This is a genomic window from Accumulibacter sp. (genome assembly GCF_036625275.1).
GTDB lineage: Bacteria > Pseudomonadota > Gammaproteobacteria > Burkholderiales > Rhodocyclaceae > Accumulibacter.
Genome location: NZ_JAZKUD010000013.1, coordinates 1 through 57524, shown reverse-complemented (window position 1 = coordinate 57524; position 57524 = coordinate 1). Strand labels below are relative to the sequence as shown.

Annotated in this window: 51 protein-coding genes (1 of these 51 running past the window's edge); 31 read left to right on the top strand and 20 right to left on the bottom strand. The window is 61.4% G+C overall.

The genetic code is table 11. The features are described from left to right. A protein-coding gene (locus tag V5B39_RS07495) for a hemolysin family protein (protein WP_332342292.1) crosses the window boundary here: on the bottom strand, positions 1-11 show its 5' portion. The gene continues 1246 nt to the left of window position 1, outside the view; only the first 11 of its 1257 coding nucleotides appear in the window; it begins with the start codon at positions 9-11; its stop codon lies beyond the left edge, outside the window. 15 nt (positions 12-26) lie between these two features. Further along, on the bottom strand, positions 27-1556 hold the full coding sequence (locus V5B39_RS07490) for a hemolysin family protein (RefSeq protein ID WP_332342291.1): 1530 nt from the start codon (positions 1554-1556) through the stop codon (positions 27-29). 424 nt (positions 1557-1980) lie between these two features. Between V5B39_RS07490 and V5B39_RS07485 the strand changes: the two genes are divergently transcribed. Together V5B39_RS07485 and V5B39_RS07480 are read left to right on the top strand one after the other, a co-directional pair. Further along, a complete protein-coding gene (locus V5B39_RS07485) occupies positions 1981-2484 on the top strand; it encodes a universal stress protein (protein ID WP_332342290.1) in 504 nt (167 codons plus the stop codon). Positions 2485-2655: 171 nt separating this feature from the next. After that, positions 2656-4452, top strand: a complete 1797-nt coding sequence (locus tag V5B39_RS07480; protein ID WP_332342289.1) for a Na/Pi cotransporter family protein — start codon at positions 2656-2658, stop codon at positions 4450-4452. Between the two features lie 5 nt (positions 4453-4457). Here V5B39_RS07480 and V5B39_RS07475 read toward each other — a convergent pair whose 3' ends face one another. Next, positions 4458-5837, bottom strand: a complete 1380-nt coding sequence (locus tag V5B39_RS07475; protein ID WP_332342288.1) for a hemolysin family protein — start codon at positions 5835-5837, stop codon at positions 4458-4460. Between the two features lie 298 nt (positions 5838-6135). On the opposite strand from V5B39_RS07475, the gene V5B39_RS07470 reads away from it, so the two are divergent. The 3 genes from V5B39_RS07470 to V5B39_RS07460 all read left to right on the top strand — a co-directional run bounded on the left by V5B39_RS07470 (position 6136) and on the right by V5B39_RS07460 (position 9656). After that, complete coding sequence (locus V5B39_RS07470; RefSeq protein ID WP_332342287.1) at positions 6136-7551, top strand: hemolysin family protein; 1416 nt, start codon at positions 6136-6138, stop codon at positions 7549-7551. Between the two features lie 2 nt (positions 7552-7553). After that, positions 7554-8801, top strand: coding sequence for a hemolysin family protein (locus V5B39_RS07465; RefSeq protein ID WP_332342286.1), 1248 nt, complete (start codon positions 7554-7556; stop codon positions 8799-8801). A 276-nt stretch (positions 8802-9077) separates the two neighbouring features. Next, the gene (locus V5B39_RS07460) at positions 9078-9656 is read left to right on the top strand and encodes a Uma2 family endonuclease (protein WP_332342285.1); all 579 of its coding nucleotides are present in this window, start codon (positions 9078-9080) and stop codon (positions 9654-9656) included. A 132-nt stretch (positions 9657-9788) separates the two neighbouring features. Here V5B39_RS07460 and V5B39_RS07455 read toward each other — a convergent pair whose 3' ends face one another. Beyond that, positions 9789-11249 (bottom strand): TrkH family potassium uptake protein, encoded by a 1461-nt coding sequence (locus V5B39_RS07455; RefSeq protein WP_332342284.1) that lies wholly within the window; start codon positions 11247-11249, stop codon positions 9789-9791. A gap of 333 nt (positions 11250-11582) precedes the next feature. Between V5B39_RS07455 and V5B39_RS07450 the strand changes: the two genes are divergently transcribed. The 7 genes from V5B39_RS07450 (at position 11583) to V5B39_RS07420 (ending at position 17010) form a co-directional block, all read left to right on the top strand. Then, on the top strand, positions 11583-13091 hold the full coding sequence (locus V5B39_RS07450) for a DUF1538 domain-containing protein (protein WP_332342283.1): 1509 nt from the start codon (positions 11583-11585) through the stop codon (positions 13089-13091). Then, positions 13088-13435, top strand: coding sequence for a P-II family nitrogen regulator (locus tag V5B39_RS07445; protein WP_332342282.1), 348 nt, complete (start codon positions 13088-13090; stop codon positions 13433-13435). Before V5B39_RS07450 ends, V5B39_RS07445 begins: the two co-directional genes overlap by 4 nt. Positions 13436-13498: 63 nt before the next feature. Further along, on the top strand, positions 13499-13894 hold the full coding sequence (locus V5B39_RS07440) for a CBS domain-containing protein (protein WP_332342281.1): 396 nt from the start codon (positions 13499-13501) through the stop codon (positions 13892-13894). A gap of 102 nt (positions 13895-13996) precedes the next feature. Then, positions 13997-14434 carry a hypothetical protein gene (locus V5B39_RS07435; RefSeq protein ID WP_332342280.1) on the top strand — a complete coding sequence of 146 codons (438 nt, stop codon included), beginning with the start codon at positions 13997-13999 and terminating at the stop codon, positions 14432-14434. 69 nt (positions 14435-14503) lie between these two features. Then, positions 14504-14782 (top strand): hypothetical protein, encoded by a 279-nt coding sequence (locus V5B39_RS07430; RefSeq protein ID WP_434735665.1) that lies wholly within the window; start codon positions 14504-14506, stop codon positions 14780-14782. A gap of 408 nt (positions 14783-15190) precedes the next feature. Beyond that, the gene (locus tag V5B39_RS07425) at positions 15191-15676 is read left to right on the top strand and encodes a CBS domain-containing protein (protein ID WP_332342279.1); all 486 of its coding nucleotides are present in this window, start codon (positions 15191-15193) and stop codon (positions 15674-15676) included. Then, positions 15676-17010, top strand: a complete 1335-nt coding sequence (locus tag V5B39_RS07420) for an ArsB/NhaD family transporter (protein WP_332342278.1) — start codon at positions 15676-15678, stop codon at positions 17008-17010. The genes V5B39_RS07425 and V5B39_RS07420 overlap by 1 nt, the downstream gene beginning before the upstream one ends. Positions 17011-17171: 161 nt before the next feature. Here the strand turns inward: V5B39_RS07420 and V5B39_RS07415 are convergent, their stop codons facing one another. The 5 genes from V5B39_RS07415 to V5B39_RS07395 all read right to left on the bottom strand — a co-directional run bounded on the left by V5B39_RS07415 (position 17172) and on the right by V5B39_RS07395 (position 21978). After that, entirely contained in the window at positions 17172-18191 is a 1020-nt protein-coding gene (locus V5B39_RS07415; protein ID WP_332342277.1) for an AI-2E family transporter, read from the bottom strand. A 13-nt stretch (positions 18192-18204) separates the two neighbouring features. Beyond that, positions 18205-18990 carry a glutamate racemase gene (gene murI / locus V5B39_RS07410; RefSeq protein ID WP_332342276.1) on the bottom strand — a complete coding sequence of 262 codons (786 nt, stop codon included), beginning with the start codon at positions 18988-18990 and terminating at the stop codon, positions 18205-18207. 429 nt (positions 18991-19419) lie between these two features. Continuing rightward, a complete protein-coding gene (locus V5B39_RS07405) occupies positions 19420-19776 on the bottom strand; it encodes a RidA family protein (RefSeq protein ID WP_332342275.1) in 357 nt (118 codons plus the stop codon). Positions 19777-19843: 67 nt separating this feature from the next. Then, complete coding sequence (locus V5B39_RS07400) at positions 19844-21364, bottom strand: fumarate hydratase (RefSeq protein WP_332342274.1); 1521 nt, start codon at positions 21362-21364, stop codon at positions 19844-19846. A gap of 56 nt (positions 21365-21420) precedes the next feature. Next, a complete protein-coding gene (locus tag V5B39_RS07395) occupies positions 21421-21978 on the bottom strand; it encodes a TIGR00645 family protein (RefSeq protein ID WP_034946694.1) in 558 nt (185 codons plus the stop codon). 275 nt (positions 21979-22253) lie between these two features. On the opposite strand from V5B39_RS07395, the gene acs reads away from it, so the two are divergent. The 6 genes from acs (at position 22254) to V5B39_RS07365 (ending at position 29912) form a co-directional block, all read left to right on the top strand. After that, complete coding sequence (gene acs / locus V5B39_RS07390; RefSeq protein WP_332342273.1) at positions 22254-24218, top strand: acetate--CoA ligase; 1965 nt, start codon at positions 22254-22256, stop codon at positions 24216-24218. A gap of 120 nt (positions 24219-24338) precedes the next feature. Beyond that, on the top strand, positions 24339-26252 hold the full coding sequence (locus V5B39_RS07385) for a putative nucleotidyltransferase substrate binding domain-containing protein (RefSeq protein ID WP_332342272.1): 1914 nt from the start codon (positions 24339-24341) through the stop codon (positions 26250-26252). 2 nt (positions 26253-26254) lie between these two features. Beyond that, positions 26255-26971 (top strand): 3'-5' exonuclease, encoded by a 717-nt coding sequence (locus V5B39_RS07380; protein ID WP_332342271.1) that lies wholly within the window; start codon positions 26255-26257, stop codon positions 26969-26971. Between the two features lie 14 nt (positions 26972-26985). Continuing rightward, complete coding sequence (locus tag V5B39_RS07375) at positions 26986-29025, top strand: sodium:solute symporter family protein (protein ID WP_332342270.1); 2040 nt, start codon at positions 26986-26988, stop codon at positions 29023-29025. 73 nt (positions 29026-29098) lie between these two features. After that, the gene (locus V5B39_RS07370; RefSeq protein ID WP_332342269.1) at positions 29099-29368 is read left to right on the top strand and encodes a DUF4212 domain-containing protein; all 270 of its coding nucleotides are present in this window, start codon (positions 29099-29101) and stop codon (positions 29366-29368) included. Positions 29369-29609: 241 nt separating this feature from the next. Next, a complete protein-coding gene (locus V5B39_RS07365; RefSeq protein WP_332342268.1) occupies positions 29610-29912 on the top strand; it encodes a hypothetical protein in 303 nt (100 codons plus the stop codon). Positions 29913-29930: 18 nt separating this feature from the next. Here the strand turns inward: V5B39_RS07365 and hisD are convergent, their stop codons facing one another. Together hisD and hisG are read right to left on the bottom strand one after the other, a co-directional pair. Further along, a complete protein-coding gene (gene hisD, locus V5B39_RS07360) occupies positions 29931-31244 on the bottom strand; it encodes a histidinol dehydrogenase (protein WP_332342267.1) in 1314 nt (437 codons plus the stop codon). Beyond that, entirely contained in the window at positions 31241-31885 is a 645-nt protein-coding gene (gene hisG, locus V5B39_RS07355) for an ATP phosphoribosyltransferase (protein WP_332342266.1), read from the bottom strand. The genes hisD and hisG overlap by 4 nt, the downstream gene beginning before the upstream one ends. 336 nt (positions 31886-32221) lie before the next feature. Between hisG and V5B39_RS07350 the strand changes: the two genes are divergently transcribed. Next, the gene (locus tag V5B39_RS07350; protein WP_332342265.1) at positions 32222-33673 is read left to right on the top strand and encodes a hemolysin family protein; all 1452 of its coding nucleotides are present in this window, start codon (positions 32222-32224) and stop codon (positions 33671-33673) included. Between the two features lie 168 nt (positions 33674-33841). Here the strand turns inward: V5B39_RS07350 and V5B39_RS07345 are convergent, their stop codons facing one another. From V5B39_RS07345 to V5B39_RS07325, 5 genes are all read right to left on the bottom strand, one after another. Further along, complete coding sequence (locus V5B39_RS07345) at positions 33842-36079, bottom strand: arginine/lysine/ornithine decarboxylase (protein ID WP_332342264.1); 2238 nt, start codon at positions 36077-36079, stop codon at positions 33842-33844. A 112-nt stretch (positions 36080-36191) separates the two neighbouring features. Beyond that, entirely contained in the window at positions 36192-37889 is a 1698-nt protein-coding gene (locus V5B39_RS07340) for a dCTP deaminase domain-containing protein (RefSeq protein ID WP_434735664.1), read from the bottom strand. 110 nt (positions 37890-37999) lie between these two features. After that, complete coding sequence (apbC, locus tag V5B39_RS07335; protein ID WP_332342262.1) at positions 38000-39091, bottom strand: iron-sulfur cluster carrier protein ApbC; 1092 nt, start codon at positions 39089-39091, stop codon at positions 38000-38002. Between the two features lie 46 nt (positions 39092-39137). Continuing rightward, on the bottom strand, positions 39138-39947 hold the full coding sequence (locus V5B39_RS07330; protein ID WP_332342299.1) for an inositol monophosphatase family protein: 810 nt from the start codon (positions 39945-39947) through the stop codon (positions 39138-39140). A gap of 63 nt (positions 39948-40010) precedes the next feature. Continuing rightward, positions 40011-40562, bottom strand: coding sequence for a thioredoxin family protein (locus V5B39_RS07325; protein WP_332342261.1), 552 nt, complete (start codon positions 40560-40562; stop codon positions 40011-40013). Between the two features lie 57 nt (positions 40563-40619). On the opposite strand from V5B39_RS07325, the gene V5B39_RS07320 reads away from it, so the two are divergent. From V5B39_RS07320 to V5B39_RS07305, 4 genes are all read left to right on the top strand, one after another. Next, positions 40620-41381 carry a 16S rRNA (uracil(1498)-N(3))-methyltransferase gene (locus V5B39_RS07320; RefSeq protein ID WP_332342260.1) on the top strand — a complete coding sequence of 254 codons (762 nt, stop codon included), beginning with the start codon at positions 40620-40622 and terminating at the stop codon, positions 41379-41381. Then, positions 41374-43080, top strand: coding sequence for a polyphosphate:AMP phosphotransferase (gene pap, locus V5B39_RS07315; RefSeq protein ID WP_332342259.1), 1707 nt, complete (start codon positions 41374-41376; stop codon positions 43078-43080). The genes V5B39_RS07320 and pap overlap by 8 nt, the downstream gene beginning before the upstream one ends. 1 nt (position 43081) lies before the next feature. Next, a complete protein-coding gene (gene argA, locus V5B39_RS07310) occupies positions 43082-44401 on the top strand; it encodes an amino-acid N-acetyltransferase (protein WP_332342258.1) in 1320 nt (439 codons plus the stop codon). 106 nt (positions 44402-44507) lie between these two features. Then, complete coding sequence (locus tag V5B39_RS07305; RefSeq protein ID WP_332342257.1) at positions 44508-44780, top strand: oxidative damage protection protein; 273 nt, start codon at positions 44508-44510, stop codon at positions 44778-44780. Here the strand turns inward: V5B39_RS07305 and rpiA are convergent. Next, positions 44759-45502 (bottom strand): ribose-5-phosphate isomerase RpiA, encoded by a 744-nt coding sequence (gene rpiA, locus V5B39_RS07300; RefSeq protein WP_332342256.1) that lies wholly within the window; start codon positions 45500-45502, stop codon positions 44759-44761. The two genes, V5B39_RS07305 and rpiA, sit on opposite strands and share 22 nt — an antisense overlap. Positions 45503-45624: 122 nt before the next feature. Next, the gene (locus V5B39_RS07295) at positions 45625-46521 is read right to left on the bottom strand and encodes an IS982 family transposase (RefSeq protein ID WP_332342255.1); all 897 of its coding nucleotides are present in this window, start codon (positions 46519-46521) and stop codon (positions 45625-45627) included. A 366-nt stretch (positions 46522-46887) separates the two neighbouring features. Here V5B39_RS07295 and V5B39_RS07290 point away from each other — a divergent pair, with 366 nt between their 5' ends. The 8 genes from V5B39_RS07290 to V5B39_RS07255 all read left to right on the top strand — a co-directional run bounded on the left by V5B39_RS07290 (position 46888) and on the right by V5B39_RS07255 (position 54971). Next, entirely contained in the window at positions 46888-48429 is a 1542-nt protein-coding gene (locus V5B39_RS07290) for a mechanosensitive ion channel family protein (protein ID WP_332342254.1), read from the top strand. 165 nt (positions 48430-48594) lie between these two features. Then, positions 48595-50136 carry a DNA-3-methyladenine glycosylase 2 family protein gene (locus V5B39_RS07285; protein WP_332342253.1) on the top strand — a complete coding sequence of 514 codons (1542 nt, stop codon included), beginning with the start codon at positions 48595-48597 and terminating at the stop codon, positions 50134-50136. After that, complete coding sequence (locus tag V5B39_RS07280) at positions 50133-50618, top strand: methylated-DNA--[protein]-cysteine S-methyltransferase (protein ID WP_332342252.1); 486 nt, start codon at positions 50133-50135, stop codon at positions 50616-50618. The genes V5B39_RS07285 and V5B39_RS07280 overlap by 4 nt, the downstream gene beginning before the upstream one ends. Before the next feature lie 148 nt (positions 50619-50766). Beyond that, entirely contained in the window at positions 50767-51369 is a 603-nt protein-coding gene (locus tag V5B39_RS07275) for a thermostable hemolysin (RefSeq protein WP_332342251.1), read from the top strand. Beyond that, the gene (locus tag V5B39_RS07270) at positions 51366-52862 is read left to right on the top strand and encodes an AMP-binding protein (protein WP_332342250.1); all 1497 of its coding nucleotides are present in this window, start codon (positions 51366-51368) and stop codon (positions 52860-52862) included. The genes V5B39_RS07275 and V5B39_RS07270 overlap by 4 nt, the downstream gene beginning before the upstream one ends. Continuing rightward, on the top strand, positions 52849-53514 hold the full coding sequence (locus V5B39_RS07265; protein ID WP_332342249.1) for a TenA family transcriptional regulator: 666 nt from the start codon (positions 52849-52851) through the stop codon (positions 53512-53514). The genes V5B39_RS07270 and V5B39_RS07265 overlap by 14 nt, the downstream gene beginning before the upstream one ends. After that, positions 53505-54290, top strand: a complete 786-nt coding sequence (locus V5B39_RS07260) for an SDR family oxidoreductase (protein ID WP_332342248.1) — start codon at positions 53505-53507, stop codon at positions 54288-54290. The genes V5B39_RS07265 and V5B39_RS07260 overlap by 10 nt, the downstream gene beginning before the upstream one ends. Before the next feature lie 24 nt (positions 54291-54314). Beyond that, entirely contained in the window at positions 54315-54971 is a 657-nt protein-coding gene (locus V5B39_RS07255) for a tetratricopeptide repeat protein (RefSeq protein ID WP_332342247.1), read from the top strand. A 147-nt stretch (positions 54972-55118) separates the two neighbouring features. On the opposite strand, the gene V5B39_RS07250 is transcribed toward V5B39_RS07255, so the two are convergent. Further along, positions 55119-55433: a DUF3579 domain-containing protein gene (locus V5B39_RS07250; RefSeq protein ID WP_332342246.1), complete on the bottom strand. Its 315-nt coding sequence runs from the start codon at positions 55431-55433 to the stop codon at positions 55119-55121. A gap of 223 nt (positions 55434-55656) precedes the next feature. Then, positions 55657-57300, bottom strand: a complete 1644-nt coding sequence (locus V5B39_RS07245) for a hypothetical protein (protein ID WP_332342245.1) — start codon at positions 57298-57300, stop codon at positions 55657-55659. Between the last annotated feature and the right edge of the window lie 224 nt (positions 57301-57524).

The window sequence follows — 57524 nt, the reverse complement described above, 5'->3', positions numbered from 1 at the left end:
AGCAGTTCCATCGTTCTTCTCCTGGTCTAGTCTGCCGCGCTCGCGGCCAGGTTGGTCGGGGTCGTCTTCTGGCCAGCCGGGAGTTCAGGCTCAGGCTCGGCCGGTTCGTTGAGCGGATCGTTTTCGTATTCGTCAATGGACTCCTGTTCCTGGTCTGCCGGCGATCCCTCCGGCAAGGCATCCGCTACGGGTTCGGCCACGCTTTCCATCTCGATCGGCTCGGCCGGCGTTTCATCCGGTTCATCGGGCGTCGGACCACGCGAGACGCGTACCTTGGTGATGCGCATTCCGCTGACTTCCTTGACCGTGATCTCGTAGTCGGCGTAGAAGATCTTTTCGCCAACGCGTGGCAGGCGGCCGAAGAGCACCAGCGTCACGCCACCGATGGTGTTCATCAGCGGATCGTCGATATCGAAATTGGTCAGTGTGCGCAGGTCTGCCAGGCGCATGTGGCCGGGGACGGTAAAGCTGTCGTTGTCCTCGTGCTGGAAATGCTCCTGGCCGCGCATCTTGCCCGAGATTTCACCGAAGATGAAACTCAGCACGTCCTTCATGGTGACGATGCCGAGGACCTCGCCGTACTCGCCGATGACCACGGCGGCGCGGGTGTTGAAACGCTGGAAGTACTCCAGCATCTCGTCGACCTTCTTGGTCGGCGGAACGAAGTGCGCCGGCTTGAGGATTTCCCTGAGCTGGATCGCCGAACGGTCGGCATGGGCGTGTACCCGGCGCAGCAGATCTTCGGCGTGCAGGAATCCGATGACGTTGTCCCAGTGGCCGCGATAGACCGGAACGCGCGGGTGGCGATAGCCGCGGAAGCGTTCGATCAGCTCGTCGACCGGCAGATCGCCATCGAGGAAGCGGATGCGCGGCCCAGGGGTCATGATTCGCGCGACGTCGGTTTCGGCCGCTTCGAGCACCTTGTCGATCAGCACCCGTTCCGAAGCCTGGATGATGCCGGTCTCCTCGCTGTCGGCCATCAGGGTGCGCAGCTCATCGGCCTTGAGAATGTTCTCGCGCCCGACATGTTCGCCGACGACGAAGGTCGTGACGCGATCGGCGATCATGCGCACGACGTTGCGCAGCGGGGTGACGATGAAGATCCATTTGGGCAGAAAACGTGCCGACAGCATCGTCGCGAACTTGATCGGGAAATTGACTGCGATCGTCTTCGGCGTCACCTCGCCGAACAGCAGCAGCAGCGGCACCATCACCACGACGTTGATCCAGCCGGCGTCTTCCTCGCCGAAGGCAGTGACCAGAATCATGGTCATGTTGGCCGCTGCCGCGATGTTGACCAGCTCGTTGCCGCAGAGCAGCGAGACGATCAGCCGCCGCGGCTCGTCGAGCATGGCGTGAATGCTTTCGGAATGAGGGTTGCGTGAATTCCGCAGTTTCTGCAGGTCGATCCGGCTGAGCGAGAAAAGGGCCGTCTCCGAGCCGGAGAAAAAGGCCGACATGCTGAACAGGCCGCACTGGATGAGAATGCGCACCGCCAGTTCCCAGTTGACCGACGACAGAACCTCCATGATGCCGGATACGCTCAACAATTCCATCCCATGCCCCCGCACTGTGGAAACGATGTAGACAAGCCAGGTCCGAACAGCGCCGTTCGGTGCCCAGATACTGATGCCAGGGCGCCCGCAAAGCAGCAGTAACCCGCAAGGGCGAAAGGATAGGCGCAATACCGCGACGAAACAAGCAAGCTCGACATCCTCTGTGTGACGCGGGTCATCGGCACGCGACGGTGGCGGCTGGTGGTGGCCGTGCTCGGTACCATCAACGGTCTCACGGCGGGGGGCGTCGAAGCTTTGTCTGATCGTTCCAGAGAAAGAAGAATGTGCCATGCGCTGGGAATTTGTTGTATCTTTATTCAGAACGGAAAAGCGCACCGACCGGAACTGGCGTGTAATATCGGGTATGAACGATCCGTCATGGTCGCGACGCCATTCCGGGCCTAATCGGGAGGAGGTTCTGCTCATGACTGAACAGAAACAGGGCGACACAAGAGAGCACAGATCCGTTCGCGGTCCCATTCTGGTGCCGGTCGATTTCTCGGCGCATTCGCAGGCCGCGTTGCTGCTGGCCAGCGATCTGGCGGATGGCCTCGGGGGCACGCTGCTGGTCCTGCACGTAGTTCATGATCCGTTGAACATGCCCGGCTACTATGCGCGCATGGCGCGCAAGAAGACGCTTGCCCGCATGGAGGACATTGCCGGCGAGATGCTCGACGAATTCATGACCGGGCTCAAGAAGCAGCACCCCGAGCGGCGAGCCCTGCAGAAGCCGGAACTGCTCCTGGTCAAGGGCATTCCGGTGACGCGCATCCTGCAGGTGGCTGAGAAGCAGAAGGCAGGCATGCTGGTCATGGGCAGCAAGGGGGTGACCGGCTTGCGGCATCTGCTGCTGGGTTCGGTCGCCGAGCAGGTTGCCGGTCTCGCCAAAATGCCGGTCACCATCGTCAAGGACCATTCGAAGAACTGAGAGCTTGTGAAGAAATCGTCGCGAGCGGGTCGAGCTGCAAGGCGCGAGCGAGCGAACGACGAGACATATCAATCGGATAGGCGAGGAGTGAGCGAGTGAGCAACGCCGCAGATCGGCCGCACAGTAGATTTATTCACAAGCTCTGAGTCGCAACGACGGGAGGTAGGTTTTATGCTGAAAATGCACCTGTGTGATTTCAAGCGTATCGGTTTGCCGCCACGGCTCTGCGGTTTCGGGATCGTGATCGCCATGCTCGCCTGGCCGGCACTCGCGGCCAACGGTGACGACGCGGGCGACATGGCGTGGGGAATGATGACCGTCGAGTTGCTCGGCGGTCTGGCCATCTTTCTTTTCGGCATGATGCAGATGGAAGAGGGCCTCAAGGCCGTCGCCGGCGAGCGCATGAAGGGCATTCTCGCCAAGCTGACGGTCAACCGTTTCATGGGCGTCGGCACCGGCGCACTGGTGACGGCGGTCATCCAGTCGTCGTCGGTGACCACCGTGCTCGTCGTCGGTTTCATCTCCGCCGGGCTGATGTCGCTATCGCAGTCGGTCGGCGTGATCATGGGCGCCAACATCGGCACCACGATCACCGCGCAGATCGTCGCCTTCAAGATCACCAAGGCGGCGCTGGGGATGATCGCCGTTGGCTTCGCGATGCTGTTCATCGCCAAGAACGACAACACCAAGCACTATGGCGGCATGCTGATGGGTCTCGGCATGGTGTTTTTCGGCATGCACGTGATGAGCGAAGCGATGGGACCGCTGCGCAGCTACCAGCCCTTTCTCGATCTGATGCGGACGATGGACAATCCGCTCGTCGGAGTGCTGATCGCTACCGCCTTCACCGCGCTGATCCAGTCCTCGTCGGCGTCGACCGGCATCGTCATCGTCATGGCCAGCCAGGGTTTCATCAGCCTGCAGGCGGGTATCGCGCTGGCTTTCGGCGCCAACATCGGCACCTGCGCGACGGCGCTGCTGGCGGTCATCGGCAAGCCGCGCGAGGCGGTGCGCGCGGCCATCGTGCACCTCCTGTTCAATGTCTGCGGCGTGCTGATCTGGCTGCCCTTCATCGGCTTCATCGCCGCTCTGATGACCGGCATCTCGCCGGCGTACCCGGATCTCACCGGCACGGCGCGTCTCGCCGCCGAGACGCCACGCCAGATCGCCAATGCCCATACCTTCTTCAACATCGCCAACACGCTGATCTTCATCTGGTTCACCACCCAGATCGCGCGTCTGGTCGAATGGCTGGTCCCCGACAAGCCGCTCGAGGAGGAGGCCATCATCGTTCGCACCAGATTCCTGCAGGAGGAACTGTTGAGTACGCCGTCCCTGGCGCTCGATCAGGCGCGCATGGAGGTGATGCACATGGGCGAGACGGTCGATAGCATGCTCAAGGGAATCATGCCGGCGATCATCCAGGGCGATCGGCAGGCGCTCGAAGCCATCCGTCAGATGGACGACAAGGTCGACATTCTCCATGCCGGGATCATTGATTACCTGGGCAAGATCAGCAGGCAACCGTTGTCCGGGGAGCAGGGGCGTGAGCTGCTGCAGTTGATGGAAGCGGTCAGCAACCTGGAGAACATCGGGGACATCGTCGAGACCAATCTGGTGGTGCTGGGCTACGATCGCGTGCGCGACAAGATCGAGGTCAGCGAAGCGACGCAGCAGGTCCTCCAGGGTTTCCAGGAGGCGATCACCCGTGCGGTCGAGGCTGCCGTGCAGGCGGTCGGACACCGAAACGAGCGCGCCGGGCAGGTGGTGATCGGGATGAAGGAGGAGATCAACCGCATCGCCGACTCGGCGGCCGCGCACGAAGCACGGCGACTGATCGCCGAGGAACCCAACCGGATTCCGGCCTACGTCCTGGAAGTGGATCTCATCGAGAAGCAGAAGCGTATCTATTACTTTGCCAAGCGCATGGCCAAGACGGTGATGCCGGCGGTTCTGCAGCGTGAGTAGGGGGGTCACGCCGGGCTATTCGGGAGCGACTTGTCGGTAATGGCTGCCGAGTCCGGAAGCGAGGGGAATGGAGTCTCGGATTTCGCATTGACTACATGTGGGCGACTGATCCGCACTTCGTGGATCCTGCGTCGTGAGGCCCGCTCGACCCGGACCTCCAGCCCGTCGATGACGAAGGTCTCGCCAGGCGCCGGAATCCGTTCGAGGTGGCTGATGATCCACAGATTGGCCGAGTCATAGGGCTTGCCCGCCAGGTCCTTGCCAAAGTGCGCTTCCAGGATGCGCAGCTCGGTCGTTCCGTCCACCACCAGTTCGCTGCCATCGGGCTTCATCATCCGCGTCTGTTCGTCCCTTGGAGCTTCCTTGTCGTCATAGATGTCGCCGACCAACTCCTCGAGGATATCCTCGAGAGTGAAGATGCCGAGCAGACCGCCAAACTCGTTGACCACCACGATCAGGCGTTCCTTGTTGGCGCGCAGCACGTCAAGGAGTCTGTCCACCGGCTGGTTCGGGGGGACGAACAACGGATCGCTGCCGGCCTCGTTGAGCGTCTTGGCAAGGTTGCCCTGCGCGACCTCACTGAGGATGTTCTGGAGCGTGATCACCCGGTTGATTTCCTCGGGATGGCCGGAATAGAGCGGGATCCGGTAGTGCGATTCGGCGATGATCTCGTTCAGGGAATCACCGATGCTGCGATCACCGTCGAGCGAAAAGATCTGATGCCGGTGCACCATGATGTCGCTGGCCCGCAGGGTGCTGAAATCGAAGATGCGCCGGATCATCTGGTGTTCGCCGACCTCGATCGATCCCTCGTGGGTGCCGTGCTCGGCCAGCGCGATCAGCTCGGTCTCGGTCACGCTGGGGTCCTTCGGCGGGCTTGAGAGGCTGTGCATCCATTGAATGAAGCCTTCCAGCGCCCAGACCAGCGGCAGCAGCAGCTTGCCGAGGAGCTCGAGGGGGGCAGCCGCAAGCAGTGCCACCGCGATCGCATAACGCGAGCCGTAGGTCTTCGGGGTGATTTCGCCGAACATCAGCAGCAGCAGGGTGATGAAGCCGACCGCCAGGCCAGGACCAAGATGGCCGAAATGCTCAGTCGCCACCACCGTGGCCAGTGTCGCCGCAGCAGTGTTTACCAGGTTGTTGCCGATCAGGAGGATGACCAGTGTGCGGTTGAGGTTGCCTTTCATTCGATGCAGTGCCTTGGCGCCGAAGCGCCGTTCGGCCAGCAGCGCTTCGACCCGTGCTTTCGAGAGCGTCGTGATGGCGGTCTCGGAGCCGGAAAAGAAGGCCGACAAGGCAAGCAGGATGAAAAGGGTGACGGTTTCCAGCATGGTATGGCAGATCTTGCCGCAGAGAGTCTCGGGGTTGCGAATTCCGGCAAACATCATGAACCGCCGTACGGGATTAAATACACCACTGTGTGAGTGAGTGCAACCGCTGCCACGACCGGAACCGGCGACTGACGGGACCCTGGCAGCACCCCACGTCTCGTCGCCCCGTGTTCGTGCCTGCGTTGGCCCGGTCGTTGCGTCAAAGCGCATGGCATTTGACTGTTGCATCAAGTTAACACAAAATGAAGCGCTCTGCGGACCAGGTCAACAAGTATGTCAGTCTGCAAGTTGTCCACCTTTGAGGCAGCGTGCCGAGAAGCGTGCGCCATTACTTTGCTTTGGGAGCTGGAAAATGGACCCCGCATTGTGGATCGAACTGATTGTCTTCGTCATTCTCCTGGGATTCTCGGGTTTTTTTTCGAGTACCGAGACTTCTCTGTTTTCGCTGAGCTCTTTCCAGCTCGATCAGATGCGCGCCGCCAGGAATCCACGCATCGAGCTGATCGAACGGCTGCGCAGCGAGCCACGGCGACTGATCGTCACCATCCTGATCGGCAACGAGTTCGTCAATGTCTCGGCGTCGGTGATCTCGGCGGCGATGATCATCCACCTGTTCGGCGCCGAGAACGAACTGGTCAACCTGCTGGTGATGGTCCCGATCCTGTTGCTGTTCGGCGAGATCACGCCGAAGGTGCTGGCGATCCGCAACAACGTCGCCTTTGCCAGTTTCGAATGCCGTCCAATCGCCCTCGTCGCTCGCCTGATCACACCGCTGCGCGAGGTGATCCGCTACGTTGCCGACTTCTTCATCACCCTGATCGTCGGCAAGCAGCGCTCGCAGGGCAACCTGGTCACCGAAGACATGATCCGCACGCTGGTGCACGATGCCGTCGGCGAGGGCGCCCTCGACAGCCAGGAAGCGCAGTACATCGAGAAGATCTTCGATTTCGGCAACAAGACTCTGCGTGACCTCATGCGCCCACGCTCGGACATCCAGTTCCTGTCGGCGGATTTGCCGGTGGCGGAATTGCTGGCGCAGATCAAGGCGAGCCGGCAGTCACGTTATCCGGTATTCAAGGGGCACCGTGACACCATCATCGGCATCCTGCACGCGCGCGACCTGCTCGGCGTCGATCTTGCCCGGCTCGAACGCGATCCGCAGGGGGTTCGCAAGCTGCTGCGCCAGGCAAACTTCTTTCCCGAATCGAAGCCGGCCGTGGAACTGTTCCATACCTTCCGCCAGCGCAAACTCTCTTTCGCGCTAATCGTCGATGAGTACGGGGGGGTGACCGGACTGGTGACGATGGAGGATCTGCTCGAGTGCGTTTTCGGTGAAATCGCCAGCCCTTCCGACAGAGATGCCGTGAGCCGGCACCCGGTGCGCGAACTGGCCGATGGCCGCCGTCTGATCGATACCAGCATGTCGGTCGACGATTTCAATCGGGAATTTGGCGTCGCGATCGCCAGCGAGGAGGCCGAAACCCTGGCCGGTGTGCTGCTCGATGCCTTTGGCGAACTGCCGGCTGCGGGCGCGGTGATCGATCTCTGCGGACTGAAGTTTACCGTGGACATGATCGAGCATAACCGGATCACGCGCGCCCTGGCCGAACGGTTGCCGGAAGTGGTCGCACGACCCGAAACGGATGCCAGCGACGAATTCGTACACGGCACATCGGCCACGACGCAAGTCATGCTGCCGGTTGACCCTGACCGTCCGGCCAGTGCCGGGACACCCGCCCCGACGGTCAGCAAGCGGGAGGGCGCATAGATATGGGGGAGATCTGGATCACGTTCCTGCTGATGATCGTCTGCCTGATCGCCGAAGGCTTTTTCTCGGGATCCGAACTCGGCGTCGTCAGCGCCGACCGAATGAAGCTTCGCCACGACGCGGCCAAAGGCTCGCGCGGCGCGCGTCTGGCGCTCGAAATGCTGGAAAAGCGGCCGGAATGGTTGCTGTCCACGACGCTGGTCGGCACCAATATTGCGGTGGTGACCAATTCGACGATCGCCACCGCGCTGATGATCGATCTGTTCGGGGAACAAGGCAGTTGGCTGGCCGTCATCCTGGTTGCGCCGCTGATCTGGGTGTTTGGCGAGATCGTCCCGAAAAGCGTCTTCCAGCAGCGCGCCGATACGATCACGCCTTACGTGATCTATGTCCTGCGCTTCTTCTCGATCCTCTTCTGGCCAATCCTCATCATCTTCGTCACCCTGTCGAAGTTCCTCTCGCGCCTCGCGGGGGCGAGCGAGGAGCATAACCCTTTCACCCTGCGCGAACAGATCCAGAGCATGGTACAGATGCCGCCGCAGGAAGGGGGCGACATCCAGGCGATCGAAAAGACGATGATCCGGCGCATGTTCAATTTTTCCGAAACGACGGTCTACAAGGTGATGGTGCCGCTGATCGACGTGAACGCCATCGAGAAGCGCTCGACGGTCGGAGAAGCGGTGCGCCTGGCGGTACAGTGCTCGCATGTCCGCCTGCCGGTCTATGATGGGCGGATCGACCGGGTGATCGGCGTGCTGAACAGCATGGATCTGTTGGGGGTGGACGAATCGGCGTCGATCGAGCCCTTCATCAGCCCGACGCGCTACGTGCCGGCCAGCAAGAGCGCCGAGGCGATGCTCGTCGAGCTGCGCAAGGATGGTGATGCGATGGCCGTGGTGATGGACGAGTTTGGCGGTGCCGAGGGGATCGTCACCATCGAGGACATCATCGAGGAGGTGGTCGAGGACATCCAGGACGAATACGACCGGCAGGAAAAACCCGCCGAATGGCTGAAGAAACTGGGTCATCATGACTATCTGGTGAGCGCCCGCGCCGACCCGGCGATGCTCAATGAGAAACTGGGCCTGAAGCTGCCCGGCGACGGCAGCTACGACACCCTCTCGGGCTTCCTTCTCGAGTATGCGCGAGAGATCCCCGCGCCCGGCATGACGATCGAAGTCGAGGGCATCAAGTTCACCATCCAGCGTGCGACGCCGCAGGTCATTCAGGAAGTGCAGATCCGCTGGTAGGTGGCTGCGGTTCTGCCATCTCGCTGCGCATAAGGTCGGAGGCTGGCGCCAGAAAAGCGGCGCGCCAGGCGCGGCGTCGGCCCGCTCCATCATCATGTGGTGTCGCCAGGGAAACAAAGCGTTCATGTGAAAGTCGCGTATGCGACTCACGAACCCCCCTCCCCCCTCGCGGGGGAGGGGTTGGGGGAGAGGGAAACGGTCATGACTTTCATGATCGGGGGTGCTTGGAAAAGTCATGACCGTTAGCCTGATCGTGATCGAACCCTTGGAGGGGCCATGCCCAAGGTGCGGGAAATTCTAGAGCGTACTGCCTTGCCTTACCACCGCTGGTCGACCAAAGAGTTTCACCAGATGGCCAGATTCGGCCTGCTGGACGAGAGCGACCGCGTTGAGTTGATCGACGGGGAACTGCTGGATATGGCGCCGGTAGGTAGCAGACATGCGTTCAGGGTGGACCGTATTGCACGTGCTCTGCAACTCGCGGCAGGCAATGCCTTTCTCGTGCGCACGCAAAACCCGCTGATGCTCGGTGATCACAATGAACTACAGCCTGACATTTCTCTGGTCAAGGACCGGGACTACAGCGAGGCGCATCCCATGGCCGCCGATGTGCTGCTGATTGTCGAGGTCTCGGATACGACGCTTGAGTATGATCGAGAGGTCAAGGTCCCGCTGTATGCGCGCCATGGTATTCCGGAGGTTTGGCTGCTGGACGTCAGGAGCGGGGAGCTCACGGTCTATCGCGATCCTGTGGGAGGGATCTACCGGACGATGGACAAGCCCTTCCCTGACGCGCGGGTCTCTCCATCCCTGGCGCCGGAGGTGATGGTCTCGCTGGCGGCGGTGTTCGCGTGAGCCGGCACGACCGAGATTCCCGTGGGGGTAAGCGGCTGTAGGCAGGAGCCGCCTGTGGGCGCGCGGACAGTCGTTGCCTGACCGACGCCCCGCGCTCCTGTCTTGCCAGCACCCTTCGCCGCCATTGTCCCGTCAGCTCCGCCAGAAGGCAGGCATCAGGAGAACCATCAGCGTGAAGATTTCGAGGCGGCCGAGCAACATCGCCCAGGTGCAGACCCAGGTCTGGAAATCGTTGAGCACAGCGTAGGTGCTTGCCGGCCCGACGAGGTTGAGGCCGGGGCCGGTGTTGTTGATGCAGGCGACGACGGCCGAGAAGGCGGTGATCACGTCGAGCCGGGTGGCAATCAGGAGCAGGGTCAGCGAGACGATCGACACGACATAGATGAACAGGAAGCCGAGGATCGCGTGCAGCACCTGGTCGGGGATGACGGCCTCGCCAAAGCGCACACTCTGCACGCTGCGCGGGTGGATGGCCCGCATCAGTTCGCGGAATACCTGCCTGTAGAGGATCACCGCGCGCATCATCTTGATGCCGCCGCCGGCCGACCCGGAACAGGCGACGAAGCTGCCGAGGAACAGAATCCAGAGTTGCCCGAACATCGGCCACTGGGCGTAGTCGGTCGTGGCAAAGCCCAGCGATGTCGCCAGCGACACCGAATGGAAAGCCACGTAGCGTAGCGTCGTCAGGAAATCTTCGTAGATCTTGTCCGGCCACAGGTAGAGTGAGAGCGCGAGGCTGCTCAGCGCGAGAAAGCCGAGGAAATAATGGGCCTCGGTGTCGAAGCGATAGACACGCAGCGAGCGCTTCGACAAGGCGAGGAAGTGGGTGCTGTAATTGATCCCTGCGAGCAGCGCAAAGAACGTCACCACCATCTCGATTTCCAGGCTGCCGAAATGGCCGAGGCTGGCGTCCCGGGTCGAGAAGCCGCCCAGGCCCATCACCGAGAAAGCGTGCATCGTTGCCTCCCAGGGTGACATTCCGGCGTGATGGAGACTGGCGCCACAGGCGATGGTGAGAATCACATAGACCATCCAGAGCCCCTTGGCCGTTTCGGTAATCCGAGGCGTGATCTTGGAATCCTTCATTGGACCCGGTGTTTCGGCCTTGAGCATGCTGCGCCCGCCGAAGCCGAGCAGCGGCAGGATGGCCACCGCCAGCACCACCACGCCCAGGCCGCCGATCCAGTGCATGAAGGTCCGCCAGAAGTTGATCGACAGCGGCAAGTGATCGAGTCCCGAGAGGACCGTCGCACCGGTGGCGGTCAGACCCGAGACCGCTTCGAAATAGGCATCGGTCCATGACAGATCCTGGATGTGCAGATACAGCGGCAGCGCACCGAAAGCCGGCAGCAGCGACCAGATCAGGGAAACCAGCAGAAAACTGTCGCGCACGCTCATCTCGCGCTTCTGCCGACGAACCGAGAGTGAAAGCAGGGTGCCGCTGGCAACGGTGATCAGTACGGCCTCGTCGTAAGCGCTGTGGGCACCGTCGCCACTCAGCCATGACAGGCTGAGCGGCAGCAGCATCAGGAGGCCGAAGCCGGTAATCAGGATGCCGAGAATGTACAGGGCCGGTGCGAAGCGGATGAGCATGGGCGGTGACTCGAAAGGAGCTAGGTGATTTTCCGAGGGCCGTCCGGACGGTCGTGTGTCTGCCTGGTCAAGGCCGTTGAGGAGGCCAACCCGCAACTGCCCGAAGCGCATGATGAACAACTCAAACTGAACAATTCAGACGCTGGCTTCGCGAGTATCGTCTGCGTGGCTGATGGCTGTCAATTGCCGCTTGTCGAAGAGCGGGATCTCGGGCATGATGCGCACCCATGCCGAAGATACCCCCCCGCTTCCCACTCGCCAGACCAATCAGTGTTCATTGCCGGGTGGCCGCGAGGAAGGCTCGCCACCCCTTTGCGGGGGAGCAGCGCTAGGATGGGGCTTGGTTCGCTGTTTCGCGTCATCCGTGAACTCCTGCACGAGGCAGCACGTGACCTGGCACCCACCCTGATCGTGGTCGTCCTGTTCCAGGTGTTTTTCATCCAGCGCATGCCCGACAGCCCGGCGGCGCTGATCGGCGGCTTTGCCGTCGTTCTCCTCGGCCTGGCGCTCTTCGTCAAGGGGCTCGACGCGGCGATCTTTCCGGCCGGCGAGACCATGGCTTTCGACTTTGCCCGGCGCGGCTCGTTTCTCTGGCTGGTCTTCTTTGCCTTTTTCGTCAGTTTCGCCTCGGTGGCCGCCGAACCGGCGCTGATGGCCGTCGCCTACAAGGCGGAGGTGGTCTCGGGAGGCAGCATGGGTGCGCTGACGCTGCGCATGGTGGCGGCGCTCGGTGTCGGCCTCGCGGTGGTGGTCGGCGTCTGGCGTATCGTCCTCGGCCACTCGATCGGCAATTACTTGATTCCGGGTTATCTGTTGGTCATCGTCCTGACCATTTTCTCGCCGCCGCAACTGGTCGGTCTGGCCTTCGATTCCGGCGGCGTCGTCGCCTCGACGGTTACCGCACCGCTGCTGACCGCGCTCGGGGTGGGTCTGGCAACCAGCATCCGCGGACGCAATCCGCTGCTCGACGGTTTTGGTCTGATTGCCTTCGGCGCGCTGGCGCCGATGATCATCATTCAGCTCTACGGCATCCTGTTCTTTGTTCCTGCAGCGGCCGGAACGCCGGTAGTGATGATGCCGAGTGACGATCAGCATCAGTACGCGGCGCTTGAGATGCTGATCGCGTTCGGGATCATGGTCAGGAACCTGCTGCCGATCATCGCCGTCGTGCTGTTCTCGAGTTTCGTCATCCTGCGTCGCCCGCTGGCCGATCCCAAAGGTCTGGCGGTCGGCATGGTGCTGGTCGCGGTTGGCCTGTTCATGTTCGACGAGGGGCTGCAGGTCGGTCTCTTTCCGTTGGGCGACGAGATGACCAGTGGGCTGATGCGCGACGGCGTGCCGATGTGGGCGGTCTATCTCTACGGCTTCCTGATCGGTTTCGCGACGACCATGGCCGAACCGGCGCTGATCGCGCTGTCGATCAAGGCCGACGAAGTCAGCCTCGGGCAGCTCAAGGGGTTCTGGCTGCGCTTTCTGGTCTCGGTGGGGGTGGGCATCGGCATCGTCATCGGCTGCGCACGCATCATCGACGGCACGAACATCGCCTACTGGCTGATTCCCGGCTACCTGCTGGTGCTTGCGATGACCAGATTCGCCCCCGACTTCATCGTGCCGATCGCCTATGACTGCGGTGGCGTGACCACCTCGACGGTGACCGTGCCGCTGGTGACCGCGCTCGGTGTCGGGCTGGCCGAGCGGACACCGGGTCGCGACCCGATGATCGACGGTTTCGGCCTGATTGCTTTCGCTTCGCTGCTGCCGATGATCATCGTCATGTCCTATGGCATGCTGGCCAACTGGTGGCTGCGATCGAGGAAACCTGTCAAGGAGATCGGTCCATGAAGTTCTCTGCTGTGCTGCTGATCGTTCCGGATGAAGACGAGAACCGGGCGGTCGAAATTCTCAAGGAGGCCGGTGCGACCGGCATCACCATCCTCAAGGGCAAGGGCCTGCGGCACAACGAGCGCAAGACCTTTCTCGGGCTGGGTCTGGAGCGCAAGGAGTCGGTGCTGCTGTGTGTCGTCGAGAAGCAGCTCGCGATGCGCATTCTGAGGGCAGTCAAGATGCAGATGAAGATGGACCTGCCGGGGGGAGGACTGGCCTTTTCGTTGCCGTTGGGCAGCGTGGTTGGCATCGGTCTGGCGCAAATGCAGGCTTTTCGGCGCGAAGTCGAGGAGGATCTGTGAGCGTCCGTGGACATGGGCTTGCCCGCTTGCTGAACACGATCATTGACTGAAGGAGAGCTTGTCATGCTGGTTGCCGGAATCATGAAGAAGAAGGTCGTCACCATCAGTCCGCTGGCCACCGTTCGGGAGGCTCTGCTGATGATGAAGGAACGCGGCGTCAAGTCGCTGGTGGTCGAAAAACGCCATTCGGGCGACGCCTACGGCCTGATCGCCTACCGCGACGTCGCCCGATCGGTAATCGCCGAGGACGGCGACATCGACCTGCTCAATGTCTATGACATTGCCCAGAAACCGGCGCTGCAGGTTTCACAGCACCTCGAAATCCGCTATCTGGCGCGCCTGATGATTCAGTACGCGGTCAAGAGCGTGCTGGTCATCGACAACAACGAGTTGCAGGGCTTCGTTTCGGATACCGACGTGGTGAGTCATCTGATCGACCGCGCTACCGGCGGGCGTTAACGCCATGACCTTTCCAGACTCCTCCCACGGCCGGCGCTGCAGCGTGGGCCGGTTGCGGGCGGCGCCGTGCTCCGCGAAACCCCGCTTTTACGGTATTTTGTGATGGAAAAGATCATTCGTCGTTACTCGGCGTACTTTCCACGCTGGTGCCAGGCCTTTGGCGACCACGAACCGGACCCGGTCGGAGAAGCCAGAGCAGTCGAGTGGCTGGTGGGCGCCGACTGCGTCGGGGTGATCGTCCTGCCGGAGATCCGCTATCGCCTGATGCACGAACTGCTTGGCGAGAACCATCCGGAAATCGAGTTTCATCGGCGCTCGGTACGGCTCAACCGTCACGATTACGACGAAGTCGAGGTTATCGGCCATCCCGGCTATGCCGCCTTGCACCAATTGCTGCTCGACAGTGAAGAGGCGCACATGTTTCTCGCCTATCACCTGATCTACCCACCGGGAACCCGGATCATCACCGTCTCGCGCAAGCCGCCACTCGGGCTGCTCTACAAGGAAATGGCCCCGCTGCCGATTACCGTTTGCGAGTGAATCGCCGCCAGCGCATCGATCGGACGATGGCCGTTTTCAATACGATGGACTTGTTTGACGCATGACCTGATGAAAGGCATCGTCAAACCCGGAATGATCGTCGGCATCATCGTGACTGCCGGCTACATCGACTACTACAAGTACGGCAATCCGGCTGCCAACAACGCTGCCGGCTGGTGGCTCGGCATTTCGCCCGAAGGCTTCGGCACTGTCGGCGCGGCGCTGAATTTTGTCGTCGCCTACGTCGTCGGGAAGTTCACCCCGGCACCGTCGGCGGATATCCAGGACCTGGTGGGCAGCCTCCGTTACCCAGGCAAGCTGGTCACCGCACCGGCCAGCAGCCATTGACCGGCACCAACTGATCGAGGCAGGTGTGAGGATGGCGATGACCGGCGACAGGGCCGGCCGCCGCCATCATTTTTTGCTCCCATGTTGGACAAGACACCCTTCATGATCCAAATAGGGTTGAAATAGCAGATCGGATATCTGTTGCAGATGATGTCAAAGTCATTTTTGATGGCTTTTCAAGGACAAAGCAGGAGGTTTTCAAAAGCCTCTCAAGAAAGTAAAAGAATCCCGATACAGGATCCGCAGGTGCTCACTACATCAAGAAAAACAGAGGCTTGTCGGCAGCAAAATCTCGATTGACAGCGACTCGCACGACCCGGCATACTCTGGCCGACCGTCGAATTCTTCGCTTCTCCAGAACACTCCGAAGAGCGTTCGCGGCTTTCGTTGTGCTTTCAGAGGAGCCTCATGGAACACGATCACGAATCCTTGTGCCGGTCGATCATGTCGAATCCGCCGGCCGTGCTCAAGCCCACCGACTCGGTCTCCATGGCCCTGCAGGCGATGGTCCGGGAGCACCTGCCGGCGTTGCCGGTGGTCGATGCGGATGGCCGCTACATCGGCATGCTGCCACGCAGCCGACTGGTTGCACTGGCCATGCCGCGGGTTCTGTCGCGCGACACCGATCAGCAACCCCTGGCCCGTCTCCTGCAGGTTGGCTTCATCCGGGACTCGCTGGCCGACCTGCAGGAACGAATGGCTGCCGCCGCCAACGACCCGGTCAGCAAGCACCTTGACCGGGAGGTGCCGGTGCTTTCCCCGGATACCCCGCTGATGAATGCCATGCTTTTTCTCTACCGGCAGCGCAACATCCTGCCTGTCGTCGAGAACGGGAAACTGCTCGGCATCGTTTCGGTCTGGGATGTTCTCGCCCGCGTCGGGAGGGTCAAGTAATGCATGCTGCTGCTTCCGGGGTCCTGTTGGGCCTCAATCCCCTGTGGCTGGCGACCGTGGTGATGATCGTCACCTACGGCGTGATCATCAGCGAGCGGCTGAACCGATCGATCATCGCGCTGCTCGGGGCCATGCTGATGGTCATGTTCGGCCTGCTGACGCAGGAGCAGGCGGTCGCTGGCGTCGATTTCAACACCATCGGCCTGCTCGTCGGGATGATGGTCATCGTCTCGATTACCCGCAAGTCAGGGGTTTTCGAGTATCTGGCGATCTGGTCGGCGAAACGGGTGAAAGCCAATCCGGCCGGCATTCTCGCCATGCTGGCCGTGGTCACCGCCGTCGTTTCCGCGCTGCTCGACAACGTCACCACCGTGCTCCTGGTCGTTCCGGTGACGCTGGTCATCACCGAAGCGCTGAAAGTCAATCCCTACCCTTTCCTGTTCTCGCAGATCCTGGCGTCGAACATCGGGGGTACGGCGACGCTGGTCGGCGATCCACCGAACATCCTGATCGGTGGCCAGGTCGGTTTGTCGTTCAACGACTTCGTGATCCACCTTGCGCCGGTGATCGTCGTGATCCTCGCCGTGCACGTGCTGTTGATCCACCTTCTCTGGGGACGCGGCATGACGGCTACGGTCGAATTGCGCGCACGGGTCATGGCTTTCGACGAAAACGAGGCGATCACCGATGCGCGACTGCTGAAGCGGGCCTCGCTGGTGCTGGCGCTGGTGATCGTGGCCTTCGTCATGGCGCGGTCACTGGGGCTGGAATCGGGCACCATCGGCATGGCGGGCGCGGCGCTGCTGCTGATGCTCGACAACCTCGGCAAGCCGGCCGAGCAGCAGTCGGAGAGTGTCGTCAAGGTATACAACGAGATCGAGTGGATCACGATCTTTTTCTTCGTCGGGTTGTTCATCGTGATTGCCGGTGTCGAGCATGCCGGTCTGCTGCGCCTGCTCGCCGACCAGTTGCTCGCCGCCACCGGCGGCGATTTCAAGGTCACGGGCTACAGCATCCTCTGGTCATCGGCGGTCCTGTCGGCGATTGTCGACAACATCCCGTTCGTGGCCACGATGATTCCCCTGATCAAGTCGATGGCGTCGGCATTCGGCGGCGAAGAAGCGTTGATGCCGCTCTGGTGGTGCCTTTCGCTGGGGGCCTGTCTGGGCGGTAACGGCACGTTGATCGGCGCCAGCGCCAACCTGACCGTGGCCGGCATCGCCGAGCGCAACGGCATTCCGTTCCGCTTCATGACCTACACCAGGGTCGCCTTCCCGCTGATGCTGATCCATGTCGCGATCTGCAACGTTTATGTCTGGTGGCGGTATTTCTGAGAGGATTGGGCAGTGGCCGATTCTTGAAATGCGTTGACTCCTGTGCAACGATGGGCTCCTCTCCCCAACCCCTCCCCCGCGAGGGGGAGGGGCATATCGGTCACTCTCAACACTTTCTTCATAACCTGTGCCATGCTTGGCCAGATCGCCCCGCCTGCGTCTCAGATCAGTTCCCGACTCGACAGTTCGTCCTTGAGCCAGGCATAACAGATCGGCGCGGCCACCAGACCGGCGAGACCGAAGGTACTCTCCATGATCAGCATCGCGGTCAGCAGTTCCCAGGCCTTGGCCCGGATCTGGGCACCGACGATACGCGCGTTGAGAAAATACTCGAGCTTGTGAATGACGATCAGAAATGCCAGTGACGAGATCGCCACGGCGGGCGAGTGTGCCAGGCTGACGACGAAGATCACGGTATTGGAGATCAGGTTGCCGACGACCGGCAGCAGGCCGGCCATGAAGGTGACGACGATCATGGTCTTGGTGAGCGGCAGGTGCACGCCAAAGAGCGGCAGCACGACGACGAGGTAGAGCGTGGTGAAGGCGGTGTTGAGCGCCGAGATTCGGACCTGGGCGAAGACGATCCGGCGGAAGGCCTCGCCGAGGCGAAAAACCCGCTCGACCAGCGCGCGTGCCAGCGGCCCCATGCTTTCGCCGGTGTCCGTCTCGCATAAGGACACCATGCCGCCGATGACCATGCCGATCAGCAGGTGTGCGAGCAGGCGGCCGGTTTCCTTGCCGATCATCTGCAATTCGGCCGAATGTTCGCGTAGCCAGTGGCCGGCTCGTTCGCGGATGGCCTCGCCGCCTCGCGGCAGCAAGTCGGCGAGCCAGTGCGGCAGCGTCGAGCGCGAAGTCTCGATGATCTCGGCCATTTTCGCGAGCAGGGCAGCGAAACTGCCGCCCTCGCTGTTCATGAAGACGATCAGCCCGAGCACTGCCGCCGTGACCGCGCCGAGGACCCACAACACGACCAGACCGACGGCCATGGCCTTGGCGCGCGTGCCCGAGAGATGGCGGGCAAAGAACGGTGCCAGCACATGCACCAGCTCATACACCAGCAAGCCGGCAATCAGCGCCGGCAGGAGGTGCACCTCGATGACCAGCAGCATGGCCAGCAAGGCCATGATCCAGGACGCGTACTCGCTGATGCTTGCTTTGTTCAGGGTGTCCGTGGCCATGTATATGTGAACGTCAGGCGACGACCAGGCGCGCGGCGCTGTACAGGCGGTCGTCGAGCCAGTGCAGTCCGAGAACGGGCAGGGCAGCCTGCAGCTTTTCCGGCTGCGCGGTGGCCAGCAGCGTCAGCCGGCCGCACCCGAGTGCGTCGGCGCCGGCCAGGCGAACGCACTGGCGAGCGACGGCATCGGCGACGTCGACCAGCGTTGCCTGCTTGGCAACGATCGGTTCCAGCACCGGGCTGAGGAAAGCGTAATGGGTACAACCGAGAACGATCTGATCGACGCCGGCTGCAAGCAGGGGGGCCAGATGACGACGCGCCTCCTCGACGAAATCCGGGTCGTCGAGGGACAGGGTTTCGACGCGGGTGGCCCAGCCGGGACAGGCCTCGACCTCGACCTGGACGCTGCCCGCGTGTTGCCGGATCAACTGTGCCAGGCGCTCGCTGCGCGCCGTCGACAGCGTCGCCAGGACAGCGATTCGACCACTGCGTGACATCGCCGCAGCCGGTTTGACGCCGGGCTCGACGCCGACCACGGGAAGCTTCGGAAAGTGCTCGCGAAAGGCCGCGACCGCTGCCGCGGTGGCGGTGTTGCAGGCGACGACGATGACCCCGCAGCCCTGATCGACCAGATGCTTGCCGATCGTCAGCACACGTCTGCGGATGTAGGCGTCGTCCTTGTCACCATAGGGAAGATGAGCCGTATCGGCGAGGTAAACCAGGTCGGCGTGCGGCAGCGCACGCGCGATGGCGGCCAACACCGAGAGTCCACCGATGCCGCTGTCGAAAATGCCAATCATCGGGTCAGGGGGGGGCGATTGAAAGTGTTGGTCGAGGTCGATTGTTCAATGGAGAGGCGTTGACATTAGTGATCACCCCTTCGCCCTTGTAGGGGTGAAGGCGGGGTTTCGCGGAGCACTGCTCCGCGCCGCCGCAGCCGGCCCGCGCCGCCGCGCGGGCCGTGGAAGGGGGTGGGGAGGAGGGCTATCGTTGCACACGAATTCGTCAAATCCTTGCGAAAGGCCGTCAGTCGGCTCTGCTGGCTTCTGCGAGCATGGATGCCCCCTCTCCCCCAACCCCTCCCCCGCGAGGGGGGAGGGGAGTATATCGGTTCCTTCCAACACTTTCGTTCACACCACGGGTCAGGACGGGACTTGCGCGGTGGGGGATCAGGCAGTCCGGGCATGCTGCACGCCCGGCTGCTGCCGGCAAGCCGGTTCGCCAGGCGGCTAGCGGGCGGCAACGACGGCCACTTCAATGAGGAAATCGGGATGGGCCAGCCTGCCTTCGACACAGACCCTCACCGGCGCTGTCCCGCGCGGAACCCAGCGGTCCCAGACCGCATTGACGGCGATCAGATCGTCGATGTCGCGCAGGTAAATGGTGACCATCAGCAGGCGTGTCTTGTCGCTTCCCACCTGTTCGAGAAGCTTTTCGACGCCGGCCAGCACCTCGCGGGTTTGCGTGGCGACGTTGCTGTCAAGCGTTTGCGGCGTTTCGGCGAGATAGATGGTGTTCCCATGGACACAAATGTCCGAATACCGCTGGGTCGTTCCCTGTCGCTCGATCGGCCGCTCTATCGCCATGCTTTGTCCCCCGTAAAGCCGGCCCGGAACCGGCTTCCTGCCTGTGACCCTGTGCTCTCCCGGAAATTCAGCCGACAGCAACCGGGATCTTGCCGATTCTGGCCTGCCATTCCTTCGGACCCGTATGGTGTACCGAGGTCCCGGTCGAATCGACGGCGACAGTGACCGGCATGTTCCTGACTTCGAACTCGTAAATCGCCTCCATTCCGAGATCGGCGAAACCGACCACCCTGGCGGTCTTGATCGCTTTTGCAACCAGGTACGCCGCCCCACCGACGGCCATCAGGTACGCCGACTGGTGTTTCCGGATCGCTTCGATTGCGGTCGGGCCACGTTCTGCCTTGCCGACCATCGAGATCAGTCCGGTCTGGGCCAGCATCATCTCGGTGAATTTGTCCATCCGCGTCGCAGTCGTTGGGCCGGCCGGGCCAACGGCTTCGTCGCGAACCGGGTCAACCGGACCCACGTAGTAAATGACGCGGTTGGTGAAGTCAACGGGCAGCTTTTCACCTTTGGCCAACATGTCCTGAATACGTTTGTGGGCCGCGTCGCGGCCGGTCAGCATCTTGCCGTTGAGGAGCAGCGTTTGACCGGGCTTCCAGGATGCCACCTCGGCCGGTGTCAGGGTGTCGAGGTTGACCTGCGTCGAGGTTTCGGTGTTGGGTGTCCAGTTGACCTCGGGCCATTCGCTGAGGTCCGGTGGTATCAGAAGGGCTGGCCCGGAACCGTCGAGATGGAAATGCGCGTGCCGTGTCGCAGCACAGTTGGGAATCATCGCGACCGGCAGGCTGGCCGCATGCGTCGGGTAGTCGAGGATCTTGACGTCGAGGACGGTGGTCAGTCCGCCGAGGCCCTGCGCGCCGATTCCCAGCGCATTGACTTTCTCGTAAAGCTCCAGACGCAGTTCCTCGACGCGATTGCTCGCGCCGCGGGCGATCAACTCATGCATGTCGACCGGCGCCATCAGCGATTCCTTGGCCAGCAGCATGGCCTTCTCGGGAGTGCCGCCAATGCCGATGCCCAGGATTCCCGGTGGACACCAGCCGGCACCCATCGTCGGTACGGTCTTGAGCACCCAATCGACGATCGAGTCCGAGGGGTTGAGCGCGTAGAACTTGGACTTGTTTTCCGAGCCGCCGCCCTTGGCGGCGCAGATGACTTCGAGGTGATGTCCGGGGACGATCTCATAATGCACGACTGCGGGCGTATTGTCGCGCGAGTTCTTGCGTGCGCCGGCCGGGTCGAGCAGTACCGAGGCCCGCAGCTTGTTGTCCGGATTGTTGTAGGCGCGGCGCACGCCCTCGTCGCACATTTCCTGAACCGACAGAGTGGCTTCCCATTTGACGTCCATGCCGACCTTGAGGAAGATCACCGCGATCCCCGTGTCCTGGCAGATCGGGCGGTGGCCCTCGGCACACATGCGACTGTTGGTGAGGATCTGGGCGATCGCATCCCTGGCGGCCGGGCTCTGCTCACGCTCGTAAGCGGCGCCGAGCGCCTTGATATAGTCAAGCGGATGGTAGTAACTGATGTACTGGAATGCGTCGGCTACGCTCTGGATGAAGTCTTCCTGCTTGATCGTGGTCATTTCAGGTTCTCTCTCGTGGGTGGCCGCGGGGCCCCTCCCCGCGGCAGGTCTTCTGTTCAGTGCCGCGCGGCGTGCGGTGACTTTCCGAGCAGGATGGTCTGGGTCATGATGCGGTCGACCCAGGCCATGGCCAGCGCCGAACACAGAAAAAGCGCGTGGATCATGACTTGCCACATGATCGTATGCTCGCTCAAATTCGCGGCGTTGATGAAGGTCTTCAGCAGATGGATCGACGAGATGCCGATGATCGCCGTCGACAGTTTGATCTTGAGCACCCCGGCATTGACGTGCGAGAGCCATTCCGGCTGGTCGGGGTGGCCTTCGAGGTCGAGTCGGGAGACAAAGGTTTCGTAGCCGCCGATGATCACCATGATCAGCAGGTTGGCGATCATCACCACGTCGATCAGGCCGAGGACGACGAGCATCACCTCGGTTTCGCTGATCCTGGTGCTGCTGAAAAAGAGGTTGTGAATCAGGTGGGACAACTCGATCATGAACAAATAGACATACGCACCCTGAGCAATGATCAGACCCAGGTAGAGCGGTGCCTGCAGCCAGCGGCTCCAGAAGATGAACATCTCGAGTTTGTCGACAGCGGGTTTCAGGGAGGCCATTGACTTAGCGGTGAAGAGGGAGGAAGCGAGATTCTAGCATCAAGGCCTGTTTCCGTTGTGTTGCGGCCATGCCGTAAGTGGTGTGTAAGATTGGCGGCGTTTAATCTGGCTCACTTGGCGTGACAAGAGGCAGGATTGGGCAGGATTGGCCGCTTATGATCTGCCTTTCGCTGGGCGGGGGGGCGCGAACAACGAGTTATTTTCCTTGATTCGTTTCGTTACTTGCAGCATCGCTTTCTTGAATTCTCTACCAATACCTAAACAGGAGACCGGACATGTCATTGAACGAGGCCGTAAATTTTTTTGAGCCCTCTGCTGAATTTGTCAAGCAGGCCACGATTTCGGGCATGGATGCCTACCGGGCGCTGTGCGCCGAGGCCGCAAACGATTACACCGGTTACTGGGGCCGCCTGGCCCGCGAGCATGTCTCCTGGAGAACGCCGTTTACGCAGGTGCTTGACGATTCCAATGCGCCCTTTTTCAAGTGGTTTGCCGATGGCACGCTGAACGTTTCGTACAACTGCCTCGATCGCAACATCGAAGCCGGTCTTGGCGACAAGGTGGCGATCGTTTTCGAAGCCGATGACGGTGAAGTCAAACGGGTGACCTACCGGGAGCTGCTGTCGCGGGTCAGCCAGTTTGCCAACGGGCTTCGCGCACGCGGCATCAAGAAGGGCGATCGGGTACTGATCTATATGTCGATGGGTGTCGAGGGGATCGTTGCAATGCAGGCCTGTGCGCGCATCGGCGCCATTCACTCGGTCGTTTTCGGCGGTTTTTCGGCACAGTCGGTACGTGACCGGATCAACGACGCCGGTGCCGTAGCGGTGATTACCGCCGACGAGCAATGCCGCGGCGGCAAGAAGATCCCGCTCAAGCCGGCCGTCGACGAGGGCATTGCGCTGGGTGGGTGCGAGTCGGTCAAGGACGTGATCGTCTTTCAGCGTACCGGCGGCGCCTGCCATATGGTGGCCGGTCGAGACATCTGGTGGCACGACGTCATCGCCGGACAGTCCGACGTTTGCGAGCCGGAGTGGGTCGGTGCCGAGCACCCCTTGTTCCTCCTTTATACCTCGGGTTCGACCGGCAAGCCGAAGGGGGTGCAGCACTCGACAGGCGGGTACCTGCTGCATGCCATTCTGACCATGAAGTGGACCTTCGACCTCAAGCCGAACGATCTTTTCTGGTGCACTGCAGACATCGGCTGGGTGACCGGCCACACCTATATCACCTATGGCCCTCTGGCCTGCGGCGGCACCGAGATGGTTTTCGAAGGCATCCCGACCTATCCGGATGCCGGCCGTTTCTGGAAGATGATCCAGGACCACAAAGTCAACATTTTCTACACCGCACCGACTGCCATCCGCTCGCTGATCAAGGCGGCCGATACCAATCCGTCGGTTGCGCCGACCCAGTACGACCTGTCGTCGCTGCGCCTGCTTGGTACCGTTGGCGAACCAATCAACCCGGCGGCCTGGCAGTGGTACTACGACAGCGTTGGCGGCGCCCGTTGCCCGATTGTTGACACCTTCTGGCAAACCGAGACCGGTGGCCACATGATTACGCCGCTGCCGGGTGCGACCCCGCTGGTGCCGGGTTCCTGCACCTTGCCCTTCCCGGGGATCGAGGCGGCCGTCGTCGACGAAACTGGGACCGAACTCGACTGGGGCAAGGGGGGTCTGCTGGTCGTGAAAAAGCCCTGGCCGGCGATGATTCGCAACATCTGGGGTGATCCTGAGCGTTTCAAGAAATCGTATTACCCCGATGATTTCGCCGGCAAGCTCTACCTTGCTGGCGACGGTTCGATCCGCGATATTAACACTGGCTATTTCACGATCACCGGTCGTATCGACGATGTGCTGAATGTTTCCGGTCACCGCATGGGGACTATGGAGATCGAGTCTGCGCTGGTCTCGCACCCGATGGTGGCGGAAGCGGCTGTGGTTGGTCGCCCGGACGATCTGACCGGCGAAGCGATCTGTGCCTTTGTGGTGCTGAAGGGCGCGCGGCCAACCGGCGAAACGGCGAAGAAGATGATCAAGGAGTTGCAGGACCACGTCGGCCGCGAGATCGGTCCGATTGCCAAGCCGAAGGATCTGCGTTTCGGGGAAAACTTGCCAAAAACGCGTTCGGGCAAGATCATGCGTCGTCTGCTGCGCTCTCTCGCCAGAGGCGAAACGACCGCGCAGGATGTTTCGACGCTCGAGAACCCGGCGATTCTGGAGCAACTCCGCGGTTGATCGAGGCAGACACCCACAGGTGACCTGGCGCCGCGCTTGCGCCCGGTCGTCGTAAAGCAGGCTTCCAGGCCGGCGCCAGGAGGTGCCGGCCTGTTAAATTGTGGCGATCGAGGAGCGGGTATGAGCAACAGTGCAACGGAGATGCTGGTTGCGGCCTGCATCCAGTTCCTGCAGGTCCATCCGCCCTTTGATCGAATGGAGGCGGAGGCGCTGCGCTTTCTCGCAGAACATGTCCGGCTGGCCCATTACCCCAAGGGTGCGCGGATTCTTTCGAGCGAGATGGGGGTTGCGCGCACCCTCTACATTCTGCAGCATGGCAAGGTGCAAGTGCGAGCCAGTGGCGCTGCCAGTCACAACGTCGACTCGGCGTCGAACAAGCTCGATCCGGGGCAGTCCTTCGCGATTGCGGCGCTGATGGCGCAGCGACCCACTTCGAGTGCCTACGTGGCACGCGAAGAGGTTTTCTGCTACGAATTGCCGGCCGACGACTTCTTTACCCTGACCCAGAAGAGTACGGTTTTCAACCTCTTCTGCAGCCAGTACATCGCCGGTCTGCTCAGGCAGTCGCAGCAGCAGCTGCAACTGCAGTTTGCCCAACGCGCCGCCGAGCAGAAGACCATGAATTCGCCGCTCGCGGTGATTGTCAAGCGGGAACCGGTTTCGGTGGCGCCGGAAACGCCGATTCGCCAGGTGGTTGCCTTGATGGCCGATCGCCATTTGGGCTCGATGGTGGTCGTTGATGCCGGGGAACAACCAGTGGGCATCTTTACGCTGTCCGATGTGCTGAAGCGGATTGTTTTGCCGGGTACCTCGCTGGAGCAGCCGATCTCCTCGGTCATGTCGGCCACTCCGCAGACCTTGCCGCTGGCGGCCAATGCTCACGATGCGGCATTGGCCATGGCCATGCACGGCATTCGCCACGTGCTCGCGGTGGACGAAGGCGGACGGCTCAAAGGCGTGGTTTCGGAGCGTGATCTATTCAAGCTGCAGGGCGCCGGCCTGCGGCAGATCCGGCATGCGATCGACGCGGCGAGCAATCTCGAGGTGCTGCAGCATGCCCGTGAGGATATCCGCCAATTGTCGCTGACGATGCTTGCCGAAGGAGTCGGCGGGCAGGAGATCACGCAGTTCATCTCGACCCTCAACGATACCGTGACTCGTCGCATCATCGAACTGAATCTGGATCGGCATGACCTTTACGGCATCGACTGGGCATGGCTGTCGTTCGGATCGGAGGGGCGAGACGAACAGACCTTCATTTCCGATCAGGATAACGGCATCGTCTATATCTGCACCGACATCATGGATCGGGAGCAGACGCAATTGCGTTTTCTCGATTTCGCTCGCGACGTCAACGCTGACCTCGATACCTGCGGTTTCCCGCTGTGCAAGGGCAACATCATGGCCAGCAACCCCGGCCTGTGCCTGACGCTCGAGGAGTGGGAGGAAAGATTCGCCCAGTGGGTACGCACACCGGAACCGCAGGCTTTGCTCAACGCCACGATTTTCTTCGATTTTCGCCCGCTCTACGGTCGCTTCAATCTGGCGCACCGGATGCGTCTGTCCCTGTTCCGACAGACCAGCGGCAATCCGCTATTCCTGCGCATGCTGGCGCAGAACGCACTCAGCGTATCGCCCCCACTGGGCAGGATACGTGATTTTGTGACCAACGCCGATCCCGAGCATCCGGGAACCATCGACCTCAAAAAGTACGGCGTCCGCCTGTTCACCGACGCTGCACGGGTTTTTGCACTGGCCCGTCAGGTCGAGGCGACGAACACGGCCACTCGCATCAAACGCGCCGGTGCCCTGATGAACATTTCTCCGGAGGACGTGGCTGCAAGCCTCGAAGGTTTCAATTTCATCCAGTTACTGCGCCTGCGGCACCAGCATTTTGAGCAGGAACATGGACGCGACGGTGACAATCTGATCAGACCCGATGAACTCAACGAGATTGAACGGCGCATTCTCAAAGAAGCTTTCCGACAGGCGCGCAAGCTGCAGGCGCGCTTGAAACTGGATTATCAGATCTGACCATGGACTGGTTTTCCAGATTGTTCAGTGGCCAGGAAACGCTTAATCCGGCATTGACAGCGGAACAGCAGCAGTTAATCGCCGCCTGGCGCCAATTGCCCGCGCCGGACCTGCGGCGCTCGCACTATCGTTGTCGCTACGTGGTCGTCGACGTCGAAACGACGGGCATCAACGTCAGGACGGATCGCCTCTGCGCAATCGGTGCTTTGGCGGTGGTCGACGGGCAGATCGACTTCAAGGATGCCTTCCATCTGCTCTCCGAACCTGTCGGGCCGGGTGCCGATCCTGCGCCTGGCCTGCCGGCGCACCCGCATTCGGAGCCGGTCGCCAGTCATCCGTCGGTCGACGCGTTGATCTCCTTCCTGCACTTTGTCGGCAAGGCGCCACTGATTGCCTACAACGTGCCATTTGTTGCCGCGATGATCGAACGTACGCTGATAGAGTGCCTCGGTATCGAGTGGGATCTGGCGTGGATCGATCTGGCCTGGGTGATGCCCGATCTTTTTCGCCATGTCGAGCCTACCGGAGGAGGGCTCGACGCCTGGCTGGACCACTTCTCCATCGCCAGCATCCGCCGTCACCACGCCGTTTCTGATGCTTATGCGACGGCCCAGTTGTTGCAGATCACGATTGCCAGCGGCGCGCGCAAAGGTTTCATGACACCAGCCAGCCTGCTCGAGCTTGAGAAAGCGCGTCGCCACTTGCACCAGAGCGCTTAGGCGAGCAGCGAGCGATGGCCGACTACCCTGTCCAGTTGCGTCGCTATTACGCCTACTATACGGTCGGTTTCTTCATTTTCATCGGGACGCTGGCGGTGCTCGAGCAGCATGGCATGCCGCCACGCTGGATCGGATATTCCTTTCTTTTCCTGACCATCTTCCTGTACGCGACGATTGGCGTTCTGGCGCGAACCGCCAGCGTTTCCGAGTATTACGTTGCTGGCCGACGGGTGCCAGCGGTATTCAACGGCATGGCCACCGGCTCCGACTGGATGAGTGCGGCCTCGTTCATGGGGCTGGCCGGCACGCTTTACCTGTCGGGGTATCAGGGCCTGGCCTACGTGATGGGCTGGACCGGTGGCTACGTTCTGGTGGCCCTGCTGCTGGCACCTTATTTGCGACGTTTTGGCCAATATACGATCCCGGACTTCCTCGCTGCGCGTTATGGTGGCAATCTGGCGAGGCTGGTCGGCGTCTTTGCGACCGTCCTGGCGTCCTTCGTTTATGTCGTTGCGCAGATCTATGGTGTCCGGCTGATTACCAGCCGTTTTGTTGGCCTGCAGTTCGAGGTCGGGGTCTTCGTCGGCCTGGCCGGCATTCTGGTATGTTCCTTTCTGGGCGGCATGCGCGCGGTCACCTGGACGCAGGTGGCCCAATATGCCATCCTGATTGTCGCCTATCTGGTGCCGGTGACCATGCTCTCGTACCAGGTCAGCGGCATTCCGGTGCCGCAGTTGACCTACGGCCAGGTGCTGCAGAAAGTGCAGGATCTCGAGGAAAGAATCTTCGATGACCCAGCCGAATTCGATGTACGCCACCGCTTCCAAGAACGTGCCGATGGCTACCATAGCCGCATCCTGGCGCTGCCGGACTCACTGGAGGAAGAGCGGCGCAGCCTGAGCGTGCGCATCGACGATCTGAAAGGCAGCAACGCGCAAATGCGCGAGGTGGCGACTCTCGAGCGGCAGCGCCGGGAGTTGCCCATGAGCAGCGATGAGGCACGCAGCTATTGGGAGGGCCAGATGCGTCAGGCAGCGCAGCGCGGCACCGCCCCCGATCACCATCTGACGCCTTATCCTGGCAACGGCGAGGCGGTGAACGACGGCGCGCGCTTGAACTTCCTGAGCCTGGTGTTCTGCCTGATGGTCGGCACAGCGGCCCTGCCGCATGTGCTGATGCGTTACTATACGACGCCCAGCGTCCGCGAAGCGCGCAACTCGGTGTTCTGGTCGCTGTTGTTCATCCTGGCCCTGTATCTGACGGCCCCGGCCTATGCGGCTTTTGCCAAGTATGAGATTTACACGACTCTGGTTGGCTCATCGATGGCGCAACTGCCGGTGTGGGTCAATTCATGGGGCAAGATCGGCATGGTTTCGATCGAAGACATCAACGGCGATGGCATCCTGCAACTTGCCGAGTTGTCACTGAATCCGGACGTGATTCTGCTGGCAACCCCCGAAATTGCCGGCCTGCCGTACGTCATTTCCGGTCTGGTGGCCGCCGGTGCGCTTGCCGCTGCGCTGTCCACTGCAGACGGGTTGCTGCTGACGATCGCCAGTGCTCTGGCGCACGACGTCTATTACAAGATTTTTCGCCCGCAGGCGAGCACGCAATGGCGGTTGGTGGTTTCCAAGTCACTGCTGCTGGTGGTTGCGGTCCTGGCGGCGAGCGTTGCTTCACAGAAACCGGCGACCATCCTGTTCATGGTCGCCTGGGCGTTCTCGCTGGCAGGATCGGCTTTCTTCCCGGCATTGATTCTCGGCATCTTCTGGAGGCGGGCTACATCGACAGGCGCGGTCAGTGGCATGGTGGTTGGTCTGCTGGTGACCATTTACTATATGGTGCGCGTCCATTTCGATGCCATTCCGTGGCTGGGAATCCACGGTATCGGCATGGAACCCTGGCTGGGGATTCAGTCAACTGCGGCCGGCGTGTGGGGCGTCGCTGCCGGCTTTCTGACGATCATCGTGGTCAGTCTGTGCGGCCGGCCACCCAGCCAGGAAACCCAGGACTTTGTCGAAAGTGTCCGTTATCCGGAGTTTGACCATTGTTGATCACTGCTCCGGGGGCGAGCCGCATCGCGCTCGCCGGAGTCCGGCGCGGTCTTCCGTAAGCACGGAGCGATACATGCAACACGGGCGAAGGCAGCAGGACTACTGGCGGCGCAATCTCAGGATGACGGCCTGGCTGCTAGCCATCTGGTTCGTCGTGACTTTTGTCGTCAGTTACTTCGCACGCGATCTGGCGGGTATCTCCCTGCTGGGTCTGCCGCTCGGTTTCTACATGGCTGCCCAGGGTGCGCCAGTGATCTACGTGCTGATCATCTGGTGGTACGCCCGCTACATGAACCATCTCGACCGGGAGTATGGGGTCAATGACGGGGAAGGCGAAGATTGATGCGTTTCCCCGGAAATCCCGCCTGCAGAAGCCCAAGGCACTGTAAACGCTGCCATTCTGTCCTGTCGACGGGTTTAACTCCATGCGCTCGAAGGCGGCCTGCCGAAAGACTCCCGCCAATTCTGGCAGGGTGCAGAACCAACCTTGCCGTTCGCTCACAACAGAACGACAAAAATGACTCAACCTGGGTCGATAGCAAGCCGTTAATCAATGCAAGCGCTTCACTTTGCGGAGAACTCTCATGATGCACATCTGCACCGAGCGAACCGATCTCGACGAATTGATCGGTAACCAATACTGGAACGGGCAACATCTGTGTTTTCATTACGGCCCGCTGGCGCAGGCCATGAAAGGTGGCGAGGAGTTGATTCTCGAACACTGTGAAGCGCTCTCTCCCTTGATGCTTGCCAAGGTCAATTTCCTGCTCGGCGACCTCTTCATTGACGACACGGCGGAGATGATTCGCCCGCAGGAGGGCTTCCGGCTGACGCTCAGGCGCTCGGAAGCGATGGAGAACCGGGAACAGAAGGCATGCGCTCTCTGACCGGATGTCCCGGCCGGTTCAACCTTTGACCCGATACTCGGCGGATCGCGCGTGTGCCGGCAGGCCCTCGCCATACGCCAGCGTTGCCGCGATGCGTCCGAGGGTCTGCGAACCGGCCTGCGATACCCGGATCAGGCTGGTCCGTTTCTGGAAGTCGTAAACCCCCAGCGGCGAAGAGAAGCGGGCGCTTCCGGAGGTCGGCAGGACGTGGTTGGGGCCGGCGCAGTAGTCGCCGAGCGCCTCCGAGGTGTAGGGGCCGATGAAGATCGCGCCAGCGTGCCGAATCTTGTTCACCCAGGCTTCGGCATCAGCCATCGACAGTTCGAGGTGCTCGGGGGCGATACGGTTGGCGATGCGGCAGGCCTCGTCGAGGTCGCGCACCTGGATCAGCGCGCCGCGATTCTCAAGGGCTGCACGAATGACCCGTTGACGCGGCATCGTCGGCAGCAAGTCGTTCAGCGCAGCGGCAACGCGTTCGATATAGACGGCATCCGGACAGATCAGGATCGACTGCGCGAGCTCATCGTGTTCGGCCTGCGAGAAAAGGTCCATGGCCACCCAGTCGGGGTCGGTTTGCCCGTCGCAAATGATGAGGATCTCCGACGGACCGGCCACCATGTCGATGCCAACGACGCCATAGACACGGCGCTTGGCGGCGGCGACATAGGCATTGCCGGGGCCGACGATCTTGTCCACCTGCGGAATGGTCTGTGTGCCGTAGGCCAGCGCGGCGATTGCCTGCGCACCGCCGATGGTGAACAGGCGATCGACCCCGGCCAGCGCGGCGGCGGCAAGGACCAGCGGGTTGTGCTCGCCGGCCGGCGTCGGCACGACCATGACCAGTTCCCTGACCCCGGCGACACGCGCCGGAATCGCGTTCATCAGCACTGACGAAGGGTAAGACGCCTTGCCGCCGGGAACGTAGAGTCCGACACGGTCGAGTGGCGTTACCTTCTGACCCAGCATCGTGCCGCGCGTTTTCTCGCCCTCGTCTTCGTATTGCCAGCTCTGTAGCGGCTGTCGCTGGTGGTAGCTGCGCACCCGCTCGGCAGCGGCTTCGAGCGCCTGCCTTTGCATCGGCGGCAGCGCGGCGAGTGCCTGCTGCAATTCGCTCTGCGAGCGTTCGAGTTCGGCCATCGAGTGGGCGCTCAAGGCATCGAAACGCCGGGTGTACTCGATCACCGCGGCGTCGCCACGTGCCTTCACATCGGAGAGAATGTCGGCAACCGTCTGTTCGACGCAGGCATCCTGCGCGGCTTCGAAAGCCAGCAGGGCATCGAGTCGCTCATTGAAGTCGGCGTCGGTGCTGGAAAGGCGTTTGATGGCGATCATGGGTCGACCACTCCGGCGATGGCTTCGAGAATCGGTGCCAGCAGTTCGCGTTTCAGTTTGAGCGCGGCCTGATTGACAATCAATCGCGACGAGATGTCCATGATGTGCTCACAGGCGAGCAGATTGTTGGCTTTCAGTGTGCTGCCGGTGGATACCAGGTCGACGATGGCGTCGGCGAGACCGGCCAGCGGCGCGAGTTCCATCGATCCGTAGAGCTTGATCAGGTCGACATGCACGCCCTTGGCCGCGAAATGTTCACGGGCAATATTGACGTACTTGGTCGCCACCTTGAGGCGCGCCCCCTGGCGCACAGCGTATGCGTAATCGAAACCGGCCGGAGCGGCAACCATCATCCGGCACTTGGCGATCTTCAGGTCGATCGGCTGGTAAAGACCTTCACTGCCGTGTTCCAGGAGAATGTCCTTGCCGGCGACGCCGAGGTCAGCAGCCCCGTATTGCACATAGGTCGGGGTATCGGTCGCACGGACGATGACCACGCGAACATTTTCCCGATTGGTCGGAATGATCAGGCGGCGAGAGGTCTCTGGATCCTCGCTCGGCTCGATCCCGGCGGCTGCCAGCAGGGGCAGGGTTTCATCAAATATTCGCCCCTTCGATAGGGCAATGGTGATGCCGTTCACGGCTTCTTCCCTGCGCGACAAAACCCGCATTCTACCGCAATGCGGCCGCTGCGGCGGCGCACGCATGCGTCATCCGACGCTGCAAGGGTTTGGGCGAGGGGCGGTTCGCCACTTTTTGAAGCGTACCATATTTGAAGCGTACCATATTGCGATGAAGTGCTAGAGTTTGGGCATAAATGGCGTATTATTCGGGCGCTGCGGCGAAAGCAGAGGGAAAACCTGCAAAAAAGCAAGAGTGATGAAGCGCACGCGGTCACCATGGCACGGGTTCCGGTTGTCTCTCTCACGGGAGCACGCGGGGTTCATGGCCGACGAAAATACCGGAGGAGCATACAGATGGAGCACCCGTATCTTTACATCAACCTGGGGCTGATCCTGGCTTTCGTTGCCGGCAATGCCTTTTTTGTCGGTTCGGAGATTGCCATCTCCTCGGCACGCCGCAGCCGCATCAAGCAGCTCGCCGAGGAAGGCGACAAGCGTGCAGCGCGGGTCGAGATGCTGCACAATGAGCCGGAACGTTTCTACTCGGTGACCCAGGTCGGCATTACGCTGGTTTCGCTCGGCCTGGGCGCCGTCGGCATGGAGACGATCAGCACGCTGATGGATTCGACCTTCGTTTCGATCTTTGCCCTGTTCGGCGACAGCGAAACGCTCATCAAGGCGGCGCACACGGTCTCGTATGTCTTCGCCTTTGTCGTCATTTCGTTTCTGCATGTGGTTGCCGGCGAACTGGCGCCCAAGGTGCTGGCCTTCCACAAGGCCGAACAAATGAGCATGGCGGTTGGCGGCATCATCAACATCCTTTACCTCACCTTCCGGCCGCTGATCTACATCATGAAGTTGTCTTCGGACGCGTTGCTGCGGCTTTTCGGGCAGCGGAATCTCGAAGGCGAGGGCCACAGCCACTTCACGATGTCGGTCGAGGAAATCCGCATGATTCTCTCGGCGAGCGAGAAGGACGGGACACTGGCGCCGGAGGAAACGGAGATGATCCGCGGGGTGTTCAAACTCGACGAGCACACGGTGCGCGAGGCCATGATCCCGCGCACGCGCATCCGGGCCCTGGCGCAGGAAGATACTCTGGCCGACGCCCTGCGTGTCTTCCGCGACGTGCCGCACGCGCGCTTTCCGGTGTACGACAAGAGCCTGGACCGGATCACCGGCGTGGTTGCCATCAAGGAACTGCTGACCGTGATGGCCGAGAGCACTGGCCAGACGCTTCAGGAAGTCAGTCACCGTCCCGTCGGCGACTTCGTGCAGGCGCCGTACGTCGTTCCCAACAGCAAATTACTGAGCGACCTGCTCAAGGATTTCAAGCGTACCCGGCAGCAGATGGCGGTGGTGATCGACGAGTATGGCGGCACCGAAGGGATCATCACGCTCGAAGACATCCTCGAGGAAATCGTCGGCGACTACGAGGACGAATTCACTCGTCAGGCGAGGCGAGTCAGGAAACTGCTTGGCAGTCAGTACGAGATCGACGCCTCGATGCGGGTGTCCGACCTCGACGCCCTGCTTGATTTCCCGTTCCCGACCGACGACGATTACGTCACCCTGGCGGGATTGTTCTACAAGAAGCACGGCAGCGTGCCGAAGGTCGGCGATACCGTTCAACTGGAAGGCGGACAACTGACGGTGCTCGAGATGGACAACCATCGGATCACCCTTCTGAAGTTCGAGGATACCGCCGTCGGAGAGGATGGGGTCGTGCGTCTGGTCGAAAATTCTTCGGCAGCAGATATCAATGCACCCTCCGCAGAAGATCCACACGAACCGGATGGCCGCTAGCGACGGCTTGCCAGGCGCGCGTCGCGGCGCTTCCGACGCGCTGCCTTAATGTGAAAGTCGCGTCAGCGACTCACGAATCTCCCCTCCCCACTTGCGGGGGAGGGGTCGGGGGAGAGGGAAACGGCCATGACTTTCATGATCGGGAGGTGCTTGGAAAAGTCATGACCGTTAGCGAACGCAATCGACCGAGTAGACCGGCTTGCCGTTGACGATCGCCTTGACCAGGCCGTGGACGTCGGTTTCGAAGCCAGGGAAGCGCTCGTTGAAATCGCGCGCGAACTGCAGGTAGCGAACGATCGTGGCGTTGAAGCGCTCGCCAGGGATCAGCAGCGGAATCCCCGGCGGGTAGGGCGTCAGCAGGGTGCTGGTGATCCGTCCCTCCAGATCGTCGATCGGAACACGGTCGATCTCGCGATGGGCCATACGAGCAAAAGCGTCGGTCGGCTTCATGGCCGGCTCCATGTCCGAGAGGTACATGCGGGTGGTCAGGTGTGCGACATCGTTGGCCGAGTAGATGCCGTGGATCAGCTTGCACAGGTCTTTCAGCCCGTGCTTCTCATAGCGCGGATTCTTCGCCAGGAACTCCGGCATGACCTTCCATAACGGCATGTTCTGGTCGTAACCATCCTTGAACTGCTGCAGTTCGGTGACCAGCGTGTTCCAGCGGCCCTTGGTGATGCCGATGGTGAACATGATGAAAAAGGAATAAAGGCCACATTTCTCGACGATGATTCCGTGCTCGGCCAGGTACTTGGTGACGATGGCCGCGGGAATTCCCCAATCGGCGAAGTCTCCGTCGACATCGAGCCCCGGCGTGATGACCGTCGCCTTGATCGGGTCGAGCATGTTGAAACCTTCGGCGAGCAGGCCGAAGCCGTGCCAACGTTCGCCGGGCTTGAGGATCCAGGCTGTGCGATCCGCGAGGCCTTCGCCCGCAAGGTCGTCTGGTCCCCAGACCTTGAACCACCAGTCGGCACCCCATTCCTTCTCGACCTTGCGCATGGTGCTGCGAAAGTTGAGCGCTTCGGCAATCGACTCGTCAACCAGCGCGGTACCGCCGGGGGCTTCCATCATTGCTGCGGCGACGTCGCAGGAGGCGATGATTGCGTACTGCGGCGAGGTCGAGGTGTGCATCAGGTACGCTTCATTGAAGACGTCGCGGTCGAGTTTGCGCCCTTCGGAATCCTGAACGAGAATCTGCGAAGCTTGCGAGAGACCCGCCAGCAGCTTGTGCGTCGATTGCGTCGAAAAGATCACCGCATCCTTGCAGCGCGGGCGATCGGCACCGATGGCATGGTAATCGCCGTAGAAATCGTGGAAAGCCGCGTGCGGCAGCCAGGCTTCGTCGAAGTGCAGGGTATCGATCACGCCATCGAGCATTTCCTTGATTTCTTCGACGTTGTAGAGGATCCCGTCGTAGGTGCTCTGGGTAATGGTGAGCACGCGCGGTTTGGCCGCGACCGCGCGCGCGAAAGGATGCGCTGCGATCTTCTTCTGGATGTTTTCCCGGCGGAACTCTTCCTTCGGGATCGGCCCGATGATCCCGTAGTGATTGCGGGTCGGCATCAGGAAAACGGGGATGGCACCGGTCATGATGATCGAATGGAGTATCGATTTGTGACAGTTGCGATCGACGACGACGACATCGCCCGGTGCGACGGTCGAATGCCAGACGATCTTGTTCGAGGTCGAGGTGCCGTTGGTGACGAAGAAAAGGTGGTCGGCATTGAAGATGCGGGCCGCGTTGCGCTCCGAGGCAGCGACCGGACCGGTGTGGTCGAGCAACTGGCCGAGTTCCTCGACGGCGTTGCAGACATCGGCGCGCAGCATGTTCTCGCCGAAGAACTGGTGAAACATCCGCCCGACCGGACTCTTCAGGAAAGCGACACCGCCCGAGTGACCGGGGCAGTGCCACGAATACGATCCGTCTTCGGCATAGTGCGTCAGGGCGCGGAAGAAGGGCGGCGCCAGGCTCTCCAGGTAGGCCCTGGCTTCGCGGACCACGTGGCGGCCGATGAATTCGGAAGTATCCTCGAACATGTGGATGAAGCCGTGCAGCTCGCGCAGCACGTCGTTCGGGATGTGGCGCGAGGTACGCGTTTCGCCGTACAGGAAGATCGGAATGTCCTCGTTACGGCAGCGAATCTCCTTGACGAAAGCGCGCAGGCTGCCGACGGTCTGGTCGGCCTTGCCATTTCTGAAGTCTTCGTCGTCGATGGACAGAATGAAGGCCGAGGCACGGCTCTGTTGCTGGGCAAACGAAGTCAGATCACCATAGCTGGTCACGCCGAAGACTTCAAAGCCCTTCTTCTCGATCGCCTTGGCCAGCGCGCGAATCCCGAGCCCGCCGGTGTTTTCCGAACGGTAGTCCTTGTCGATGACGATGACCGGGAAATTGAAATGCATTCAGGGATCCAGTCTCAAGAGTGAGAGGACGGAAGCGCAACGACCAGTGCAGCGTACTTGATTTGCCTGCCTGCCTCGGTACCCTGCGGGATGATGTGGCGTCGCATGCCCATCAGATCTTCGGCAAGGTCACGCCCATCTGGCCCTGATACTTGCCGCCACGATCCTTGTATGATGTTTCACATTCCTCGTCGGATTCGAAGAACAGAACCTGCGCGATCCCTTCATTGGCGTAAATCTTGGCAGGCAGTGGCGTCGTATTCGAGAACTCGAGCGTCACATGACCTTCCCACTCGGGTTCAAAGGGCGTGACGTTTACGATGATGCCGCAGTTGCTGACGAATATCCCGGAGGCAAGGGCAAAGTTGCCAGCTTCGGGCACGGTCAGGCAATAGACGTCATGGTCCCCTGCCAATTCCCGGATACCGGCAACCTTGTGGTTATACGGTGTTTGTCCCCGAAACGCGGCAAGAACCTCCGGGAAGCGATGGAATACCGAGCGGTCGCATTTCAGAAGCCGTGCGGCGCCACGGATCGAACCGGTGCTGTCGAGTGCCCAACGTACCCGGTCCGCGTTGATCTCCCCGCGCAGATTGATGTCCCGCGCGACTTCCGCCTGGCGTTGTCGGCGTTCGCCCGTGTCTCTTGCCCAGGCTTCGCGCGAACTGTTTCCCTGTGCTTCTCTGGCATGTGGATCCGAATAGTGTCGTACCATGGACTCCCGCTGCTGGCGACGGCGCTCCTCGGTCCAGTTTTCCGATTGCTTTTCACGCAAGCGCGCGCGCGCCTGTGTGTACCTGTCGTCGCTCCAGAATGGTGTGGCACGCTCGCGCTGGACCTTCGAGAAGTGCTCGATCCACCCCGGCCTGCTGCTTCGTAAGCACTTGAAGGCTTCGCGAATTGCCAAGCTGTGCTCGTCTGGGTCAAAGTCTGCCCCGTAGCTTTTGTCATTGTGCATGCGGATATGCTCGGCAGCCTGCATGCGCCCGATATTCCACGGAGAGTTGTTGAGGCGGTCGAAGTCCTTGTGGTGCCGGTGCGTAGCCGGGATGTCTTCATAGATACCATGCCGAACATTCCATTCATCGGCAAGGCGGTGAGTGGGGTAGAGATGGCCATTCAAGGGTTGATAGACGGCTTCGTAACCACGCACCAAGCGGCGATAGAGGGGCATCAAGGAATCGTTCGGACGCAACTGACACGCGGGCATGAGCCTGCCATCGCGCAGGACAAACTCGTGGTCGGGCGTGCAGTGGATGACCGTTCGATTGTCGAGGGTGATTTCCAGCAATGAATCCCGTCCGATGAAGCGAGGTGCTTCGAGCATTGCTGCGCCAATCCTGCCGAACTGGCCGATCCCATAGCCCCAGAACAACTCACCGTCTTCCGCTCGGCGGGCCATCTCCTCCAGGGTCGGTGCCGTGCCGTCGAGCAGGGCTACGCGGGTATCGCCGCGGAAGCAACGGGCATAAGTACTTTTTCCGAGGCAGACTGTCAGGACGCTGCGCGGAATGCGGAAATACTCGATGGTGCGTGCCAGGGCAAAGGAGTTCGGCGGGATGATGCAGAAATCGTTCTTGACCTCGACGAACGAATTCGGATCGAAGTTCTTCGGGTCAACGATCGTCGAGTTGAGATTGGTGAACAGCTTGAATTCGTTTGAACAGCGAATGTCGTAGCCGTAGCTGGAGGTGCCGTAGGAAACGATGCGGCGGCCATCGATCGCGCGCACCTGATTCGGCTCGAAAGGATCGATCATGCCGTACTCTGCCGCCATGCGGCGGATCCACCTATCCGATTTGATTGACATTGCTGGTCATCCGAACACCGCTTGCGCAGGAAAGGTTCCCATTCTACGGTGTCCGGGCCATGGAAGAAACTGTTCGGCAGGTCTCCGGAAGCAAGGGGCAGGCGCTCGGCTCAGGTGTTCTGGACGACGATACTCGGAAACCTGGCGCTCATGTCCCGGGCGCGCTCGGCCACCTTGACCGCCAGGCGGCGAGCAATCGTCCGATAAATCTCGGCGGCGCGCGATTCCGGTGCGCCGACCACGGTCGGCCTGCCGGAGTCGGTCAGTTCGCGAATCGAGAGTTCCAGTGGCAGGGCACCGAGGAACTCGGTGTCGTAGTCCCGGCACATCTGCTCGCCGCCGCCCTGACCGAAAATGTATTCCTCGTGGCCACACTTCGTGCAGATGTGGATGCTCATGTTTTCCACCAGGCCGAGAATCGGGATGCCGACCTTCTCGAACATCTTTAGCCCCTTGCGTGCGTCGATCAGGGCGATGTCCTGCGGGGTGGTGACGATGACTGCACCGGTGACCGGTACCTTTTGCGCCAGCGTCAGTTGCGTGTCGCCGGTTCCGGGAGGCATGTCAACCACCAGATAATCGACATCCTGCCAGTTGGTCTGCTTGAGCAATTGCTCGAGCGCCTGGGTAACCATTGGCCCGCGCCAGACCATCGGTGAATCGATGTCGATCATGAAACCGATCGACATCGCCTGCAGGCCGTGCGCCTGCAGCGGGGCCATCGACGTACCATCCTGCGATTCCGGTTTCTGACCGGCCAGGCCCAGCATCTGCGGTTGTGAAGGCCCATAGATGTCGGCGTCGAGCAGACCCACGCTGGCCCCTTCCTGGGCCAGCGCCAGGGCCAGGTTGACCGCCGTCGTGCTCTTGCCGACGCCCCCTTTGCCGGAGGCGATGGCGATGATGTTCTTGACGCCGGGCAGCGGCTTCAGGCCGCGCTGGACGGTGTGGGCGACGATCTTGACCGTGACGTTGACGCTGACATTGCCGGCGCCGGGGAGGCTCCTGAGTTTCGTGATTACCGCACGACGGATGTCGTCAAGCTGGGTTCTGGCCGGATAGCCCAGTTCGATATCGAGCGAGAGGTCGGCACCGTCGATCCGGATGTTCCTGACGGAACGTGTCGAGACATAATCCTTTTGGGTATTGGGATCGATCAACTCCTTGAGTGCCGCCTGGACGGCTTCAGTCGTTACAGCCATGGTCAAAAGCTCCTGTAGTGGATCACACTGCATCATCTGGTTCCGGTCAGACGCTCTCCGCCTGGCGGGACTGTCGAACCCAGTCCCGCCAGGCAGCAAAGACGGCCGGGTGTAAGGCCGCGATGACCGGGCGCCGCCAGACATCATCGGCGTCGTAGTCATCCTGTGCCAGGGTGCACATCTGGCCGCCGGCCTCGCGCAGGATCAGGCTGCCGGCGGCGTAATCCCAGAGCATCTGGCCGCCGTGCAGGTAGAGGTCAAGTCGGCCTGCGGCGAGATTGCACCAGTCGAGCGTCGAACTACCGTAATTGCGCTGCGAGTAGAAAGGCGGGCTGACGGCGATCCGGTCAGCCAGTGGTTTCGGGATCCGTTTGAAATCGACGCCACCGACGGCGCGACGGATATCCGCAGTCACCTGGCGCAAGGGCAGGCGGCGGCCATTGAGGTAGGCGCCATTGCCTTCGCGGGCATAGAACATTTCGTCGGTGACCGGGTTATAGGTCACCGCCAGGCGTGCTCGCCGCGCATTCATCCAGGCGATGGAAACGGCAAAGCAGGGCAGCCCGTTGATGAAATTGGTGGTGCCGTCAATCGGGTCGATACACCACAGCCCGTGCTCGTCGGTGCTGCCCTCGTGCCAACCGGCACGTTGCCTTTCCGGGGGCATTTCTTCGCCGATGATCGGACAGGCATGGATCTCGGTCAGGCGCCCGACGAGAAAATGCTGTGCTGCGAGATCGGCTTCCGAGCACAGCGAACCGTCGTCCTTGCGTTCTCCATGACTGACGCGCAGGAAGCGTGGAATGATTTCCCGCTGCGCAACCTCGCGGACCACCGCGACGCAGGCATCGAGCATGCGCTTCAGGTGAGCGTCAGTGATCGCCGGAGAGCCTGCGCCTTCTTCATTGCGCATTCTGGATCAGTCGCGCCACTTGATCGAGCAACCCATGCTGGCAATCTGCTGGTGTGGGCCACGATGGGTTTCGGCAACTAGGCGCATGGCTTCGACCAACTCGCGTCGGGCATCGGGGGGAGCCGGCATGCGGCCGCTGGCGTCGAGCCGTCCACGGTACTGTAATTGCAGGTCGCGGTTGAAGCCGAAGAAGTCCGGCGTACACACCGCACCGTAACGGCGTGCCACCTCCTGAGTGGCGTCATGCAGATAAGGGAACGAAAAATTCAGATCCCGGGCCACGCGTTGCATGTTGTCGAAGGAGTCCTCAGGATATTCGGCCGGATCGTTGCTCATGATCGCTGCGACGCCGATCCCCAGGGTCTGCAGTTCGCGTGCGTCGCGGCAAATTCGGTCGATGATCGCCTTGACATAGGGACAGTGGTTGCAGATGAACATCAGCAACAGACCATTCGGACCGCGCAGGCTGGCGAGCGTCTGCCGGGAGCCGAGGGTATCCTCAAGCTCGAAGTCAGGTGCTTGCCAGCCAAAGTCACAAACAGGGGTATTGAGCGCCATAAAGCGAACTGCCTCCAAACAACGACCATCAAGCAAGGAAACTCTTATAATACCACGGTGAATGGTCCCCGCTTTCATTGCCCGATGCCGCTTGCGGTCGGCGTGTGCGTCGATTTGCCGGAACGGGTCGCGCAGCATGCGATCAAGGTCTTGCGCCTGCGTAGCGGCGATGTCCTGACCCTCTTCAATGGTGCCGGCGGGGAATATCCTGCCCGGATCGTTGGCATCGAACGGGCGCGGGTCCGCGTCGATATCCTGGAGTGGATTGGCAGCGAGCGTGAATCGCCCTTGTCGGTCACCCTGGTGCAGGCATTATCGGCCAGCGAAAAGATGGATTGGACGGTACAGAAGGCCGTCGAGCTGGGTGTCCGGCACATCGTTCCGGTCGTTTCGAAACGCAGTGTGCTACGCCTCGAAGGCGAACGCGCATTGCGTCGGCTTGAACACTGGCGCGGCGTCGTCGCTGCAGCCTGCGAACAATGCGGGCGCAACCGGCTGCCGGAAGTCTCTGTTCCGGAGAGCCTTGAACACTGGCTGGCCCGGGAACCCGCGGCAGGCGTTCTGCGCCTGCTGCTGGCGCCCGGCGCGCGGCGTTCACTGGCGAAGCTGCCGGGACCGCCAGCAGGTGGGTGGGTTGAGCTGTTGATCGGTGCCGAGGGCGGTTTCACGCCCGAGGAAGCGCAGTTGGCGGCCCTGACCGGTTTTTTGCCGGTGCATTTGGGGCCGCGCATCCTGCGTACCGAAACCGCTGGTCTGGCTGCTCTGGCAGCAATCCAGTTTTTATGGGGTGACTTGAAAGAGGAGACGACGGATGTTTGAATCAGCAGAGTTGGGGCACAAGATCGACAAGGAAACGTTCAAGGCAGAGGAGCCCAAGCTGCGCGCGGCGCTGCTCGAAACGCAGTACCAGTTGCGCGAGAACGGCAGCTTTCCGGTGATCATCCTGATCAGCGGCGTCGACGGGTCCGGGAAAGGGGAAACCATCAACGTTCTCTACGAATGGATGGATCCCCGTTACCTGTCGACACACGCCTTTTATGCGCCGACGGCCGAAGAGCGTGCCCACCCCTCGATGTGGCGTTACTGGCGGGCGCTGCCCCCGAAAGGGCGAATGGGAATCTTCGCCGGTTCATGGTACTCGCATCCGATCGCCGAGCGGATTGGCAACAGCCTCTCGCGATCCGATTTCGATCAGCGCATGGATCAGCTCAATCGCTTCGAGGCGATGCTGGTCAACGAGGGTGCGCTGGTGCTCAAGTTCTGGATACACCTTTCCAAGGATGCGCAGCGCGAGCGACTGAAGACAATCGAGGCAAACCCGCTGACCCGCTGGCGGGTCACCAAGACCAGTTGGGATCGCCTGAAGACCTACGACAAGATGCAGGAAGTAGCCGGCCACCTGTTGCGCACGACCAATACTCCCTGGGCACCGTGGATCATCGTCGAGGGCACCGACGACCGTTATCGCTCGCTGACTGTTGGCAAGACGATTCTCGATTCGCTGCAGAAGCGCCTGGCCGATAGGCGCGACCAGAATTCGCCGGTGGCCCCGCCTTTCTCGCCACGGATCGACCGTCTCGACGTGCTGAGTTCGCTGGACATGACGCAAAGCCTGACGAAAAAGGTGTATGAAACCGAACTTGCGACCTGGCAAGGGCGTTTGGCGGAACTGATGCGCCACCCTGAATTCAAGAAGCGGGCCCTGATTCTTTCGTTTGAAGGTTCGGACGCGGCCGGCAAGGGCGGTGCCATCCGGCGGGTGATGTCGGCGATGGATGCACGCCAGTATCAGATCATTCCGATTGCCGCGCCGACCGAAGAGGAGCGCGCCCAACCCTATCTGTGGCGATTCTGGCGGCACATGCCGCGACTGGGACGAGTGGTCATATTTGACCGCACCTGGTATGGGCGCGTGCTGGTCGAACGGGTCGAGAAATTCTGCAGCGAGGCGGACTGGTTGCGTGCCTATTCCGAGATCAATGATTTCGAGCATGACCTCTGGCATGCTGGCGGGATTGTGATCAAATTCTGGCTGCAGATCAGCGACGATGAGCAGCTCAAACGCTTCGAGGAACGCGCCAAGGTCGAGCACAAGCGCTTCAAGATTACCGAGGAAGACTGGCGTAACCGCGAGAAGGCCGGGGCCTACCATGAAGCGGTCTGCGACATGATCGACCGGACCAGTTCCGGCACTGCGCCGTGGACGATCGTCGAGTCCAACGACAAGTTGTTTGCCCGGATCAAGGTGCTGCGGACGATCTGCGAGCGTCTGGAGAAAGAACTCAAGGTCGAACCGATGAAAGAGCCCAGGGTGTTGGCCGCGAAAGCGCCCAAGACCGAGGTGACGAAGGAAGCGGACATGCGGGATGTCAAGGAGGAGCACGAACACGAGTCGAAGACCGAGCATGCCAAGCAGTCGAAAACCCGGCCGGCGAATGCGTCGAGAGCCGGGAAGGCGAGGGCGGCCAAAGAGGCGAAAGCCGTCGAGACCGAAGAGAAGGACAGACCCGCCATCTGAGATGTCCAAGGACTTGAGCGCTGGCCAGTTCGTCGCCTGGTTCCGGTCGGTTGCGCCGTACGTCAATCTCTTTCGCGGCAAGACCTTTCTGATCGCCTTTGGCGGCAAGGCGATCGCCGGAGAACTGGCACGTACGCTGGCCTATGACGTGAATCTGCTGGCCGCGCTTGGTGTGCGCCTGGTGCTGGTGCATGGCGCACGGCCACAGATCGAGAAGTTGATGCGCGAGCGCGGCCTGCAATCGGTCTACCATGGCAACTATCGCGTCACCGATGCCCAGGCGATCGCCTGCGTGATCGACGCGGTGGGCAGCATCTATGTCGAAATCGAGGCCCTGCTTTCGCAGGGTCTTGCCGATACGCCAATGGCCAACAGCACGATTCGCGTCGTTGGCGGCAATTTCATTACGGCCAAGCCGGTCGGAGTCGTCGATGGCGTCGATCTGCAATACTCGGGGCAGGTGCGCAAGCTGGACGCCGAGGGCATCCGTGCGCAGCTCGGCCTTGGCAATATCGTCCTTCTTTCGTGCATCGGTTCGAGCCCGACCGGGGAAATCTTCAACCTGGCGATGGAGGAGGTGGCCGAGGCGGTGGCCACCTCGCTGCTCGCCGACAAGCTGATCTTTCTGAGCGACAGCCGGGGCGCCACCGACATCGACGGTGCTCTGCTCGATGAGCTGACCGTCGAGGCTGCGGAAAGGTTGATCAGTCTCGGCGACTGGTTGTCGACCGATCTCAAACGCTACCTGCCTTGTGCAGTTCGGGCCAGTCGGGCCGGCGTTGGGCGCGTGCACCTGATCGGTTACGACGAGGACGGCACCTTGCTGCGCGAACTCTTCACGCACGACGGCGTGGGCACGGTGATCACCCAGAAATCGCTTGAGCAGTTGCATGACGCCGGGCCGGACGATATCGGCGGCCTGGTGGCGCTGATCGAGCCGCTCGAGGAAGATGGCACACTGGTACGTCGCTCGCGCGAGTTGCTCGAACGTGAGATCACACGCTTCTCGGTGGTTGAACACGACGGCGTGATCGTCGGCTGTGCCGCGCTGTACCCCTACGGCGAGGAACAGGCCGAACTGGCCTGTCTGGCCGTGCATCCACACTATCGTCGCTGGGGTTATGGTGCGCTGCTAATGAAGCGGATCGAGACGCAGGCGCGTGCATCCGGTGTCAGGCGTCTGTTTGTCCTCACCACGGCGACTTCGCAGTGGTTCAAGGAACGTGGTTTCAGTGTCCGCCCGATTGACGAGTTACCGGCCGAAAAACGGCTGGTCTATAACCTGCAACGCCGCTCGATCGTATTGATGAAGGAACTGTAAGGTTTCTGGAAGAGGATCGGATTCGTGCGTTGCTACAGTGACTTCCACATCAACTTCGCCTCGGCGAAATTTCCCCAATGTCTTCAGGTATTAAGGAGTGGTTTCAATGGCAAGAATGGTCAACTGTGTCAAGCTCGGTCGCGAGGCTGAAGGTCTTGATTTCCCCCCTGTTCCTGGTGAACTGGGCAAGCGGATTTTTGAATCGGTCGCCAAGGAAGCATGGCAGCAATGGGTGCGCATGCAGACCATGATCATCAACGAGAACCGCCTCAATCTGGCCGATGCTGCGCATCGCAAGTATCTGACCGAGCAGATGGAAAGGCATTTCTTCGGTAGCGGCGCCGACCAGGTGCAGGGTTACGTGCCGCCTCGCGCCTGAGCGGTCGCGTAGGTTGACGGCGACTGAACAGCCGGCTCGTGCTGTTCGGTTTCGACCATTCGGTCGGCGGTCAGCATTTTCACCCCGGCAGCCGTACCGAGCAGGCAGACATCCGCCGGACGGCGGGCGAACAGGCCGTTGCTGACCACGCCGACGATCTGGTTGATGCGGGTTTCAAGTTCGATCGCATCGACAATCGCGAGTCCGCCGAGGTCCAGGATCAGGTTGCCGTTGTCGGTGACGAAACCTTCGCGCAGTTGCGGTGTGCCACCGATCCGGGCAAGTTCGCGTCGGACATGGCCAAGCGCCATCGGGATGACCTCGACGGGCAGCGGAAAACTACCCAGTACCGACACCAGTTTCGATTCATCGGCAATACAGACGAATCTTTGCGCGACGGCCGCGACGATCTTCTCGCGCGTCAGCGCGCCACCTCCGCCCTTGACCATCTGCATCGCCGTGTTGATCTCGTCGGCGCCGTCTACATAGACCGGCAGGTAGGCCACGTCGTTGAGTTCGAAGACGACGATGCCATGGCTCTCGAGTCGCTTTTTCGTTGCCTCCGAACTTGCCACCGCCCCCCGGATCCGGTCCCGGATTCGGGCCAGCTCATCGATGAAGCAGTTCGCGGTCGAGCCCGTCCCGACGCCGACGATTTCTCCCTCGATCACCTGTGCGATTGCCGCGCGAGCGACAGCTTTCTTGAGTTCGTCCTGAGTCATGGCGGTTTCTGCTGCGGAGAATTGGATGCCGCCATTGTATCGAAGTGCCGGAACGCTACCCTGGAAACTGCAAGCATGGGAATAAAAATGTTCGGGTGCCACGTCATCGTAATCATTTAACGTCAGTTCGGGATAAGCGTGGGGGATTGAGAGAGCCGACGGACGTCTTGTAGCAACAATTTTGGCTTATTGGGCATGAGGCAATAGGCGATGAGGCCGGCCAGCAGATTGACGGCGAAATGGATGGGCGAGCGATGGCGGGTGTGCTCGATCTGACAGAGGTTTTTCAGTTCGTCGATGACGGTTTCCACGAGCGATCGCTGCCGTAGCATCGCCTCGTCAAAGGGAGTCAGGGCGACGGGCTTCCTGTTTTTCTTGACCTTGGTCACAAAATCAATGCCAAGGTCCTTCATGAAGGCGGTAAGCCATTTGGCGATATAGCCCTTGTCGGCATACAGTTTGCCAAAGAGCCGCTCCGCAAAGTGGCACCAGGGTTTGCGGTCATCGACATTGCCCGGAGTGAGCTTGACGCCCAGCAGTTCGCCCAAGTGATTGATGACCCGATGGAGTTTGAACCCGAAAAACCAGCCGGTAGAACTCTTGCCCCGCGCCGCCATGCCCTGGAAGACCCGGTGAGACGAAATCCGCAGGTTTTCGCAGACGGTGAGGGGCGTCGAATCGGCCATCGACACTCCCGTGCACTGGCCCGTGAGTTCCTCGAACAGAGCGGCCAGCGCTATCGCGCAGCGCGGCAACCACTCGACACACCGCTGATACGTCGGTAGCCGGGGAAATTCAGCGCGCAGGTGTGGGCACACATGAATCAGGTAGAAGGACTTGAACTGCCGGTAGCGAATCTGATGGAACAGCACCACCCGCGTCATCAACTCGGGTAGGGAAAGACTGCCTTTCCGTGACCGGTGACGCTTGCCATCGGTCAGCAGTCGGGCCTTGAGTTGGGGTTCGGCCGCTTTGTAAAAGTCGTCTATCCGGCAGTCAGTGTCGGTCATCTCGTCCATGATGAGGCCCTCTGTATAACGGGGTTGATTAGGTCATGCACCCAATTTACCCAGACAACGGCGACGCCCATCGGTTTCTCATCAACAGGTTAGCGCCACTTTTCCGGCTTCGTTATCCCGAACTGACGTTAATCATTTACGTCCGCCAAGATTTTTCCTCCAAACGTAAGTTGCGCGTCATAATGGCAGGACTGGTCGACGACCCGACAAGAGGCACCTTCGCAAGCGCGACTTGCTGCACATGAACCTTGCCTGGCTGAGCTGCCGGTGAAGCCATGGTTGAAAGGTCGGATCGGCACTGCCCGCAAGAATCTGGAACTTTCCGCGCTCGCTACCAAGCCGGCAGCGGCGCATGGGGGATGAGCCATGTCGATGCTTAAGCTGTGGGAAACCGCAGTCGGCTATTTCTGGCGCCCGGAATTGCCTTGGGCGCTGGGGTTCACTTATGGGCTGGGGCTTGTTCTCCTCCGTTTCCTGCGTGCCGATCGCAAGGCGATCATCAACTCGCTGGAACTCTACGCCTTTTGTCTTTTTGGCAAGTTCGTTTCAGCCGTGCTCGAAGCCTTCGGTCTGTACACCGGGGCAGAGATTGTCCACGAGATTTTTGTCGTGGGTTCCGGTCTGATCATGATCCATCTGACCGGGCTGCTGCTGTTTCGTCTGATCCTCCCACTGATCCGCCTGCGCACACCGAGAATTATCCAAGACCTGCTGGTCTTTGTCGGCTACATCGCCTGGGTGTTGGTGAGATTGCGACTGGCGGGCATGGATCTGGCGAGCCTGGTCACCACTTCGGCACTGATTACTGCGGTCGTTGCCTTCTCGATGCAGGACACGCTGGGCAACACCATGGGGGGGCTGCTGCTGCAGTTGGAGAGTTCGCTCAAGATCGGCGACTGGATTACCATCAGCGGTGTATCGGGACGGATTTCGGAAATCCGTTGGCGTTACACGGCGGTGGAGACGCGAGACGGCGAAACGGTGGTCTTTCCCAACAGTGTCTTGATGAAGAACCCGTTCACCGTCATTTCCAGTCCGACCCAGCGGTGTCCGGAGTGGCGGCGCTGGCTGTGGTTCAACGTGCACTGCTCGGTTCCGCCCGGACGGGTGATCGAGCTTGCCGTCGCGGCAGTTACTGCGGCTGACATCCCGAATGTTGCCAGGGAGCCCGAGCCTGGTTGTGTGCTGATGGAGTTCGGTTCCGGATTCAGCCGTTATGCGTTGCGTTACTGGCTGGTGGACGCTGGCCCCGATTCTCCGACCGATTCTGCAGTCAGAATGTGCCTATTCGCCGCCCTGCAGCGCGCGGGCATCGAGTTCGCGATCACCGAGCACAGCGTGCATATGGTCGTCGATTCACGGCAGCGCCGAGAACGGAGCCAGGCGCACGATTGGCAACGTCGCCAGATGGTTCTCCGTTCCGCCGATCTGTTCAACGGGTTAACCGAAGGCGAGATTTCGATCATGGCCGAAGGTCTGACCTACGCGCCGTTTGCCAACGGGGATGTGATCATTCGTCAGGGTGTGGCCGGTGATTCGCTCTACCTGCTGGCTGAAGGGGAAGTCGATGTCTGGATCGAAACGCACGGGCAACTTCGCCGTCATGTCGCCACCCTGGGTCCGGGCGAGGTATTCGGCGAGGTTGGGATGATGACTGGCGAGCCGCGCCGAGCCACATTAACCGCCAAGCATTACGCGCAATGCTACCGACTGGACAGGACAAGCTTCGAGCAGGTGATTCACTCGCGACCCGAAATCGCTGAGGAAATCGCACGAGTTCTCGCGACCCGCGAACGGAAATTGGCATCTTTTCAAGAGGATGACCGCATGCAACTCACGAGCAGCGAGGTTACGCAGCGTGCACAGAGCATTCTGGGGAAGATGCGCAAGTTTTTCGGATTTCGCTGAAACCGTTACAGTGCGCGGCAGATCGTCTGTCGACGGCGGATCGCCCGATCTACCGGTTCCGTGCAACCTGTTCCAGCCGGGTAATGGAATGTCCGAAAACGGCCAGCCCCGTTGAACCCTTGCCGCTAGACTGGCAGCATGCCTGTAGCCAACCACCCTCCCGCGATGATTACAACCCATGCTGGCCGGTTCACTCCGGCGGCCTGCTACCAAGCGATGAAGGCGCATGACGCACGTTTCGATGGTCGATTCTTTGTCGGGGTTTCCTCGACGCGAATCTATTGCCGGCCGATCTGCCGGGTGAAGTTGCCTCTGTTCGAGAACTGCAGTTTCTATGTCAGCGCAGCGGCGGCCGAGGCAGCCGGCTATCGGCCCTGTCTGAAGTGCCGGCCGGAACTGGCGCCGGGATTCGCCGCCAGCGAGGCGAGCGCGAAACTGGCACATACCGCGGCACGCTTGATCGAAGACGCCATCGCAGGGATCGGCGGCCCCGCCAATGGCAACGTGGTTCAACATCTGAGCGAAATTGCGGCGCGCGTCGGAGTGACCGGTCGGCACTTGCGGCGGATTTTTCAGACCGAATTCGGTGTGTCGCCGGTGCAGTATGCGCAAACGCATCGCCTGCTGCTGGCCAAGCGATTGCTGACCGATACCGCACTGCCGGTCGCCGAAGTCGCTTTCGCCAGCGGTTTTTCCAGTGTTCGCCGTATGAATGCGCTGTTTTCGGAGCGCTATGGATTTGCTCCGACGCGCTTGCGCAACAGCCTGGCCGAGGCGGGTGAAGCGATCGCAGCCGTCGCTGAAAACATCCCTTTCCTCACCTTCAACCTGGCGTATCGCGCCCCGTTTGACTGGCCGGCGCTGCTCGCCTTTCTTGAGCAGCGCGTTTTGGCGGGCGTCGAGGCGGTCAGCGACGGCAGGTATCGCCGCATCCTGCGTTACGTTCGAGACAGCGATGGGCGGGCCATTTGCAGTTGGCTGCAAGTGGCCGACCAGGCGCACAGAAATGCGCTGCAAGTGACGCTGTCGCCCGCCTTTGCGCCGGTAATCGCAGGCGTGCTGAGCCATGTCAAACACGTTTTCGATGTGCACGCCGACCCTTGGGAAATCGGCGCGGCGCTCGGCCGGCTTGCGCAAGGATCGAGCGGCCTGCGCCTGCCGGGGGCCTTCGATGGCTTCGAACTCGCGGTGCGGGCCGTCCTCGGACAGCAGATCACGGTCGCCGCGGCACGCACACTGGCAACGCGCTTCGTTGCCACTTTCGCCGAGCCGATCGAATTCGAGGTCGCGCCCCCCTTCACCGACTTGAATTCTGCCTTCCCCACGGCGAGTCGGGTGGCGACTCTGATGCCGGCCGAACTCACCCGCCTGGGCATCGTTGCCACGCGTGCGCATGCGCTGATTGCGCTGGCGCAAAAAATGGTCGCCGGTGAGCTCGACCTGTCACCTGGCGCAAACCTTGAGTCGACTTGCGCCGCCCTGCAATCGATCCGGGGTATCGGCCCATGGACGGCACACTACATCGCCATGCGGGCACTGTCCTGGCCGGATGCGTGGCCGCCGCACGATGTCGGATTGCTCAAGGCGCTCGGCCTGCCGAACACCGCCAGTGGCTGGCGCGCAGCCGAGGCCATCGCCGAGCCGTGGCGACCCTGGCGCAGCTATGCGCTAATGCACCTGTGGACCCTTCAGGAGAAAACCGCATGACCACTCATTCGACGCATTTCGACTCGCCGGTCGGCCGCCTGCTGGCGTTGGCCAGCAACGAAGCGATCATTGCCCTGCATATTCTGGGTGGCAAGCATCCGCCAGCGCCAGGCGAGCCCTGGCTCGATTCGCCGCAACTGCCGGTGTTCCTGCAGTTGCGACAGGAACTCTCCGAATACTTCGCCGGTCGGCGACGACAGTTCGAGCTCAGGCTGGCGCCCGTGGGTAGCGGTTTTCAGCAAGCGGCGTGGCTCGCGCTGACCCGGATCCCGTACGGACAGACCTGCAGCTATGGCCAGCAGGCGGCAGTGATCGGCAGACCGACGGCAGTGCGCGCGGTCGCTGCCGCCAACGGCCGCAACCCGATCGCCATCCTTGTGCCGTGTCACCGCGTGATTGCGGCAAACGGCGCCTTGACGGGTTACGCTGGCGGGCTGGACAACAAGGCCTTTCTTTTGCGACTCGAAGGTGGCGCCGCTTGATCGCACCGCTGGCCGTCGCGACAGGTAGTCAGAGCAGCACAGTCATGACCCTGACACCACTTCGAGGATGCCTGGAAAAGTCATGGCTGTTAAGGGGAAGTTAAGCAACGGACCATAAACTGCGGCAGTTCCTTACCGGGGATCTGTCATGCAGACCGCAAAACGCGACGTTTTTCAAAGCCGTTCCAACCCGCCCACCGTCACTCACAGTGCCGTCGATTCGCCGCGGCGCAAAGAAACCGAAGCTTTCATCAGGACGATCTTTGCGCGCCACCACGGCGCCCAGGTATCGTCGTTTGCTCCCAACTTGCTGCTGCTCGAGGAGCAGCAACGAATCGTGGCCGCCACTGGCTGGCGCGCTGCCCGCAGCGACGTGCTGTTTCTCGAGCACTATCTCGACCAGCCGATTGAAGAGGCGATGGCGCAACTGGCCAACCAGCGAGTCAGCCGTGAGCGCATCGTCGAAGTAGGCCATCTCGCTGCCGAAAAAGCCGGCGGCACCGTACAGGTGGTGCTGGCCCTCGCAACTCACCTCGACCGATTGGGCTACGAGTGGGTCGTGTTCACCGCCACGCGTGAGCTGATCGGCATCTTTACCCGCCTGGGCCTTCCCTTGCTGGCATTGGCCCCGGCCGACCCTGCTCGTCTCGGCGATGCCGCCGGCGCCTGGGGTCATTATTACGACTCGCAGCCGATCGTCGTCGCCGGACGAATCCGCATGGCGATCGAGCGGATCGGCCGGTACGCATGAGCGCCGGGATCCTGTTTGCCACTCTGGCCGAACGCGCGCCCGACGAGGTCGTCCTGCAGGGGGCCACGAAAACCTGGTGTGCTGCCGAGCTGCGGTCGGAGGTCGAGGATCTGGCCGCCTGGCTGGCGGGTACCCGCGTCCTCGCCGTCCTCGCCGACAATGGGCCGGCGTGGGTGATTGCCGATCTCGCCGCCTTGCGTGCCGGGGCCGTTCATCTGCCGCTACCCGGTTTCTTCAGCCAGCCGCAACTGGCACACGCCCTCGAGCAGAGTGCAGCCGATACGCTGCTGACCGACCAGCCGGCGCGTATTGCCGAACTGGACCTCGGTTTTGTCACCAATGGCGAATGGAACGGGCTGACCCGGATGCAGCGATCGGTGCCGGCGGTGTTCCTGCCGACCGGCACCGCCAAGATTTCCTTCACTTCGGGTAGCACCGGGGCGCCGAAAGGCGTCTGTCTCGGCGCTGCCGGCCTGATGGCGACCGCCCGGGCGCTTGTGGATCGGCTAGCTAATCTGCCGATTCGTACCCATCTGGCCGTCCTGCCGCTGTCCTTGCTGCTCGAGAACTGCGCGGGCATCTACGCGCCGCTGCTGCGCGCCGCCCGGATCTGTCTGCCCGATCTGTCCTCGCTGGGCTGGCACGGTATGGCTGCGTTCACTCCGGCGGCGCTGCAGCGTGCCGTTTGCGCAGCGGCTGCGAACAGCCTGATCCTTGTTCCCGAGTTGCTCAAGGCCTGGACAATATTCCTGGCGACCACGAAACAACGTGCGCCATCGGGACTCCGCTACGTCGCCGTCGGTGGTGCCCGGATCTCTCCGGATCTCCTTTCTCGGGCACGTGCACTGGGTCTGCCGGCTTACGAGGGCTATGGGCTGACCGAGTGTGGATCGGTGGTCAGCCTCAATCGCCCAGGAGATGACGGCATCGGTGTCGGACGCCCACTCGATCCTCTCGCCGTGCGCATCGATGATGGCGAGATCCGGGTCGGGACACGCAGCTTTCTTGGCTACGTCGGTGACCGCTCAAGCGGGCAGGACGGGATCATCGCGCCGGTGCGCGAGTTCGCCACGGGAGACCTGGGTCGCTGCGACGCTGACGGCCATCTCCATTTGTCGGGGCGGCGCAAGAATCTCCTGATCACTTCCTGGGGCCGCAACATCGCACCCGAGTGGGTCGAGTCGATCCTGCTGGCGCAGCCGGCCATCGCGCAAGCGGTGGTCACCGGTGACGGCAGGCCCTGGCTCAGTGCCGTGCTCGTCGCATCGCCCGGCGTCGACAACGCCAGTCTGGAGGCTGCACTACAGCGAGCCAACGATGCGCTGCCTGACTACGCGCGTATCGAACGCTGGCTTGCCGCCGCACCGTTCAGCGCCGCGAATGGTCTGGCCACCGGTAACGGCCGTCCGATTCGCAGTGCCATTTTGAATGACCACGCTGCCGGGCTGGCGGCGCTTTATCGTGAGAAGGAAGCAGCCGATGTCGTTTCATGAAACATTGATTGCCGCCACGGCGGCAGAGCGCGCGCATCTGCTGGCTGCGCCGGTGATCGCCGATTGCCTGCAGGGCCGCGTGAGTCTGGAGAGCTACCTGGCCTTCCTCGGGCAGGCCTATCACCACGTCCGGCATACGACGCCCTTGCTGATGACCCTCGGTGGGCGCCTGCCCGAACGTTTGTCGTGGCTGAGGCGAGCGGTTGCCGAATACATCGACGAGGAGATTGGCCACGAGGAATGGATCCTCGGCGATATCACTGCCGCCGGTGGTGACGCCGCCACCGTGCGCGCGAGTCGGCCCGACCTGCCGGCCGAGGTCATGGTCGCCTACGCCTACGATCTGCTCGGTCGCGGCAATCCAGCGGCGTTCTTCGGGATGGTCTTCGTCCTCGAGGGCACCAGCGTGGCTCTGGCCTTGCAGGCAGCCGACCGCATTCAACGGGCGCTGGCGCTGCCGAATGCCGCTTTCACCTATCTGCGTTCGCACGGCACCCTGGATCAGGAGCACACCCGCCATCTGGCGGCACTGCTCGAAAAGATGACGCCTGCTGATCAGGCCGATGTCGTGCACAGTGCGCGGGTCTTCTACAAACTGTACGGGGACGTATTCCGGGCCCTGCCAAGCGCCGAGGGACGGCCATGCAACTAGAAAACGCACGCATTCTGTTGACGGGCGCCAGCGGCGGACTCGGCCAGGAACTCGCCCAGCAGTTAACCGACAGCGGTGCCACGCTGTTGCTCGCCGGGCGCGATAGCGGCCGTCTTGACTCCCTGGCCGCATCGCTGGGGCCAGGTGCAGCCAGTATCTGCGCCGATCTCGGTCAGCCGGCGGGCATTGCAGCGCTTGCCGGTGCGGCACGCGAGTTCGCTATCAACGTGCTGATCAACAACGCCGGTGTCGGCGCTTTTGGCCTGTTCGAGAATCAGGACTGGGCGACCATCGAGCGGGTTCTGGCGACCAATCTGGATGCGCCGATTCATCTCACTCAGGCGCTGCTGCCGTGGCTCAAGGCGCAGCCGCAAGCGGCGATCGTCAACATCGGGTCGACCTTCGGCAGCCTGCCATTTCCCGGTTTCGCTGCCTACTCGGCAGCCAAGGCCGGGCTGCGCGGGTTTTCCCAAGCACTGCGTCGGGAACTGGCCGATTCGTCGGTGGCGGTCATCCATCTCGCACCCCGCGCCATCGATACACCACTCAACAGCGATGCCGTCAAGGCACTGAACCGTGCGCTGAAGAATCACAGCGACAGCGTTGAAGACGTTGCCCGGCAGGTCGTCCGTGCCCTGTGCCGCGGTCGCGGCGAGCATCACTTTGGCTTTCCCGAACGACTGTTCGCCTGGCTCAACGGCGTCGCACCATCGCTCATCGATCGCGGACTGGCCGGCAAGCTGGCGATCATCAAGCGCTATGGTTCCTCCTCTTGATCTCCCCCAGAAAGGATTGACCCCATGAACATTTCTTGTCAGGCACGCCGACTCCTTGCGCTGCCGTTCTTTCTTGTCTGCACGAACCTGGCTCTGGCGTCGACGCCAGAAGACCTGATCCGCCCGATTCAGGAGCAATGGGCGGAGATCAAGTATCGTCAGCCGGAGAAGCAGCAGGCCGACAGCTATCGTGCGCTGGCCGTCCAGGCAAGAAAGATCGTCGACGGCAACCCGAAGATGTCCGAGCCGCTGATCTGGGAGGGCATCGTTCTATCCAGCGAGGCGGGCGCCAAGGGTGGCCTCGGCGCGCTGTCGCTGGCCAAGGAAGCGCGTCAGCGTCTGGACGAAGCCCTCAAGCTGAACGACAAGGCGCTCAACGGTTCGGCGTACACGAGTCTGGCGACGCTGTACGCCAAGGTGCCGGGCTGGCCGGTTGGCTTTGGCGACAAGGAACGCGCCGAGGAGTATTTCAAGAAGGCGCTGGCGATCAACCCGGACGGCATTGACCCGAACTTCTTTTACGGGGAGTATCTTGCCGAGCGCGGCAAGACCGTCGAAGCGCTCACGCATCTCGAAAAGGCGCTCAAGGCACCACCCCGCGCCGGTCGCGAACTTGCCGACAATGGTCGCCGCCAGGAAATCCAGGCCCTGCTGGCCAAGCTCAGGAAGGAAAGCAGGTAAGTGCGGGTTCTGCCGGTCGAAGACGACGATCTGCTCAAAGATCGTCCCGGCTGACGGGGCTATTGCCCAGATAAGGCAGGTACGGCGGGCAGGTACGGCGGGCAGGCACGGCGCGAATCTTGAACCGTGAGCCATGCAGTCCACTGGCTAGGCTGGCTTGCGCTGGCTGCTGGCGGCGACCGGGGCGAGGTCCTGGATCAATTGCAGATCGTTGTCTTGTGCGAAATGTAGTACGAAGCGATAGGCCATGGGCTCCACTTCGTATAATCGCCCGTCTACGAAAACCGCTTTTTCGCCCTTGTAGGTTCTGGGACCGACATAGGGCGAATAGCGCATTTTCTTCTCGGCGCCAAAAGCTGACAAAACACCGCAAAGTCTTTCGGCCCAGTCGCTGGGGCGGAACCTCTTGCCTGCGATGGTCAGACCGACGATGATGAAAGAGGAGTGCGACGTAGTGGTCATATCTCGGTGGTATCGTAGCGAGGAGAACCGCGAATTACTCTCTTGGGTTGTCGTTGAGCGCCTTCCGACAGCGTCGACATCGCAATTCTAACAGAAAGACGGCGGTCTTGCCGGGTCCGGCTGTCCAGAAGTGCTTGCTCGAAACACACCCCCACTCCTCTTTCCCTGCAGTGGCAGGAAGCGCATATCGAAAGCCGGTGTGCGGCAATGTGTCGGCCAGTTGTCAGACAAACGCGATGCCGGATTCCTGTAGCCCCACCAGATCGATCCTGACCGCATTCTGCGGGGTATTGGCAGCAATCACACCCAGACCGGCTGGAGTGAGCGTACCGCTGTCGAGCAGGCCGGTGAAGAAGGCCAGGTCGTCTGGTGGAGGGGCATTCCCGATCACATTGGTGTAGAGCAGGTTCACCACCGCTTGATGGCTGGTGTCGGCACCGAGGCGGACGTTGAGTGCCAGTTGCATCAGGTCTTGATAGGACATGCCGTCATCGAGCAGGCCCAATCCGATGCCGACGTAGGCGAGGTTGTGGACCGAGTCCGCGCCGAACACGGCCCCGAGAACCTTGGCCGTGGTGCCGGCATGACCGTCGATGTCCAAGGCGATTTTCCGATCGGCGAACTGCAGGCGCTCGACGCTGACCAGAGTGTCTGCCCCGGCGCTGTCGGGCTTCTCGATCGAATACGTGCCACCGGCCGAGCGCTGCAGCGTATAGGTACTGCGCGCCAGTGCGAAGACCAGCGTGTCGACGCCATTGCCGCCGTCCAGCGTGTCGTTGCCACGGGTACTGATCAAGGTGTCGTTGCCGTCGGATCCTTCCAGGCGATTATCGCCGGTGCTGCCGGTCAGGGTGTCGCCAAAAACGCTGCCGGTCACGTCTTCGATATTGCGCAGGGTGTCCTTGCCCAGCCCGCCAGTGGCCTGGCCGGTAGTCAGGTTGACATTGACGGCAAACGCTGCGCTGTAATAGGCGACGATGTCGACCCCGCCGAGTCCGTCGATGGTGTCGTCACCGCCGTTCCCCTCCAAGTGGTCGCGGCCTGCACCACCGGTGATGGTATCGTTGCCATCGCCCCCCAGGAACCCGACGGACGCATCATTGCCAATGAAGGTGTCATTGAAGCTGGAGCCGAATACCAGCTCGACGCCCGCGATGCTATCCGATCCGGCGCCGCCGTTGGCCGTTCCGGTCGCCAGGTTGATCACCACTCCAGCGGTGGCGGCGCTGAAATACAGGTAGTCATAGCCGTCACCACCGTCAATGGTATCGTTGCCACTGCCACTGTGGATGACATCATCGCCGGTGCCGCCCAGCAAGAGGTCATTGCCGCCACCGCTGCTGAGGGTGTCGTTGCCCGCCTGTCCATCGATCCGCTCGTTGCTGGTCGTGCCGGTCAGCACATCGTTGTTGCTGCTGCCGTTGATCTCCAGCGCGTTGAGCACGGGCACGCTTACCGCGGTGCCGGCAAAGTTCGTGGGCGTGGCGCTGACCTGGTCGCCGCTGCGCGCCAGGCTGCGAACACCGTCGACGGGCAGTCCAGCGTAGGTGATGGTATCCACCCCGCCAAAGTTCAGACTCCCGCCGCTGGTAAACAGGAAACCAGCCGGCATAATGAAATCGGGAGCGACCAGACCCAGGTCTGCGAATGCCTGGGTGGCGACCAGTACCGACTTGTTGGCTGTGCGGCTGCTGGGCAGGTCACTGGGGAAGGTGAAGGTATGGGTCACCCCCTCACGGGATGAACTGATCGCCACGCCCGCCCAATGCGATTCGCCGTTGAAGTTGCCAACCGTCAGTTCGATGAACTGAATGGTGCCGGTGGGGTTGGAGTACAACTCGTTGATCCGGAATAGGTGGAAGCTCATGACGGGACACTCCTTCCAGGAGAATGGACAATATGATGAGGCGAAGCCGAGCCCGGCAGTCTCGCACGATGGCGCCGATGCAGCACCGCGCTGGTCGGCTCAGAGGCTGTGAATTTTTCACTTTCGCATCACGTTCGGCACGACCAGACGACTAGCGCCCGCCTGGTCCTAAGTATGCGTAATACATGTTTTGGCTAACCGTTTGGCCTTGGTCTACCGCATTT

Excerpts from the sequence above, each read along its gene's own strand:
- argA (WP_332342258.1), top strand. The coding sequence starts at position 43,082 with ATGTCCAAGGACTTGAGCGCTGGCCAGTTCGTCGCCTGGTTCCGGTCG.
- V5B39_RS07370 (WP_332342269.1), top strand. The coding sequence starts at position 29,099 with ATGCAACACGGGCGAAGGCAGCAGGACTACTGGCGGCGCAATCTCAGG.
- V5B39_RS07485 (WP_332342290.1), top strand. The coding sequence starts at position 1,981 with ATGACTGAACAGAAACAGGGCGACACAAGAGAGCACAGATCCGTTCGC.
- V5B39_RS07395 (WP_034946694.1), bottom strand. The coding sequence starts at position 21,978 with ATGGCCTCCCTGAAACCCGCTGTCGACAAACTCGAGATGTTCATCTTC.
- V5B39_RS07385 (WP_332342272.1), top strand. The coding sequence starts at position 24,339 with ATGAGCAACAGTGCAACGGAGATGCTGGTTGCGGCCTGCATCCAGTTC.
- V5B39_RS07290 (WP_332342254.1), top strand. The coding sequence starts at position 46,888 with ATGTCGATGCTTAAGCTGTGGGAAACCGCAGTCGGCTATTTCTGGCGC.
- V5B39_RS07460 (WP_332342285.1), top strand. The coding sequence starts at position 9,078 with ATGCCCAAGGTGCGGGAAATTCTAGAGCGTACTGCCTTGCCTTACCAC.
- V5B39_RS07435 (WP_332342280.1), top strand. The coding sequence starts at position 13,997 with ATGGAAAAGATCATTCGTCGTTACTCGGCGTACTTTCCACGCTGGTGC.
- V5B39_RS07345 (WP_332342264.1), bottom strand. The coding sequence starts at position 36,079 with ATGCATTTCAATTTCCCGGTCATCGTCATCGACAAGGACTACCGTTCG.
- V5B39_RS07415 (WP_332342277.1), bottom strand. The coding sequence starts at position 18,191 with ATGGCCACGGACACCCTGAACAAAGCAAGCATCAGCGAGTACGCGTCC.
- V5B39_RS07275 (WP_332342251.1), top strand. The coding sequence starts at position 50,767 with ATGCAGACCGCAAAACGCGACGTTTTTCAAAGCCGTTCCAACCCGCCC.
- pap (WP_332342259.1), top strand. The coding sequence starts at position 41,374 with ATGTTTGAATCAGCAGAGTTGGGGCACAAGATCGACAAGGAAACGTTC.
- V5B39_RS07330 (WP_332342299.1), bottom strand. The coding sequence starts at position 39,947 with ATGCTCGATGCCTGCGTCGCGGTGGTCCGCGAGGTTGCGCAGCGGGAA.
- V5B39_RS07475 (WP_332342288.1), bottom strand. The coding sequence starts at position 5,837 with ATGTTTGCCGGAATTCGCAACCCCGAGACTCTCTGCGGCAAGATCTGC.
- V5B39_RS07425 (WP_332342279.1), top strand. The coding sequence starts at position 15,191 with ATGGAACACGATCACGAATCCTTGTGCCGGTCGATCATGTCGAATCCG.
- V5B39_RS07340 (WP_434735664.1), bottom strand. The coding sequence starts at position 37,889 with ATGTCAATCAAATCGGATAGGTGGATCCGCCGCATGGCGGCAGAGTAC.
- hisD (WP_332342267.1), bottom strand. The coding sequence starts at position 31,244 with ATGATCGCCATCAAACGCCTTTCCAGCACCGACGCCGACTTCAATGAG.
- V5B39_RS07375 (WP_332342270.1), top strand. The coding sequence starts at position 26,986 with ATGGCCGACTACCCTGTCCAGTTGCGTCGCTATTACGCCTACTATACG.
- apbC (WP_332342262.1), bottom strand. The coding sequence starts at position 39,091 with ATGGCTGTAACGACTGAAGCCGTCCAGGCGGCACTCAAGGAGTTGATC.
- V5B39_RS07265 (WP_332342249.1), top strand. The coding sequence starts at position 52,849 with ATGTCGTTTCATGAAACATTGATTGCCGCCACGGCGGCAGAGCGCGCG.
- V5B39_RS07250 (WP_332342246.1), bottom strand. The coding sequence starts at position 55,433 with ATGACCACTACGTCGCACTCCTCTTTCATCATCGTCGGTCTGACCATC.
- V5B39_RS07255 (WP_332342247.1), top strand. The coding sequence starts at position 54,315 with ATGAACATTTCTTGTCAGGCACGCCGACTCCTTGCGCTGCCGTTCTTT.
- acs (WP_332342273.1), top strand. The coding sequence starts at position 22,254 with ATGTCATTGAACGAGGCCGTAAATTTTTTTGAGCCCTCTGCTGAATTT.
- V5B39_RS07295 (WP_332342255.1), bottom strand. The coding sequence starts at position 46,521 with ATGGACGAGATGACCGACACTGACTGCCGGATAGACGACTTTTACAAA.
- V5B39_RS07490 (WP_332342291.1), bottom strand. The coding sequence starts at position 1,556 with ATGGAATTGTTGAGCGTATCCGGCATCATGGAGGTTCTGTCGTCGGTC.
- V5B39_RS07455 (WP_332342284.1), bottom strand. The coding sequence starts at position 11,249 with ATGCTCATCCGCTTCGCACCGGCCCTGTACATTCTCGGCATCCTGATT.
- V5B39_RS07350 (WP_332342265.1), top strand. The coding sequence starts at position 32,222 with ATGGAGCACCCGTATCTTTACATCAACCTGGGGCTGATCCTGGCTTTC.
- rpiA (WP_332342256.1), bottom strand. The coding sequence starts at position 45,502 with ATGACTCAGGACGAACTCAAGAAAGCTGTCGCTCGCGCGGCAATCGCA.
- V5B39_RS07245 (WP_332342245.1), bottom strand. The coding sequence starts at position 57,300 with ATGAGCTTCCACCTATTCCGGATCAACGAGTTGTACTCCAACCCCACC.
- V5B39_RS07405 (WP_332342275.1), bottom strand. The coding sequence starts at position 19,776 with ATGGCGATAGAGCGGCCGATCGAGCGACAGGGAACGACCCAGCGGTAT.
- V5B39_RS07440 (WP_332342281.1), top strand. The coding sequence starts at position 13,499 with ATGCTGGTTGCCGGAATCATGAAGAAGAAGGTCGTCACCATCAGTCCG.
- V5B39_RS07270 (WP_332342250.1), top strand. The coding sequence starts at position 51,366 with ATGAGCGCCGGGATCCTGTTTGCCACTCTGGCCGAACGCGCGCCCGAC.
- V5B39_RS07430 (WP_434735665.1), top strand. The coding sequence starts at position 14,504 with ATGAAAGGCATCGTCAAACCCGGAATGATCGTCGGCATCATCGTGACT.
- V5B39_RS07365 (WP_332342268.1), top strand. The coding sequence starts at position 29,610 with ATGATGCACATCTGCACCGAGCGAACCGATCTCGACGAATTGATCGGT.
- V5B39_RS07260 (WP_332342248.1), top strand. The coding sequence starts at position 53,505 with ATGCAACTAGAAAACGCACGCATTCTGTTGACGGGCGCCAGCGGCGGA.
- V5B39_RS07400 (WP_332342274.1), bottom strand. The coding sequence starts at position 21,364 with ATGACCACGATCAAGCAGGAAGACTTCATCCAGAGCGTAGCCGACGCA.
- V5B39_RS07305 (WP_332342257.1), top strand. The coding sequence starts at position 44,508 with ATGGCAAGAATGGTCAACTGTGTCAAGCTCGGTCGCGAGGCTGAAGGT.
- V5B39_RS07285 (WP_332342253.1), top strand. The coding sequence starts at position 48,595 with ATGATTACAACCCATGCTGGCCGGTTCACTCCGGCGGCCTGCTACCAA.
- V5B39_RS07380 (WP_332342271.1), top strand. The coding sequence starts at position 26,255 with ATGGACTGGTTTTCCAGATTGTTCAGTGGCCAGGAAACGCTTAATCCG.
- V5B39_RS07445 (WP_332342282.1), top strand. The coding sequence starts at position 13,088 with ATGAAGTTCTCTGCTGTGCTGCTGATCGTTCCGGATGAAGACGAGAAC.
- V5B39_RS07420 (WP_332342278.1), top strand. The coding sequence starts at position 15,676 with ATGCATGCTGCTGCTTCCGGGGTCCTGTTGGGCCTCAATCCCCTGTGG.
- murI (WP_332342276.1), bottom strand. The coding sequence starts at position 18,990 with ATGATTGGCATTTTCGACAGCGGCATCGGTGGACTCTCGGTGTTGGCC.
- V5B39_RS07480 (WP_332342289.1), top strand. The coding sequence starts at position 2,656 with ATGCTGAAAATGCACCTGTGTGATTTCAAGCGTATCGGTTTGCCGCCA.
- V5B39_RS07280 (WP_332342252.1), top strand. The coding sequence starts at position 50,133 with ATGACCACTCATTCGACGCATTTCGACTCGCCGGTCGGCCGCCTGCTG.
- V5B39_RS07465 (WP_332342286.1), top strand. The coding sequence starts at position 7,554 with ATGGGGGAGATCTGGATCACGTTCCTGCTGATGATCGTCTGCCTGATC.
- V5B39_RS07325 (WP_332342261.1), bottom strand. The coding sequence starts at position 40,562 with ATGGCGCTCAATACCCCTGTTTGTGACTTTGGCTGGCAAGCACCTGAC.
- V5B39_RS07470 (WP_332342287.1), top strand. The coding sequence starts at position 6,136 with ATGGACCCCGCATTGTGGATCGAACTGATTGTCTTCGTCATTCTCCTG.
- V5B39_RS07450 (WP_332342283.1), top strand. The coding sequence starts at position 11,583 with ATGGGGCTTGGTTCGCTGTTTCGCGTCATCCGTGAACTCCTGCACGAG.